Below are 55,873 nucleotides of genomic sequence, written 5' to 3' on the forward strand. Positions count from 1 at the left end.
TCCGGATCCATACAGAGCCGGTTGCCGCCGGCTTCCTGTGCCGCGCTGAGCAGTGGCCGCAGGTGCTCGATCAATGCCGCTGAATCTTCGCCGCTGTATTCGGTGACGCCGCCGCTGATCGTCAGCGGTGGCTTGACGTCACGCGAATACGTTGCCATGACCTCCTCGCGCACACGTTCCAGACCGATCATCGCATCGTGGATACACACATTGGGCAGAATCAACAAGAACTGATCGGATCCGAAACGGCCGACCATGTCGAAGCCACGCAAACTCCTGGCCAACAGGGAACCCACCTCGGCGAGTATGCGTTCACCGGCCTTCCGTCCATTCGCTGCGCAGAAATCGGTAAGGTTGTCGATGCTCATCAGCGCCAAGGCAAAAGGGGTGCCGTAACGTCGTGCACGGCGATCCTCATCGTCGAGAAGCAGCCTGATATAGCGTTGATTGAAGATCCCGGTGAGCGGGTCGTGTGTCGGCATTGGCCGATTCTCGATTGCCAAATGGCTGTAAGGAGTCAGTTTGGCCAGTGCCAGGAGGACAAGTCGCAGACTGCCGTCGTCGGCGAACACCGGAAAAGCGCTGGCCTTGCACCAGGTGGTGGCGCCGGACGCCGCCTTCCGGATACCGATGGCCCGATGCAGAACCGCCTGTCGCGTCTGCGCCACCTGCATTTCGAGGCGGTGGTCGTTGGCCAGCGGTTGACCATTTTCGTCTTCCCATACGACCGGCGTATCGCCAAGAAGCGTGGCCGCCTGGGTATTGTGCAGATGCAGGGAACCGTCGGGAGAGAAGATCAGCAGCGCAATGTCGAGGCTATCGAGCAGTATCGCGTAATTTCCGATTTCTACATCATCGGCACGCAGGTCGAAGGGCGGCAGGAGGTGTGGGCTACTGAACATCTGTGAACATCACCGGTACATCACTATCCGCATGTTGGACTGGACGAAGCCACTACGCGGAGAAACGGCGTCGTGGGGCAGAAGCCATAACGTGACCCCATACCCTCTTGCAAGGGCTAGTTCCATGACGAAGGCAGTCATTCTAAGATGAAAGCATTGTCCACAGCAAATTTTGCTCGCAACTAGCATGAATAGCGGGTGCAAGCGGCAAACGCTGCCGATTCGGCCCGGTCATGCGTCAGGGCTGTTCGTTCGCACCTTTCATTGCACGATATAAAATTACATCTTACAATACAGGATGAAGTCAATTGCTGCACCGCGGTACCGTGAGGCACTGCAAGGGTTTAATCTGTCCGTTGCCGTTCACCCAAGCGCGCAGAAAAGAACCGTTCCATTCACAATTCTGTAGATCAGGAGACAAATCATGGCAGATCTGCCCGAAAACGCGCTGTCGGCCTGCATGAACGATGCGGACCCACAAGAGACCCAGGAATGGCAGGACGCCCTGAGCGGCGTCATCGACAAGGAGGGCGCCGAGCGTGCCCACTTCCTGATCGAATGCCTGATTGCCCAGGCGCGCCAGGAGGGAATCGACATTCCCTACAGTGCCGCCACCGAATACGTCAACACCATTCCGGTCGACCAGCAGCCGAAGTATCCCGGCAATGCCGACCTGGAAATCCGGATTCATAACTACATCCGCTGGAACGCCATGGCGATGGTCGTTCGCGCCAACCGGGACAGCAACGTCGGCGGCCATATCGCTTCCTTCGCTTCGGCGGCAGCGCTCTACGATGTCGGTTTCTCGTGGTTCTGGCGCGCGCCTTCCGAGCAGCACGGCGGCGACCTGATCTTTTTCCAGGGCCACTCGGTTCCCGGTGTCTATGCGCGCGCGCACCTGCTCGGCCGGCTGACCGACGAACAGATGGACTGTTTCCGCCAGGAAGTCGACGGCCAGGGCGTCTCGTCCTACCCGCATCCGTGGCTGATGCCGGATTTCTGGCAATTCCCGACGGTCTCGATGGGTCTCGGCCCGATCCAGGCGATCTATCAGGCGCGCTTCATGAAATACCTGGACAGCCGCGGTTTCATCCAGGCCGGCGACCGCAAGGTCTGGGCCTTCCTCGGCGACGGCGAAACCGATGAAGTCGAATCGCTGGGCGCCATCGGCATGGCCGCGCGCGAGCGACTCGACAACCTGATTTTCGTGATCAACTGCAACCTGCAGCGTCTCGACGGTCCGGTGCGTGGCAACGGCAAGATCATCCAGGAACTCGAAGGGACTTTCCGCGGCGCCGGCTGGAACGTCATCAAGCTGATCTGGGGAACCCAGTGGGACGCGCTGTTCCTGCGCGACAAGAAGGGCATTCTCAAGCAGCGGATGATGGAGGCGGTGGACGGCGAGTACCAGACCTTCAAGGCCAAGGACGGTGCCTATGTCCGCGAGCACTTCTTCAACACTCCGGAACTCAAGGAACTCGTCGCCGACTGGACCGACGATCAGGTCTGGGGGTTGAACCGGGGTGGCCACGACATCTTCAAGATCTTCAGCGCCTACAAGAGCGCCGTCGAGCACAAGGGGCAGCCGACGCTGATCCTGGCCAAGACGATCAAGGGCTATGGCATGGGCCAGGCCGGCGAGGGGATGAACATCTCGCATCAGCAGAAGAAACTCGATTACGACGCGATCAGGCGCTTCCGCGACCGTTTCAGCCTGCCGGTGCCGGACGACCAGATCAAGGCACTGCCGTACCTGAAGTTTGCCGAGGGTTCGCCCGAACTGACCTACATGCGGCAGCGGCGAATGGACCTCGGCGGTTACCTGCCAAAGCGCCGGCGCCTGGCGGAACCGCTGGAAATCCCCGAATTATCGGCTTTCGAGACGCTGCTCAAGGCCTCGGGCGAGGGTCGCGAAGTGTCCACGACGATGGCCATCGTCCGTTTTCTCAACATCCTGCTCAAGGACAAGAAAGTGGGCCGGCACGTCGTCCCGATCGTCCCCGACGAGTCCCGGACTTTCGGCATGGAAGGCCTCTTCCGCCAGATCGGCATCTGGAACCAGGAAGGGCAGAAATACGTTCCCGAAGACCATGACCAGTTGATGTTCTACAAGGAGTCGAAAGACGGGCAGGTGTTGCAGGAAGGGATCAACGAGGCTGGCGCGATGAGCGACTGGATCGCTGCCGCGACAGCGTACTCGGTACATGGCGTGCAGATGATTCCCTTCTACATCTGCTACTCGATGTTCGGTTTTCAGCGCACCATGGATCTGTGCTGGGCGGCTGGCGACCAGCGTGCCCGCGGTTTCCTGATCGGCGGCACCGCCGGTCGCACGACGCTCAACGGCGAGGGCCTGCAGCACGAAGACGGCCATTCGCTGATCCTCTCGGGCCTGATTCCGAACTGCCTCAGCTACGACCCGACTTTCTCGTTCGAAGTCGCGGTGATCATGCGCGAAGGCATGCGCCGCATGTACCAGGAGCAGGAGGACATCTTCTACTACCTGACGGTGATGAACGAGAACTACGAACATCCGGAAATGCCCGCGGGTGCCGAGGCCGACATTCTCAAAGGCATGTACCTGCTGCGCCGCGGTCAGTCGTCGGACAGCAATCCGGCGGCGCCACGCGTACAACTGCTGGGATCGGGAACGATCTTCCGCGAAGTCATTGCCGCTGCCGACCTGCTCAAGAACGACTGGGGAGTCGATGCCGACCTCTGGGCTTGCCCGAGCTTCACCGAACTGGCGCGCAACGGCAACGCCGTGCAACGCGCGAACCTGCTCAACCCGCTGGCCAGGCCACAGGTGTCGCATGTCGAGGCCTGCCTGGGCGATACCCGCGGCCCGATCATTGCCGCGACCGATTACGTGCGCCTGTTCGCCGAGCAGATTCGGCCCTTCCTCAACCGTCGCTACGTGGCGCTCGGCACCGACGGTTTCGGCCGCTCGGACACGCGCGCGAAGTTGCGGCACTTCTTCGAGGTCGACCGCCGCTGGGTCACCATTGCCGCGCTCAAAGCCCTTGCCGACGATGGCACGATCGAGCGCAGCAAGGTCGCCGAAGCGATTGCCCGGTACGGCATCGACGTGAACAAACCCAACCCGATGACGGTTTAAGGGAGGCCCCTGATGAGCCAATTGATCGAAGTAAAAGTCCCGGACATCGGTGATTACACCGACGTGCCGGTCATCGACATCTGTGTTCTGCCCGGCGACGTCGTCAAGCTGGACGATGCGCTGGTGACCCTCGAATCCGACAAGGCGACCATGGATGTGCCATCGACGGTGGCCGGCGTGGTCAGGGAAGTGCGCGTTCAGCTCGGCGAGAAGCTGTCCGAAGGCGCCGTGGTCGCCGTCATCGAAGCGTCTGCCGCGGGCGACGCCGTGCCGGCTGCCGCCCACACGGCTCCCCCGGTGGTGGCAGCCGCCGTGGTCAGCGCAGCGCCAGCGGCGAGTGGCGGCATCCCTGTCGAGGTCGCGGTGCCGGGTATCGGCACTTACCATGACGTGCCGACTCCGGCAGCATCGCCACCGGTCGCCGGCCTCGCGCTCGGCGCCCGCACCCACGCCAGCCCGTCGGTACGCCTGCTGGCGCGCGAACTCGGCGTCGATCTCTCCAGGGTCCCGGCCAGCGGACCGAAAGGCCGCATCGTCAAGGAAGACGTCACCGCCTACGTCAAGGGGGTCATGACGGCTGCCCCGGCGCTTGCCGCCGCGCCATCGCTCGGCGGTGGTCTCGACCTGCTGCCCTGGCCGAAGGTCGACTTCGCCAAGTTCGGCCCAGTCGAAGTCAGACCGCTGGCACGAATCAAGAAAATCTCCGCGCAGAACCTGGCGCGCAACTGGGTGATGGTTCCGGGGGTCACCTACCACGAAGACGCCGACATCACCGATCTTGAAGCCTTTCGCGTGGCGATGAACAAGGAGAACGAGAAGTCCGGCCTGAAGATCACCATGCTTGCCTTCCTGATCAAGGCCTGCACCGTCGCGCTGAAGAAATTCCCGGAATTCAACAGCTCGCTCGACGGCGACAACCTGGTGCTCAAACAGTATTGCCATATTGCCTTCGCTGCCGACACGCCGAATGGCCTGGTCGTTCCCGTGATCAAGAACGCCGATCAGAAATCGGTGGTGCAGCTCGCCGTCGAGAGCGGCGAACTCGCCAAAAAGGCGCGCGACGGCAAGCTCGGACCGGCGGAGATGTCCGGTGCCTGCTTCACCATCTCCAGCCTGGGCGGCATCGGTGGCACCTATTTCTCGCCGATCATCAACGCCCCGGAAGTCGCCATCCTCGGCGTCAACCGGTCGGTGATGAAACCGATCTGGAACGGCCGCGAGTTTGCGCCGCGGCTGATCCTGCCGATGTCCCTGACCGCCGACCACCGCGTCATCGACGGCGCTCTGGCCACCCGCTTCAACGTCTTTGTCGCGCAACTCCTTGCCGACATGCGGCGCGTGCTGCTCTGATCGGGAGAAAAATCATGAGCCAGATCATTGAAGTGAAAGTGCCCGACATCGGCGACTACCACGATGTGCCGGTGATCGATATCTGCGTCAACACCGGGGATACAGTCCAGGTCGACGATGCGCTGATCACCCTCGAATCCGACAAGGCGACGATGGACGTGCCGAGCAGCGTTGCCGGCGTCGTCAAGGAGGTGAAAGTCAGCCTGGGTGAGCGGATCTCGGAAGGAACGGTGGTTGCCCTGATCGAGACCGCCGACGCGGCGCAGGAGACTACACCGGCAACAAGCGCTGCCGCGCCACCAGCGGCCAGCGTCGCCCCCGCGCCGCAAGCCGCCCCGCCGATCACCGGCAGCGCCGACCTCGAGTGCGAGATGCTCGTCCTCGGCGCCGGCCCGGGCGGTTACTCGGCAGCTTTCCGCAGTGCCGACCTGGGCATGCAGACCGTCCTCGTCGAGCGCTACCCGACACTCGGCGGCGTCTGCCTCAACGTCGGCTGCATCCCGTCCAAGGCGCTGCTGCACATCACCGGCGTCATGGACGAAGCGCAGCACATGGCCGACTGCGGCGTCAGTTTCGGCGCGCCGAGCATCGACCTCGACCGGCTGCGCGCGCACAAGGACCAGGTCGTCGGCAAGCTCACCGGCGGCCTCGCCGGCATGGCCAAGGGACGCAAGGTCGAGGTCGTGCAGGGCGTCGGCCAGTTCGTCGACGCGCATCACGTCGAAGTGGCATTGGCCGGCGGCGGCAGCAAGCGGATCAAGTTCCGGAAAGCGATCATCGCCGCCGGCTCGCAACCGATCGCGCTGCCGTTCATGCCCAAGGACGATCCGCGCGTCGTCGACTCGACCGGCGCCCTCGAACTGCGGCAGATTCCGAAGAGCATGCTGGTCGTCGGCGGCGGCATCATCGGCCTCGAGATGGCCAGCGTGTACTCGGCGCTCGGTTCGCGAATCACCGTCGTCGAACTCGGAGGCGTCCTGATGCCCGGCGCCGACCGCGACCTGGTCAAGGTCTGGGAGAAGAGGAACGCCCACCGCTTCGACCGGATCCTGCTCAACACCGGCGTCGTCGCCGCCGCAGCCACTCCCGAAGGAATCGAGGTGACCTACAGCAACGACGAGATAGAGCGCTTCGACCTCGTGCTGGTCGCCGTCGGCCGCTCGCCGAACGGTAAGAAACTGGCGGCCGAGAAGGCTGGCGTTGCCGTCAATGAGCGCGGCTTCATCCCCGTCGATACGCAGTTGCGAACCAATGTAGCGCACATCTACGCCGTCGGCGACATCGTCGGGCAGCCGATGCTGGCGCACAAGGGCGTGCATGAGGCACACGTCGCTGCCGAAGCCGCGAACGGCGGCAAGCGCTGCTTCGACGCCCTGCAGATCCCGTCGGTGGCCTACACCGACCCGGAAATCGCCTGGGCCGGCAAGACCGAAGAGCAGTGTCGGGCCGAAGGCATTACCTATGGCAAGAGCGTCTTCCCCTGGGCGGCGTCGGGGCGCGCGCTGGCCAATGGCCGGGAAGAAGGATTCACCAAGCTGATTTTCGACGAGAAGACGCATCGCATCATCGGCGGCAGCATTGTCGGTACCGACGCCGGCGACCTGATCGGCGAAGTCTGTCTGGCAATCGAAATGGGCTGCGACGCTACCGACATCGGCCACACCATCCACCCGCACCCGACGCTGGGCGAGTCGGTCGGGATGGCGGCGGAGGTCTATGAGGGTGTCTGCACCGACCTGCCGGCGGTGAAGAAGAGGTAGGCAAAGCGATTTCCGGTTGTACGCCGCCGCACGCGAAGTTCGGCGGCGTCGTTCTTTCGATGAACCGGAAGTGATGGTTTCGTTTGCGCTTGACCACTGGCGCGACAGGGAGTGGGTGTTTTTGTCATGGGTGCCGATCATCTCCCCCGGCTGAATGCCTTGATGCGCCAATAGGATGATTTACCGATGGACTTGGCGGATGCCTCGCGGGCGTTGCTGGCAGAGAAGGGCGGCGAGGGACGTATCGTCAGTACCGATGAGCGTGATTTTCACACTGATCGCTGGAAAAACCAGCATCCCTTTCGTAATCTGCTGCCTGGGCAGGTTTGAGCCGGAGCTCTTGATATTGAGATGGATACAGCGCTGCTTTACGGCTGGGAGGATGCTGGCTGCTGGATTGCAAAACTTGACCGCAGAGCTCGCTGTGTTTCCTGGTTTCTTGTGATGTGGAGGTCGCCGTGGGAACTGACTACGAAACTGACGTGGTGGCCTGGGCTAGCGAGCAGGCCCGGCTGATTCGTGCTGGGCGTTTCGATCTGCTTGACCGGGAACATATCGCCGAGGAGATTGAAGACGTGGGAAGAGCGAACAGCGCGAGTTGGCCACCCGAATGGCGGTCCTCCTGGCCCATCTCCTCAAGTGGCAGCACCAACCCGAGCGCAGAGGTGCAAGCTGGGAAGTGACGATCAGCAGTCAGCGACAGAGAATTGTCCGTCGCCTGGACAAGACACCGAGTCTGCGCGGCTGCCTCAACGACCCGGACTGGTGGGCCGATGCCTGGGGCGATGCCTGCGATCTGGCCAGTGCCGAGACGGGAATCGGAATGGACAAGCTCCCACGCCATTGCCCTTGGGCGATGGCAACGGAAGTCCTCGATGAAAGCTGGCTACCGAATGGGTAGCGGTAGGGCTATGGGTGATCGGGGGAGCGGCGATCGTGCTGGATTGCAAGACTTGACCGAGAGCAGGCCGTAACGCAAGTGAACCTATGAGTAGCCTCGTAAATTATGTGGAGGAGCCGACCCTGTGGTCAGAAGGGGAAGGCCGTTGGATGGGCGCTGGAATAACGGAAGTGGCGTCAATCGACTCCCGGGGTAGCAGGGATGGCATGTTCTTGAAGACTTACTGCCCAGTGCTGGAGGCCCGTCTGCGGAGGTGGGGAGACCACCGACTGCTGCGTATAAGGCAACGAAAGCGCAGCGGCTGCAGGCGGGAGTCGGAGGGGTTCATAGTACCGTCTGAGTTCGTGGGACAACATAACCCCGGACGAGGGAAGGGACCCTACTTTGTTCGTGCAACCGAAGAGCGGAGGATCGAGGGATTGCCATGTCGCTAACCACCCCGGACACGATCAGGACGCTACAGAGGAAGCTGTATGCCAAGGCCAAGCAAGAACCAGCCTATCGCTTTTACGCGCTTTACGACAAGCTCTACCGGGAAGACATCCTCAGTCATGCCTGGCGGCTTGTCCGGTCGAACCGAGGCAGTCCTGGCATTGATGGGATCAGCTTCGAGGCCATCGAGAGCGGAATCGGGGTAGAGACGTTCCTGCGGGACCTGGCCCGTGATCTGAAAGACAAGACCTACCGAGCCCAACCGGTAAGGCGCGTCATGATTCCCAAAGCGGACGGCAGTCAGCGCCCGCTTGGGATACCGACGCTGCGCGATCGGGTCGCACAAATGGCGGTGAAACTCATCATCGAACCGATCTTTGAAGCCGATTTCTGTGAGCATTCGTACGGATTCCGGCCCAAGAAATCGGCCCACGATGCTGTGGATGACATCGCCCAATGCGCTCTGGGCCGGCTACACCCAAGTCATAGACGCCGATCTATCGAAGTATTTCGATAGCATTCCGCACGCCAAGCTACTGGCCGTGGTGGCCGAGCGCATTGTCGATGGGGGGATTCTGCACCTCATCAAGCAATGGCTCAAAGCCCCGGTCATCGGCGAAGACGACAACGGAGTGAAGAAGACCGTAGGCGGTGGGAAAGCCAATCGTCAAAGGGACGCCGCAGGGTGGCGTGATTTCCCCGCTGCTTGGCCAACTGCTACCTGCATATTCTCGACCGAATATGGCAACGGCGGCACCTGAAGGGCAAGTTGTCCGCACATCTCGTGCGTTACGCGGATGACTTTGTCGTCCTGTGCCGAAAAGAGGTAGAGGAACCGCTGAAGGTGGTGCGGCATGTCCTGGCACGTCTGGACCTCAGTCTCAACGAGGCGAAGACCCATATCGTGGACGCCACTCAAGCAAGCTTCAATTTCCTGGGTTTCACGATTCAGATGAGTCGAGGGGCCAAGACCGGAAAACCGTACCCGAACGTCCGGCCAGCCGATAAATCGCTGAAGAAGATCAAGGCGAGGCTGACGGAACTAACGGGCAGGAATTTGACCCCCATCCCTTTGAGTGACGTCGTGGGAAATGTGAACCGCAGCCTGCGAGGCTGGGCAAACTATATGCTGGATTGCAAGACTTGACCGTTCGCAGTAACAGCAGCAAGTCTAGCGGGTTTAAGTCCCGTCTGGGGAGTTGTCCGTACGCCCCGGTAGCATGAGGAAGCGGCGCCGTGGCGACACGGGGTCGTGAGTTTCCAACAGCAAGAGAGCAGGCCGTAACGCAAGTGAACCTATGAGTAGCCTCGTAAATTATGTGGAGGAGCCGACCCTGTGGTCAGAAGGGGAAGGCCGTTGGATGGGCGCTGGAATAACGGAAGTGGCGTCAATCGACTCCCGGGGTAGCAGGGATGGCATGTTCTTGAAGACTTACTGCCCAGTGCTGGAGGCCCGTCTGCGGAGGTGGGGAGACCACCGACTGCTGCGTATAAGGCAACGAAAGCGCAGCGGCTGCAGGCGGGAGTCGGAGGGGTTCATAGTACCGTCTGAGTTCGTGGGACAACATAACCCCGGACGAGGGAAGGGACCCTACTTTGTTCGTGCAACCGAAGAGCGGAGGATCGAGGGATTGCCATGTCGCTAACCACCCCGGACACGATCAGGACGCTACAGAGGAAGCTGTATGCCAAGGCCAAGCAAGAACCAGCCTATCGCTTTTACGCGCTTTACGACAAGCTCTACCGGGAAGACATCCTCAGTCATGCCTGGCGGCTTGTCCGGTCGAACCGAGGCAGTCCCGGTATGGATGGGATCAGCTTCGAGGCCATCGAGAGCGGAATCGGGGTAGAGACGTTTCTGCGGGACCTGGCCCGTGATCTGAAAGACAAGACCTACCGCGCCCAGCCGGTAAGGCGCGTCATGATTCCCAAAGCGGATGGCAGTCAGCGCCCGCTTGGGATACCGACGCTCCGCGATCGGGTCGCACAAATGGCGGTGAAACTCATCATCGAACCGATCTTTGAAGCCGACTTCTGTGAGCACTCGTACGGATTCCGGCCCAGGAGGTCGGCCCACGATGCCGTGGATGACATCGCCCACACGTTATGGGCCGGCTACACTCAAGTCATAGACGCCGATCTATCAAAGTACTTCGATAGCATTCCGCATGCCAAGCTACTGGCCGTGGTGGCCGAGCGTGTTGTCGATGGGGGGATTCTGCACCTCATCAAGCAATGGCTCAAAGCCCCGGTCATCGGCGAAGACGACAACGGAGTGAAGAAGACCGTAGGTGGTGGAAAAGCCAATCGCAAAGGCACGCCGCAGGGCGGCGTGATCTCCCCGCTCTTGGCCAACTGCTACCTGCATATTCTCGACCGAATATGGCAACGGCAGCACCTGAAGGGCAAGCTATCCGCACATCTCGTGCGTTACGCGGACGACTTTGTCATCCTGTGCCGAAAAGAGGTAGAGGAACCGCTGAAAGTGGTGCGTCATGTCCTGGACCGTCTGGACCTCAGCCTCAACGAGACGAAGACCCACATCGTGGACGCCACCCAAGCAAGCTTCAACTTCCTGGGTTTCACGATTCAGATGAGTCGAGGGGCCAAGACTGGAAAACCGTACCCGAATGTCCGGCCAGCAGACAAATCGCTGAAGAAAATCAAGGCGAGGCTGACGGAACTCACGGGCCGGAAACTGACCCCCATCCCCTTGAGAGATATCGTGGGAAACGTCAACCGCAGCCTGCGAGGCTGGGCAAACTACTTCCACTATCGAAACTCAAGTCTGGCGATGAGCAAAGTCAGATACCACGCGGAAGACCGGTTGCGAACCCATTTGATGAAGCGTCATCAGGTGAAGGACCGAGGAACTGGTTTCCGCCGGTTTCCAAGTGCTCATCTCTACGGGCGCTACGGGCTATACAAAGTTCCTACGAAGGCGGGCTGGAACTCGGCGCATGCCGTGGCGTGAAGAGCATCGGAAAGCCGTGTGCGGGAAAATCGCATGCACGGTTTGATGAGGGAGGGCAGGCGAAAGCCTGTCCTCTACTCTACCCGAGCTTTGCTGTGACCCCGAGCTTTGCTGTGACCCCGAGCTTTGCTGCTGGATTGCAAGACTTGACCCCGAGCTTTGACTCCGAGCTTTGACTCCGAGCTTTGACTCCGAGCTTTGACTGACCCCGAGCTTTGACCCCGAGCTTGGATGACCCCGAGCTTGACCCCGAGCTTAGTGCATGACCCCGAGCTTAGTGACCCCGCGCTTTGCTGTGACCCCGCGCTTTGCTTGTGACCCCGCGCTTGCCGCGCTTGTGAGGACCCACGGCTACCGTGGCCGATGTGTCGGTTTTTTTTACACATAGAACCCTCGTGCTTCGTGTGTTAGATCGGCGTGGAATCGCAACTGCCTGTAAAGACTATTTTTTTCAAAGACGGGGGGTAGTGGTATGGAAATTGCTTCTTTATTTATGAAAGTTGTGGATATTAGGCAATTTTCCATGAAAAATTATAACAAATTGTATCTAAAGACAAATTTTGATGCTAAATGAGTTATGTGTAAAGCTATGCCCTATGCCTTTAGGTGGCGCAAGAAAGTCATGGTCGCGTTAGCGTCCCTGTTTAGCCGCTATGAGCGGTTCACACATTGAAAGCCCCCGGCTCTGCCGGGGGATGGTTACTTGGAGACGCCAAATGCAATCTTTGTATTTCTACCTGCAACGCGCACTTGTCGCCGCATTCTTGGCAATTGGGGTCGCGTCATCCACGCATGCCGCAGTGACCATAACCTTGGATCCTTTTGCGAGGGGCACATACAACCATTTCGGCAGCGGGACTCGCTCAGAGTCGGCGAATTATTTCGCTGGATACATAGTTGGGTTCTATCCACCACCATTGGATCCCCTTGTTTTCAGAAATTACTTTATGTTTGATGTGGGTAGGGCAATCGACACATTTTTTCCGAGTGCCAAACGTATCATTGCGGCGACGCTGGTCATCGACAACTGGAACACGCATTTGGGATTCGCAATTCCCCCCGAAGCAGAATGGGGCGGCAGCGATATTGCGTACTGGTTGTATGATGTCACAACTCCCCCCGGGGACTTCCACCCAGGTACAACAAGTACTGCGATTTTCAATGACTTGGGGTCAGGCACAGCGTATTATGATGGCGGTTTTCTCGTTCGGGAGGCGGGTAATAGATTAGTCATACATCTTAATGACGCAGCGCTCCTCGAACTGAATTCTGACTTGCACGATAACGTTTTCATTGTTGGTGGTTCAATCGATAATTTCGGAATACCTCACCCGTTCATCCCATCGGTAACTACCGGACTTTTTGGTGGTTCCGGCTCTGATCCGTTCGACGGTCATTCGTTTAATACGCAGTTGATAATCGCTGTTGTTCCAGCGCCCTCCACATTGCTTCTTCTTGCCGTGGGGTTCGTCGGTTTCCTTGTGCAAAGGCGGAAACAAAGCAATTCTTGAAGCGCGCGGGGTCATGAGCAAAATGGGGGTCATGTCTTGGTTGCGGCTCACCAATGGGGTCAGGTCTCACCAATGGGGTCATCACCAATGGGGTCAGGTCATCACCAATGGGGTCACATCACCAATGGGGTCACACATCACCAATGGGGTCAGGTCTTGCACATCACCAATGGCATCACCAATGGGGTCAGGTCTTGCAATCCGGCATTTTCCGGGCTAGACCGCAACCTATGGCAAAACCACCACGCATTGAGCTTGCTGGTGGTTTGTACCTTTTGATCCGCTACGGCCAGAAGTTCAGACCACGGCCAGTCGCTCAACGGTATCCGGGAACTTCTCGACCAAGCGAATCAGCAGCACAGCCTGAGCGTTCGGTTTGGCCCGACCCTGCTCCCAGTTTTCCAGTGTCCGGGGATTCGTGCGCAGGTAGCCGGCAAACACCGGGCGCGAAAGATGCAGGCGCTCGCGCAACATGACCAGCTCCTCAGCCGTCACCTCCGGCACGGGTTGAACCCCGACCTTGTGCGTGCGTAGCGTCTGCTTGTCAGCGCGCTCGTTCGCCAAGGCACCAAAGCCCTCGGCAATCTCGGCAAACAGGTTTCGCTTCTTCATCGTCTGGCCTCCAGTTCAGCTTTCAACATTCCCTTGAGCGCCTTTTTCTCATCGGCGTTCAAGTTCTCCATTTCATCCTTGTCGTACAGGGTGAAGAGCCAGAATTGCCGGCCACTATCCCACCAGTAGTAAATCACTCGTAGTCCACCCCGCTTTCCTTTGCCACGGCGAGAATCGCCATGACGCAACTTGCGCAGCCCGCCCGTCCCTTCGATCACATCGCCGGCTTCCGGGTTCTTCAGCATGTACTGTTGCAACCTGCGAAACTCTTCATCGTCCAGGTAGTCGGCACGATATTTGGCAAACGCCGGCAATTCGGCAAAAATAGCTTGCATGGAGAAAATATACGCAAGTTGCGGATGTTTTGCAAGGTCCAGCGAGCAAAAGCATCTTGGGGGTCACATCTTGGGGGTCACACATCTTGGGGGTCAGGTCTTGTAATCCAGCAATTTAAAGCCATAAACTTCATCCTATGGCAAGATCACTACGTAGAAAACGGGGTCATGTCTTTCTTTTTCCAGAAAGAATGGGGGACACGGTTTTCTGAACGAGGGTTAAGTTCATGAAGCGCAGGATATACGTTGAAACCTCCGTCATCAGCTATTTGACGGCTCGCCCCAGCAAGAACGTAATTGAAGCTGGCCATCAGCAGAGCACTTACCTCTTCTGGGATCGCCGTAGCGAATTCGATCTGGTCGTGTCAGAACTTGTTGTCACTGAATGCGGCGCTGGAGATGCCTCTGCGGCGAGCAAACGGCTTGACGCGCTGTTGACCATACCGCTGCTAGACATTACTGCGTAAAGTGTTGAGCTGGCGAAGGGGCTGGTTGTTGCGGGAATCGTTCCGGTCAGGGCGGCTGAGGATGCCATGCATATTTCGATTGCCACAGTTCATTTCGTGGATTATTTGCTGACATGGAATTGTCGGCATATTGCCAACCCGGAGATCCAGGCGCGAATTGCCGAGCATTTTCAGCGGCTGGGCTTGTTCCTGCCTTTCATTTGCACACCTGACGAGCTCTTGGGAGACGACAATGACTGATAGCATCATTCACGAAGTACGTGCGATTCGCGAGCAGCACGCCGCCAGCTTGGATTTCGATCTCGACCGCATTTTTGCCGATCTACAGGCACGTCAGAACAAACACGCCGCCGAGGGGTGGACGATCATTCCGGCTCCTGCCGGACCGCCACCCGAGTCTAACTTGGCATTGCAGCGGACTCGCTTCGCTCGCCGTTGAATTTGTTGTTAAGGTCTTGCAATTAGGGTCACGCACGCAATTAGGGTCAGGTCTTGAATCCAGCAATGTAAAGCCTAAACTTCATCCTATGGCAAGACCCCTGCGCATCGAGCTTGCCGGTGGTGTGTACCACGTCACCTCGCGTGGCGACCGCCGGGAGGCCATTTACCGGAGCGACGAAGATCGCGCAGGGTGGCTGGCTGTCCTCGGACAGGCCTGCGCACGCTTCAATTGGCGTTGTCATGCCTGGTGCCAGATGACCAACCATTTCCATATGGTGTTGGAGACGCCCGACGCCAACCTCTCGCAAGGGATGCGGCAGTTGAACGGTGTCTATACGCAGCAGTTCAACCGCCGCCATGCGCTGGTCGGGCACCTGTTTCAGGGGCGCTTCAAGGCAATTCTGGTCGAACGTGAAACCTACCTGCTGGAACTCGCGCGCTACGTTGTACTCAACCCAGTCAGGGCGGGCATGGTGGCGCGGCCGGACGACTGGTCATGGAGCAGTTACCGCGCGATGGTCGCAGCGGCACCGACACCGGAATGGCTGGAGACCGATTGGCTCCTGGGCCAGTTCGGCGACGAGCGCGCTCAGGCGCAGGCCGGCTACGCAGCCTTCGTCGTCGAGGGAATCGGACAACCGAGCATCTGGAAGGGGCTTCGCCACCAGATCCTTCTCGGTAGCGAGCGCTTTGTCGAGCAACGCTTTGGTGCCTGGAAGCCCATGGACAAGTTGCGCGAGGTGCCCCGCGCGCAGCGGCGGGTGCTGGCCAAGCCGCTCACCGAGTTCGCTGCGGCGTACCCGCTGCGCCGCGAGGCCATGGCGCGTGCTTTTCTGACCGGAGCGTATTCCATGCAGGAGATCGCGGAGCATTTCCGAGTACACTACTCGACGGTCAGCCGGGCGGTAAGTTGGCTCGATGGAGGCGGAAATTCTGCCTAGCCGCGTCAACGGTTCTTGTTGATGATCAAGTGCCCGACTTGGCCCCAAGACAGCGGAGCATTGATTCGTTGATTCGGCAAACCTTGATCCCGCACTTGGGGTATGACCCCGCACTTGCGTGTTTCGGGTTCTCAAGCTCGGCATTGGAGTGAATTAATCATCGGTTCCCTAAGGAGCGAAGTTCAAAGTTGGATGTTCGACACCCGTTGGGGCTCTCCTTAGAAGGTCCAACCCACATTGGTAACAACGGCTTACAAATAATCTGCCCCGCTTTTCTTATCCCGATCTCGATCTGAGGTTAAACTGGTTTCCTCGTACCGGATCCCGCCTTCAGGGCAAGACAAACGAAACGAGAGGTAGCCGCGCGATGATCCAAACCCAGTCAATCCGCTTTCGCATCGCCGCCATGGTGTCGCTCGCCATCGTGCTGTCGCTGGGCGGCTTCGCCCTGTTCCTCAACGCCGAGATTCGCGACATCAACGAACGCGACGAGACCGAGCAGCTCCGGAAGACGAACATGATGGTGCTCGACATGATCGGGCAAACCGACTCGATCCTTCGCGGGCAGGCTGAAAGCTGGGCACACGCTTTCTCGACTGCGCTCGCCGGCCGTTACACGCTCGAAGGCGGAGACGACCCGGTTCTCAAGCTCAATGGTGTCGCGCTCAACGGCAGCATTGGCGAGGTTGATACCTTCAGTCTGCGGACCAAGGGCAACGTCGCGACCGTCTTTGCGAAGAAAGGCGACGACTTCGTACGCGTTACGACCTCCGTGAAGAAGGAAGACGGCTCGCGAGCCGTCGGCACGCTGCTCGGCAAGGAACACCCGGCCTACGTGCTGGTGCGTGAAGGCAAGTCCTTCACCGGCAAGGCCACCCTGTTCGGGCGCGACTTCATGACCAAGTACGACCCGATCCGCGACGCGGCCGGCCAGGTGATCGGCCTGCATTTCGTCGGCATCGACATCGTCGAATCGATTGCGCGCATGAAGGAGACCATAAAGAAGATCAAGCTCGGCACAACCGGTTACGCTTATGTGCTCGACGCTACTCCCGGGCCGAAGGCCGGCACCCTTATCGTCCATCCGGCGTCGGAAGGCAAGAACATCATCGAAGCCAAGGACAACGAAGGCCGCCCGTTCATCCGCGAGATCGTCGAGAAAAGAAACGGCACCATCATCTACCCGTGGATGAACAAGGAGGCCGGCGAAACCCGCCCGCGCAACAAGATTGTCATTTACAACGACTACAAGGACTGGAACTGGATCGTCGCCTCGGGCAGCTATACCGAGGAAATCTTCAGCCTCGCCGACCGCGCACGCAACCTGACGATCGCCGCCACCTTCGTGCTGACGATCGCGCTCCTGGCGATTCTGACCTTCTACCTGAACCGCATCGTGATCCTGCCCCTGATCGGACTGGTGGGTAGCTCGCAGCGCATTGCGAACGGCGACCTGACGGTCCGCCTCGATACCGGCCGGGGCGACGAAATCGGCGCCGTGATGCGTGCGATGCACGAGATGGCCGAAAAGCTCGGAACGATCATCGGTGGCGTCCGTTCCGCATCCGACACCATCGGTGATGCGGCCCGACAGATGTCGGTAGCGACGAGCCAGGTGAGCACGGCCACCGAGGCACAGGCGCAGGCCTCGGCGGCCTCGGCGGCGGCCCTCGAAGAAGTCACGGTGAGCATCAACGAGGTATCGACGCTGGCCGGCGAAACCGAGGCCAGCTCGCAGAAGACCTCCCGCCTGACCGAGGAGAGCGTGGCCGCAATTCACGCCGCGGTCGACGAGATCGAGTCGATGGCCGGCGCGATCAGCGCGTCGTCGGAGCAGGTCGCCGGACTCGTCAAGCGATCGGAAGATGTCGGGGGGATCGCTGGCGTGATTCGCGAGATCGCCGACCAGACCAACCTGCTGGCGCTCAACGCGGCCATCGAGGCGGCTCGTGCCGGTGAGCAGGGCCGCGGCTTCGCGGTGGTTGCCGACGAGGTGCGCAAGCTGGCCGAGCGCACGGCCAAGGCAACGCATGAAATCGCCCAGATGATCGGGCAGATTCAGGACGAGACCCGCCAAACCGTCTCCGGCATGGAGGCAGTCGCACCAAAGATCCAGCACGGGCTTGCCAAGGTGAGCGCCGTGTCGGACATGCTCGACACGATCTCATCCGAGGCCACAGACTCCCGGACGCGCGCGCTGGAAGTGGCGAACGCGACCCGCGAACAGGCCGTGGCCGCCAACGAGGTGGCCAAGAACGTCGAGCACGTCGCGCAGATGACCGAGGAGACGAACGCAACGATGCGCGCCAACGTCGCGAACGCCGCGCGGCTGCAACAGATGGCGCAGGAACTCCGCCAGCAGGTCGCCTACTTCAAGGTGGCCTGATCCGGCTGCTCAGGTCGGAGGCAGCTTCTTCTGCAGGAAAGTCGCCGTGCCGGCGGCCGGGTCGAGTGTATAGGGCCGGAAACCCGCGCGCTTGTACACCTTCATCGCCACCGCATTGCCGGTAAGGACGCTCCAGCGTCAGCTTGCAGCAGCCCCGGTGGCGCGCCTCGACCTCGGCAAAGGCCAGCAGCGCCTGCCCGATGCCGACCCCGCGCAGGCCCTTGCGGGGGTCGAATTGGGGTCACCCATTAGCCGGCCCCTGTCAATAGGGTTGCCCGTCACGATGGCGGCGGGCACCAACCGCGGTTGGCTCGCGGCAGAGGCGAACTGGTCAAGCCTTTTGCCTTTTCAAAACCTTTGTTCTCGCGATCATTTCTCCTGCGTCCAGGGCGGGCTGCGCGTTTTGCAGCCCGGCGTAGCGCACCCTGGATGCCCGACGGTGATTTAGGCGGGTGTCAGGGGGCAAAGCCGCGCACTTCGGCTTGGCCACCTTACAGACCCTGCTGAAAGCTGGCTACCGAATGGGGGCCTTGATCGTCGTTCCGGCTCCCCCCCCGCTACGCCGCCACCTGCATCAGATAGGGCTGCTTGGGCGGTCGAGGTCGTCGGCGCGCCGGATATGATAGTTGTGTACGACGGTGAGCGCTGCGAGCTTGCGGTCGCTCAGGCGATGGCGACCCTGGTGATGTAGGGCCAGTTGGCCATTGCGGCCCTCTACCCCGGAGCTGCTGCGCTGAACTGCAGGGGGATGCTGAAGTGCGCCGCCCACACCAGTTGATGCAGCCAGCGCACGCCCTCTGGGGTCTCCACCCACGCCGCCAAGACCGCTGGGGCCGCGCCGACCGCAAGCGGTTTGCACCATTCCTGCAAGGTATTGCGGGCCAGGCCGAGGTCGGCGGCCACCTGCCGTTGCGGCTGTCCCGCCGCCACGCGCGCCGTGGCCGTCCCAAGCTGCTCCGCCCGCTCCAGGCGCGAGCGGCGCTTCACGACCCACCGACCATCGACGGCCGTGCAGCGCGCAGTGGCACCGGCCTCGTGTCTCAGCTATAGTCAATCCCGGCAGGACCTTCGAGCATCTTCCTTCTCCCTCGGTGAGTTTGCACTTCCAAGGGTACGAGATTTCGAGGGTCCTGCCACTCCTTTCTCCACGCTCAGCACTCGGCCTTGGCCGGAATGATGATCAAGACCCGAATGGATAGCGGTATCCGTAATAGAATGCGGGCTGGCAGAGAAAAAGCACGTTCATGAAAAAAAAATCTAATCCATATTCTCAACCACTCGAACTACTACTTCAGTGCTTGAATCAACTTCACCCTGAAGAAATTCAGAAGCGCTTTGCACCAAACGGTGAGGGTTTGTTCTTACAAGAAGTTGTCGATGTTTCAAGATTATCAACTACCGAAGATCTGTTGGATTCTTTTGGAGTGGATATGACATGCCCAAATCACCCAAAACCTGAAACTGAGGAGTGGTGGATGATTTTTCAATGGCACCCTGTATGTAAACAGTTAATCTCTGGCGTAGAGCTTAGAAAGAGTATCAAGAAACTGTTCCCGTCCTGAATGCAGATCTCTTCTGCACACAATTGGCGAGTTGCGGGATCAGGTCTTGAAAGAACACAAGTGGCAGCACCAACCCGAGCGCCGAGGCGCCAGTTGGGAAGTGACGATCAGCAGTCGGCGACAGAGAATGATCCGTCGCCTGAACAAGACACCGAGTCTGCGTGGCTGCCTCGACGACCCGGACTGGTGGACCGATGCCTGCAATCTGGTCAGTGCCGAGACGGGAATTGGAATGGACAAGTTCCCCCGCCATTGCCCTTGAGCGATCACAACGGAAGGAAGTCCTCGACGCCATCGGTCTTTCCTTCCCGCTCAAGGCCAAAGCCGACAAGCTCGCCGCGTGGGCAGGCGCCGCTTTCGCGGCATCGGCTATTTGGTTATCAAAAATCGATGCTTGCAGCATAATTGCGCTTGCTGGCTGGAGGAAGATCCGTCAGACAGCACCCTGCTCGTGTGGCGCAGCAACTTCCAGGCCGGAATCGGTGAGCTGTCGTATGCGTGCAGCCGGCGCTCTTCCGTGGAGGAGGCCTTGCGTGTCCATGGCCAGCCGGGAATCTTCAACAACGATCAGGCTCGCAGTTCACCAGCGAAGCCTTCACCAGCGTGCTCAAGCTTGGCGGCGCGGGGGAGAAGCCAGGGCCCAGCCACTCGGATAGCATATGGTTAAAAGCCATCAACTATATGATTTGTTGTGACTTATCTTGCAGTCGATTGCCTTTCTGTAGGCCGTCTCGCCTCCCGGACCATTCGGTCATGCTAGGGCAGACAAGGTTTGGACTACCGAGGAATCTGCCAAGTGTATGAAAAACTAGCATAAACAGCGCCTTAGCGTATGCATTCCGAGTGGCGAGGCCCTGGGGGCGAGGCGAGACCTCGGGCAGGGGGCCTGTTGAATTCCATAGCCAACGGAAACCCAGCGCAGCGCTGGTACTCTGCTCTCTGCAGCGGCCCCACGTCAATCCTGCGCAGCGCCGAACACCGGCTCGCAACGGACCTCGGTCTTGACCGAGTTGGCGATGAAACACTCCTCGTGCGCCTGGCGGTGCATTTCCGCCACCTCGGTAGCCGTCGGCAGGTGGTCGCCCGAAAAGGCGACCTCGGGTCGCAGCGTGACGAGGGTCATCGCCAGCTTGCCATCGCTGTTTTTCGCCATGACGCCGAGCGGGTTGTCGGCGTAGCGATCGATGCAGAACCTGCGCCGGGCAGCGATCGACAGAAACCACAGCAGGTGGCAACTGGCCAGCGAGGCGACAAAAGCCTCTTCGGGATCGACCGCGGCCGGGTCGGACATCGGCACCGGCACGACGTGCGGCGACGACGAGGCAGGGATGTCGACACCCCCGTCGAAGCGCAGCAGGTGCTTGCGGCTATAACGGTTACCGAGAAAATCCTGCTCGCCGCGGAGCCAGAGAATTTGTGCACCATATTGGGTCATGGCTAAGGATAGGAGATCCAACGCCACTCCCGCAAGGTACGGTGGCATTTTCGAGCAAGGCGATCCATTCGGCGGTGCTGCGCAATACCGTGATTTGCCGACGACATCGCCAGCGGCTTCAGAAAGCGGCGATGCCGGTTTGCGCCCGGCCGAGGATCAACGCGTGTACATCATGGGTGCCTTCGTAGGTATTGACCACTTCGAGGTTCACCAGGTGCCGGATGATGCCGTACTCGTCCGAGATGCCGTTGCCGCCGAGCATGTCGCGCGCCATGCGAGCGATGTCGAGTGCCTTGCCGCAGGAGTTGCGCTTCATGATCGAGGTGATCTCGGGTGTCGCCGTACCTTCGTCCTTCATCCGCCCGAGGCGCAGGCAACCCTGCAGAGCCAGCGTGATTTCGCTCTGCATGTCGGCGAGTTTCTTCTGGACCAACTGCTTGGCGGCCAGCGGGCGGCCGAACTGCTTGCGATCGAGCGTGTACTGGCGCGCCGTGTGCCAGCAGAACTCGGCGGCGCCGAGGGCACCCCAGGCGATGCCGTAGCGTGCCGAATCGAGGCAGGTGAACGGTCCCTTGAGCCCCCGCACTTCTGGAAAAGCGTTCTCCGCCGGTACGAAGACCTCGTCCATCACGATCTCGCCGGTAATCGACGTGCGCAGACCGACCTTGCCATGGATGGGCGGCGTCGACAGGCCCGGCATTCCTTTCTCGAGGACGAAGCCGCGAATTGCGCCGGCGTCATCCTTGGCCCAGACGATGAACACGTCAGCAATCGGCGAGTTGGTGATCCAGGTCTTGTTGCCCGAGATCCGGTAGCCGCCGTCCACCGCACGCGCCCGGGTCTCCATGCTGCCCGGGTCGGAGCCGTGGTTGGGCTCGGTCAGTCCGAAGCAGCCGATCGATTCGCCGCGTGCCAGCCGGGGAAGGTACTTCTGCTTCTGCTGCTCGGTCCCGAAGGTATGGATCGGCAGCATCACCAGCGAAGACTGCACGCTCATCATCGAGCGAAAACCCGAATCGATACGCTCGACCTCGCGCGCGATGAGGCCGTAGCTCACATAGTTGAGCCCGGCACCGCCGTACTCGGGCGGAATCGTCGCGCCAAGCAGTCCCATCTCGCCCATTTCCAGATAAATCGCCGGATCGGTTTGTTCGAGGCGAAAGGATTCGAGAACGCGCGGCAACAATCTACCCTGGCAGTAGTCGCGCGCTGCGTCGCGCAACAGGCGTTCTTCTTCGCTCAGTTGCGCTTCGAGCAACAAGGGGTCTTGCCAGCAGAATTTCACTTTCGATGCATTTGCCATGGTCTGTCCTTTTGCCGTTCGCTACGTCCTGGTCTGCGACATGCCCAATCTTGCTGAGGTTATGGGAAAAAGACAAGACATGCGCGCAGATGCGCAGCTCTCGCCGAGTTGCTGCACGCTACAGCCCGGCGAGAGCTGCCACCCAGGCTTCGGCGCTCGGCCGCAGCAGTTCGAGGATCGGCAGCGGATAGACGCCGACTGTCAGAATCAACAGGGCCGGCAAGAGCAGCAAGGCCAGCTCGCGCGGCAGCAGGTCTTCGGCGGTGGCGAGGTCGGGATTACGCAAGGGGCCGAGAAAGGCCTGCCGGAAGGGCGACAGAAAGGCTGCGGCAGCGAGCACCATGGCGAACAGCGCTGCGAGGCCGGCACCGGTATGGCTGTGCAGCGTTTCGACGATGATCAGCAGTTCACCGGGGAAGCCGCTGGTTCCCGGCAGTCCGATGCCGGCCAGTCCGAAGAGCAGGAAGAAACCGGACAGGAGCGGCAGGCGGTGGATCACGCCACCGAGCTGGCTGATGTCGGTCGAGTCGGTACGGCGCTGCAGGAAAGCGAGGACCAGAAAGCCACCACCGGCGGCGACGCTGAAGTTGAGCAGTTGCAATAGCGCTCCCTGCAGCGCCGAAACCGAGAACGATGCCAGTCCCAGCACGACCAGCCCGACATGCGACACGCTTGCGTACGCCAGCATGGCACGCAGATTGCTCTGCGCCAGCGCCGCGACGCTGCCGTAGAGGATGGCCACGGTACCAAAACCGGCGAGCAGCCAGTGCAGCTCGCGCGCCGCGAGCGGCGCCAGCGGAATGGCGAAGCGGATCAGCCCGTAGGCGCCGAGTTTGAGCCCGACCAGCACGGCCGTCACCGCCGCCGGCGCACCCATCGCCAGTGCGGGCAGCCAGGTGTGCAGCGGTAGCAGTGGCACCTTGACGCCGAAACCGGCGAGCAGCAGCAGGAACACCAGATACTGGGTTCGCTCCGGCAGCGCTGTCGCCAGCAGCGTTGGCAGATCGAAGCGCAGCGCTCCGCTCAGTTCGGCATGCCCGAAAGCCAGCGCCAGGAGGCCAAACAGCAGCGGCACGCCGCCGGCGAGCATGACCAGGAAATAGCGCACGGCAGCCGCCTGGCGGCCGGCGCCCAAGCCCCACAGGCTGACCAGGAAATACAGCGGCAGCAGTGTGAACTCCCAGAAGCAGAAGAACAGGATGCTGTCGAGCGCGCAGAAGACGCCGAGGGTGGCCGCTTCGAGCAGGAGCAGCAGGGCGAAGTACACGCCAGGGAGCGCAGCCGGCGCATGCTGCCGCCAGCCGGCGACGACCGAACCGCAGAAGAGCAGCGCCGTCGCCGGCAGAAAGAGCAGCGAGAGGCCATCGACGCCGAGCAGGTAGTTGATATTGACTCCCGGGATCCAGGTCGCCGAATCCAGCAACTGGAAGTCGGGGTCCTGGTCATCGAAGACGGCGACGATCAGCAGCGAGCAGAACAGCGTCAGCATGGCAGTGCCGAGCGCGACCCACTGCGCCCATGATTTGCGCCGCCACAGCGCCGTCAACAGCGCGCCAAGCAGCGGCAGCGACAGCAGCGTACTCAGTAGCGGCCAGGACGCCAGTTCAACCATGGTGGAAATAGGCCGACAGCGCCTGCGTTGCCGTATCGGTCAACTGCAGCCAGGGCTCAGGATAGAAACCGGCGGCCAGCAGCACCAGCAGTGTGGCGCCGCCAACGAAATACTCCATCCGGCCGGTGCGGGCGATGCGGGCTGCCGGTAGATCCCTGGGCCGCGGTGCGAGAAAGGCGCGCTGGAAAGCCCATAGCAGGAAACCGGCCGCAGCGACGTTGCCGAGCGCCGTGGCGACCGTCGGCAAGGCGCCAAAGGTCTCGATCGACGCTTCCAGAACCAGGTGCACGGCGTCAAAACCGGGTGTCCCGGGCATGCCGAGCAGCGCCAGGCCGCCGATCAGGAAAGCAACGGCGATGAAGGGAACGCGGTCGAAGAGACCGCCGAGCTGATCGAGATTGGTGGTGCCGGTACGGCGGTATACGTAACCGACCATCAACAGCATCACCGTAATCGCCAGGCCGAAGTTGACGGCCAGCAGCAGTGCGCCCTGCAGGCCGGCCGGATGCAGCGTAAACAGGCCAATCACGATCAGACTGGTATGGCTGACGACCGCAAAAGCCATCAGCCGGCGCAGATTGGCCTGCCGGAAAGCCATGCTCGCGGCGAAGAAGACGCCGACCATGGCGAAGGCCACGACATAGGGCTGCCAGATCATCACCGCTTCGGCGGTCAGTGGCAACAGGAAGCGCGCCATGCCGTAGATGCCGACCTTGACCCCGAGCAGCAGCACCGGGCCCACGGCAATCAGGCCGTAGCCGGCCGAGTTGGGAAGCCAGCCGTGCAGGGGAAACAACGGGGTGCGTACCGCCAAACCATAAAACAGCAGGTAGAAGGCTGCCGATTGGTATTTGCCGATCTGTGGCGTTTCCAGCAATTCGAAGAGGTCGAAGCTCCAGTGGCTGCCAAGGACGTCGGCGTGGCTCCAGACCAGAACGATGGATCCGGCCATGAACAGGCACCAGCCGAAGAGCTGATACTGCAGGAAGCGGGACAGGGCCAGGTTCTCCTCTCTGGCCGAAGCCCAGCGCCAGAGCAGGTAGCCGACCAGCGCCAGTTGTACCGCCGAAGCGCCGGCAAACCACAGCAGGTTCATCGTCGTGAGCATGGTCATCTGTGACGACTCGATCAGCAACAGCACGCTCAGGAGCTGCACCGGCGAGATCTGCTGGCGGGCCATGCCATAGAAAGACAGCAGCACGCCGAGTAGCGCCGTGAGCAGGATGAACAGCACGCTCACCCCGTCGGCTGCAGCATGGTAAGCGAATACATCGACGCGTTCGGCGAACTGCAGGATGCTGGTCGACACCTCAATGCGGGCGTACAGGTCAATCGCCACGACCAGTTCGGCGACCGCGAAGATACGGCCGAGGACCAGCGCCAGGTCGGCCTCGCGCATGATCAGCAGCAGCAGGGCTGCCGCCAGTGGCAAACATTGCAGCGTCGCCAGCGGCGGGTAGCCGGCCTGCGCCGCCCAGAGAATTTCACTCACAGGATCACCACGAAAGTCGCCATCACCATCAACATCAGATAGCGTGGTTGTTCGAGCAGCGACTCGATGGCATCCGCGTAGTGTGCGGCGCGTTGCAGCGACTTCTCCATCGCCCCATCGCCGCTGAACAGCAGGGTGCTTTCCAGGCCTTGCATGCGGTCCGCGAAGTTGAACAGCGCGCGACCAGCCAGGCCATGGCCACGAATCAGTTCGTCGGCGGCGTCACCAGTGGCAAAGTGTTCATCGTCACGGGGCGCGCCGACGAGCGGGTCGATGAAACGCTCGTCGAGCGCCCGCACGTCCCGGCCGAGAGCCAGAGTAGGGCGCGTCAGCAGGCTGTTGGCCAGCGGCTCGATCCAGAAGCGCTGCAATGCCGCCGTGTACCACCAAGCTTGTGTGGCCAGCCAGCGCGGCACCGGCGGCGCCGGCCGACGTGCCAGATGCATGTACGCCGGTGCGAGCAGAAACTGATATGCGCGCCAAGCGGCATGCAGGCCCGCGTGGCAGGCGGCCAGCCAGAACAGTCCGAGACCGCAGCAGCCGACCATCAGACCGACCTGCGTCACGGTCGAGAAAACCAGCGCCGACTTGACATCGCTCTGCACCAGCGCACAGAGGCCGCCGTACACGGCGGTCGCCAGACCGACGACCGCCAGCAGCGCCAGCAGGTCGGGCACCTGCTCGAGCAGACCCTGCAGGCGGCAGAGCAGATAGACGCCGGCGTGTACCATCAGTGAACCGTAGAAAATCGCCGAAGACGGCGTCGGGCCTTCGAGTGCACGCGCGATCCATGGCGTAAATGGCAATTGCGCCGACTTCACCAGCGCCGCCAGTACGAAACCGAACGCCAGCAGGCGCGCCGTGACCATGGACATACTGCCATCTCCGGCCAGCCCGGCCCACTCGAGGCTGCCTGCCGACCACGTCGCGAGAGCGATTCCGAGCATGAAACCGGCATCACCAACGCGATTGCAGAGGAAAACCAACAAGGCGTTGCCGGTCGCGACCGGTCGTTCCCAGGCGTATGCGATGAGCAGCCAGGAACTGAAACCGGCGAGTTCCCAGCCGACGAAGGTCAGCACCGCGTTGCCGGCCAGGACGATCAGCAGCATGCCGGCAAGGAACAGGCCGATGCCGAGGAAGAAGCGCGGGAAACCAGGCTCCCGGTGCAGATAGGTCGCCGAAAAACGGATCGCAATCCAGACGATCAGGGTGACCAGCGTCGCTGCCGGCAGGCTGTAGGCGTCGGCCACGAAGGACAGGCGAACCGCTACTGTGCCGATACGCAGCCATTCGCCAAACACCAGTTGCTCCGGCAGGGCGCCAGCGATGGCCAGCAGATCGAAGAGCAGCAGCAGCAGTAGCGCGCAGAGAGCGGCCGTGCTGGCGATGGCGGCGGTCAGCGGTTCGTCTGCATCGCCCGCGCCGCGGCGCAAGAGCAAAAGAATGGCGAGCAGCGCTGCTGACAGCAGCGGCAACAGCGGCACCAGCCAGAACAGGTGGATGGCCAGTGCCAGCATGTCGAACAGCCCGCCGGGTGCGCTCATGCGGTCACCACCGGGCGCCGCAGCAAGGCCGGCGGCAAGGGTTTGCGCTGGCCGGCGAACCAGTCGGACGAACTCTCGGCCTCGGGCACGTCCGGCGCCGGCTGGCCCGTTGCCTGGGGAGTCCAGGGTTGCCAGCCGGTCGCCGGCGCGAACAGATGGATGGCTCCCGTCTGCGGGTGTTTGGCGGCAAGAACGATCCAGTCCTTGCCGATCAATTCCTGCAGGGGGGGTTGTCGCTGGTAGATCGCATTGATGATTTCCAGCGTCTGTTCGACGATCACCAGCAGTCGCATCGGTTCATGGATCTCGACCATCTGCAGCGGCAGGCCGGTTCGCAGGTCGGAACTGGCCCCCTGCATGATTCCGAACAAGCCGGTCAGGTTGTGCATGATTTTGCTGCCACAGCCATAGCCTTCGTTATTGACGGTCGAAAAGTAATATTCCAGGTTGATTCCGGCGCCGACCGGGCCAGCCGCCAGCAGGGTCGCTTCGAGTACGTGCCCATCGGCATCCGGCAGCGGATCGTAGGAAATCAGGAACACCCGTCGATCGAAAAACGCCCCGCGGCTCATCGTGCGGCGGCCGACGAAAGCCGCCGCAACGGTGGCATGCCCGAGTTCGGGCCGCGCCTGGCCGATGTCCTGGCGCCGGTTTGCCAGATGTGCCTGCGCCTGTTGTGGCGAGGGGTCGAGCGGCGCCGATGCGAAACGACGGCAGCGCTCGACGGCATGGTGACGCGCCGCTTCCTGACAGTCACGGCGCAGTGCGGCAAAAGCCTCACGATGACTGGCTGGCAATTGCTCGAGGTCGTACCAGACGTAGCTCTCGTCACAGGTGTTGTGCTCGGCGCCGATGAAGTGCGTCGTCTCCGGGATGACGATTCCCTGCCGCGCGAGGCTGAGGCGCAGCGCCGGCCGGTTGGCCATCGCCGCAAACACGCGCGCATTCGGTCCGCCGTGGCGGCCGGAACAGGCACCGCAATCGTAAGCGGCGAGATGCGGGTTGTTGCGGCTGTCCGAACCGTGGCCGACGATCAGTATCAGCGGCGCGAAATGCTTCGTCAAACCAATGCTGCGCAGGAAAGTGCCGACGCGGGTCAGCTGCTCCTCTTCGCTGAAGCCGAGTCGTGGCGCGTCGCTGCTGGCGGCCCGTTGCGCTTCGCCGGGCTCGGCGGTCAATTCCAGTGTGCCTGGCAACGGCTTGTCGAAGCGGTCGCGAGTTCGCTCAAGCAGTGACCCGAGACGTCCCGGCGCCAGCGTCCGCGCCAGTAGCGCGAGCAATGCCCAGGGCGCGGCGGCGGTGCTCAGCAGCGCAGCCTGCAGCCAGCCACGCCGGCTGCCCTGATGCAAGCGTTCGCGCCACGCCAGGCGCAGCTGGCGACGCTGCTGATGCCGCCGGTACGCTGCCTCGGCGCCGGGCGGCACGGTCTCGCGCACGCTATTCGCCGGGCGTACGACGATCGGGCACAGAGCCGTCGGGAGCTCGTCGTCGAGGCCCTGCCAGAGCATCGGGGTGCCGAAGAAACCGGCTGCACCGAAGGTCTCAAAAGCCGGGTTGACTTCTTCGAGGTGGCGGCGACTGCCTTCTTCGCGATCATCCATGCAGAAAACCCACTGCGCCTGGGCTTTGCCGGCCAGCGCCGGTGTGCGGCCATGATTGGCGAGCAAGGCTGCAAAGATCTGTTGCCGATAGTGGTGTTCGTAGGCCAGCAGCCAGATCAGGCCGCGCTGGTCGCCAGTCAGGGAATCGGCGCAGCCAAGCAGGGCATCCACCCCGGCTCGGCCAAGCTCGCGCAGCTCGCGACCAGTCCGCCCCAGTCTTTGTGCCAGGACGAACAGCGGCCAGGCGGCCAGTGCTTCCGTGTCGGTCGCCGCGGCGTTGCGCGCTTCCACCAGGCGGTGGGCGAAATGCGGCCAGTCGCCATGCGCAGCCTCAGCCGTCAGATGCGGCCGTAGCTGGTCGAGCAAGTCGTCCGGCAACTGGCGACTGCCGGCCGCGTGCCTGACCGCCAGCTCGGCCGGGTGATTGATGAAGTAGCCACCCAGTTCGTTGAGCCGCAGGCCCCAGACACGGCGCAGCAACTGTTCGGCATAGAGGCGTTCGAGCACCACGCGCACGGCAAGAAAATCAGTCAGGCTGACCGGCGGATCACCGGCTGCGGCGTGCGCTTCATGCCAGTGGCACATGCCTGCCCAGCCCGCTAATTCCATCGCCAGTCGCTGCAGATAGGCGCTGCAGCGCGAATCATCGACATCCAACAAGTGCATTTCGTTGGCGATCACCTGCAGTGGATCGTCGGCGAGTTGCTCGATGTCATGGCGTGCGCCGGCGAATTCGTCGAGTTCCCAAGCCCAGTCGCTGCCGGCGCTCCGTCGCCACGCCACAAAAAAACCCTGTGCTCGTGCCGGGTTTCTCCAGGCGGCCAGGCCATGATCAAGATGTGCCGCGAGATGGCGAATCAGGGATGCCTGCAGCGCAAGTCGGATATCCTCACCCGTCAAATGGGCGAGCAATGCGCCCAGCGTCCATTCGTCGCCGAGACGGTCGAGCAGTTCTTGCCAAATCGTCACGGCAGCGGTCGCCGAGGGCTCGGCGCAAGCGACGGCGGGCCGGGCAGTCGGCCCGCGCAAGGCGCAAGCCGCTGCCCAGAGGTCGGCGACGGCTGCGGCCTCATCGTGGCCGTCCGCAGCGGCGGCGTGCAGCAGTCGCTGCCGCATGAGCGGGTCGAGATCCGCTTGCAGGCGCTCGCACGCCGATTTTTCCTCGATTTGCCAGCGCAGACGGGGCGGTGAAATGCTCCCCGGCGGCTGCAGCAGTGCTGCCTGCAGGATCTCGCCGCGACGTAAGCCGGGCAGCGCATCGCCGAGCAGCAACTCGTCGGCCCGGGTTTCGGGCGATTGCCGCAAGGCGGCGGCGAGATCGTCCGCGTTCACCCGCCCTTCCCGGAACAACTTCCGGTAGCGGCCCTCGTCGAGCCAGGGACGTGCGCCGGTCAGGCGGTTGGCCGCACTGAGCGCTTCGGCGAACGGCAGATGCTGGAAGGCATGCAGGGTGTTGTGATGAACGAAATCGCGCAAGGGGGCCTGCGCCGGCAGCAGGTGCGCAAGCTGCTGCACGCTGGCCTGCACGCTTTGCAGGCTGGGTGCGGTGGCGATTTTCGCAGGTGCTGATGACGGAACGCGCGAACTCATTCAAACTCCAAAGGCTTTGGCCAGCTGGCTCAGCGAAGTGGCCATCAGGCGTAGCAGTGGTGCCGGATGGACGCCAATGCAGACGATGCCGCTGCTCAGCAGCCAGGCAGCCGCGCATTCCACACGATTGAGATCGGCGAAATCCGCTACCCTTGCCGAAGCAGCACTGGCAGGCCGCTCGGGTCCGGTCGACAGGCAGCGAATCGCGCGCAGCGCGTAGGCGGCGGAAATCAGCACGGCGATCGACAGCAGGAGCAGCCAGCCACCCCAGCGGCGATAAGCGCCAATCAGTACCTGCAGTTCGGCGATGAAGCCGGCGCTGCCGGGCAGGCCGACCGAGGCCAGCAGCGTGAACACGATAAACACGGCGAAGCGCGGTGCGCTGCGATTGAGCGAACCGTAAGTCGCCAGATCACGGCTGTGCGTGCGCTCGTAGAGCAGCCCGATGAGCAGGAACAGCAACCCGGCCGTCAGTCCATGCGCGACCATCTGGGTCAGTGCACCGCTGAGTCCCGCCGGGTTGAGCGCGGCGATGCCAAGCAGGACGACCCCCATATGCGAGATCGACGAGTAGGCGATCATTGCTTTCAGGTCGGTCTGCCGCCAGGCCAGCACCGCGCCGTAGACCAGACTGATCAGCGCCAGCAGCGCCAGCCAGTCCTGCAGCGCCAGCGCTGCTGCCGGCAAGGTGGCAGCCGCACGGATCAGCCCGTAGGCGCCCATTTTCAGCAGGATCCCGGAGAGCAGGATCGAAATCGGACTCGGCGCCTCTACATGTGCCAGTGGCAACCAGCCATGCAGCGGGACGATCGGCATCTTGACACCGAAACCGAGCAGCAGCCCGAGAAAGACCAGCACCTGCGTACGCACCGGCAATTGCGCACCACCGGCGGCCATGTCGACCATCGCGAAACTATGGCCGGGGGCGACATCGTAGAGTAACAGCAGGGCGATCAGCATGAACACCGATCCCCCCAGCGTATACAGGACAAAATTGAGTGCTGCCCGGTGCCGGTTGACCCCTCCCAGGCGATCGATCAGGAAGAACAGCGGGATCAGGGTCAGTTCCCAGCAGACGTAGAACAGCGACCAGTCGCGAGCCGTAAATACGATCAGCAGCGAGGTTTCAAGGACCAGCAGCAGCGAAAAATACAGTTTGGCGCCGCTGCGGATGCCGGTCGATGTGAAGATCGCGACGAAACAGAGCACCGTAGCCAGCAAGACCATCGGCAGCGAGATGCCGTCCACGCCGAGCGCGAATTGTGAGCCGACGCGCGGATTCCACGGCCGGGTTTCAAAAAACTGGATATCTGCGCTGGTGGGATCGAAGTCGAGCAGCAACAGACCGGCACAGAACATCGTCGCGGCAGCGATGACGCTCGCCAGATGGCGCAGCAGATCGACGCGGCGGCTGGGCAGCAGCGACAAGCCTGCGGCGCCAATGAGCGGCAGCAGCAACAGCGTCTTCAGCATCTTCGGATAAAAGCCCCGGACAGCGAAACAGCACCCCTTGATCTTCTTCTTTTCATGGACGACGATTATGCCAGTAATGGCTGTGGTCGCATCACCCCAGTCCCCAGTTTCCGCATTCTGGAGTCGAAAAATGGGTCAGACAATCTGCCGAAATCTGCGTATTCATGGCCGGGTTCAGGGCGTCGGCTACCGCTGGTCGTTATGCGCAGAGGCCGAACGGCTTGGCCTCTCCGGCTGGGTCCGTAACCGAAGCGACGGCAGCGTCGAAGCCCTGGTCAGCGGTCCGGTCGAGGCGCTTGACGCGCTGCTGCTCTGGGCACAGCACGGGCCCTCGATGGCCAGGGTCGACCGCGTTCTCTGCAACGAGGGCAATGCTGCCCAAATCGGTGCGACGAACGGGTTCCGGCAGATTGCCACGCGCTGAGTGCTTTTCTGCGGACAGCGCTACCTCGGCTTCGCTCAGCCGTCGTGCGGGTTTGCCGAGGTAGGCGCCGTGTGGCTTACCGCTTCGACGCCGGCAAGGACGCCGTCCATCGGCGCAAGGCGCAGGTCGATCGTGAAGCGTGTCCGGCCCGATTGTGGTGTGCCCAGGATCCGGCCAACAGGCAAAGAAGCATGGGTACGCTGATCAGCGTCGCCGTGCCCGGCTCAGGAATGGGCGTGAGGCTAGCGGCGGCAGAGAACATGGGCGCACTCGGGTTGGTCTGATCAATGTCCCAATAAGCCAGCCGACCCAGCACATCGCTGCCCAGCACGTTGTCGTCAAATGGATTGTCGGCAGAGTTCAAGGCGATGCCTACCGGGACCGTGAAGCTCGGGAAGCTCGGGTCGCTGAACAGGTCGAGCTGGAGTTGGGCCATGCCCACTTCCATCGTGCCAAAGTTCGTCTCGACCTGTGCCGTCGGCAGTGTGCCTGGATTCAATCCCAGCAGCGAAGCCAGTTGGGAAGAAATGATCGTGTTTGAAAAGCCGCTCTTGAGAATGAAAGGGATGCTGGATTGCGTAGAGAAAGCGCTGCGGATATCGACGCCCAGCCGGAAGCCGCCGTCGATAGCCTCCTCGCCCTGCGGCACGGGGTGGCGAAAGGGCGTGACTTCCTCGGATTTGGTGCCTTTGGGACGGCCATCGGGATTGGTGGCTACCGGGCCGGAAAAGGCCAGGAAACTGGCGATGGCGTTGGCCGTTGCCACGCCGCCCGTAGCCCCCTGACCCTTGGCCACGAAAAAGTAGTAGCCATCCAGTCGCCCGCTGCTGTCGAAGTTGGCTTCCAGATAGCCGCTGCCCAAGGTGGCTTGTCGCCCGGGCGGGAGAGTTCCCACGCTGGCCGTGGTGGGCAGGGGGGGCGAGCTCGCTGCCTGACCACCAGGGGTGACGGGCGCACTGCTGAAGCCGATGCCGGCGCCGGCCGGGATGCTTGCTCCGGTGGTGGTCGGTGATACTCCGTTAATCCCGCGTTCGGTTCCTGGAGTTCCTCCGCTGACGCCCAACTGGGTTCCGACCGCGGCAGTCACTTTCAACTCGGAACTGGTCGAGCCGCCGTCAATCAGGGTCTTGATGGTGATATCTTTGCCCGCAGTGTCCTTGGCCTTCAGGTCGATGAAGGGACGCGTATCCCCTGCGGTAGGTGGTGCGGCCAGGGGCACGACGAACACGTCGGCCGCGGCACTTCCCGCTTGCAGCATGCCGACGCCAAGCAACAGCCATCTGCCAGAGGCTTTGCCCGAGTTGCGTACGAGTAGTCCATTGATTCGGCCACGGCAGGAGAAACCTACAACGCACGCCAGGCCGACCAGCACAAGAACCAGGGCTCCCGGTTCGGGAACTGCGGCGGCGACGCGAACCTGTGCCCATTCGTCGCCAGTCGCTTGATAGTCCATGCCGCTGGAGTCGCCAGAGAAGAAAACCGTGGCATGGGTGACGGCGAACGCCTCGAGAGAAACGCCGGCGATCAGCATCGAACTGAACTCGCCCGGCCGGTACTCGTGGTCGAATCCAGTGAGCGGCTGAAAAACCGATAATGGCAGACCACTGGCAGTCAGTTGGTCGATCGGGTACTCGGTGGAACTGATCGTGTAACCCACGTTCTGGAAAGTCACCGTGTATGGGCTGGTATTCTCCAGAGTGATCCGCAGGGTGTCGTTCTGCGGATCGTAGGCGAAGTCGAAGTTGGACTTGGGGACCGGGACGCGGAACGGAGCCGTGGGGAATGACCACGCCTTGGTCAGCACCGTAGGCTTCTTGCCCGTGCCGAAGATGCCGAAGTGCCGCTTCGTCGTCGGCGTAGTGGGAATCGTGTTGGAACCGGCGAAGCGAACGATGGTGTTGTTGAAGCCTGGCTGAAGGCTGGTGCTGCGGGTGGGGTCGGCGAAAGCGTTGGTGATCGAGGTCTGTCCGCCACTGGTAATCTGGGCTGCGACGTCGCCGGCAAGCAGAAACTCAAAATCGGTGGCGGCGCGGGTGTCGGTTTGGTAGTAGTCTTCGTTGATCATCCAATCCGCTGCAATGGCCTGGGCGACCGACAATAGTCCGAGGAAAAAAACGGCCATGCGGCCGAGCAAAGCCTGGAATCTGTGGAACATGTTGAGCTCCTTTACAAGTGTTTCCTCCAAAGTATCTTCTCCGTTTTGGCAGGAGAGGGTGGTGAGTCGCTGAGGCGACTTTCACAGGAAGGGGCACAGTTACCCTTAGGAACGCCCACGAAATAACTTCCCGGTTTTATGCTGTTGAATTTGGCAGGATGGTGTAATTCCATGGGGGCAGTAGTGCATCGGCGACGATGCGCAGGGATGCCTTGAGATCAAGCGCCGCTTTCCGTCCGGTTTCGTAGACGCGATCGATAATATCGACGGTGACCTGAAGTCCAGTTCGAGTCTGGGTACGCTCGATCAGTTGTTTGACCAGAGGCACGCTTTCAAATACGACGCCTTCGCAAGCGCGCGTGACATGGGGGAAGACGCGGTGCTCAATCGGATTGTGCTTGGAGCAATACGGCGGGAAGTGGGCGATCCGAATTTCCAGCTTGAGCCGATTGGCAAGCGCTTGCAAGTCCTGCTGAAACAACGGCGAGCGTGAGGGGTTGCTGCCACCGCCATCGCACAGAATCAATATCTTATCGGCATTGGGATGATCGTGACGTCCGTGCAAAGACCACCAACGTTCCACGCTGTCACACGCGAACTGCGTGGTGTCATGACTCGTGCCCAGATTGACATGGGCTTTGTTCAAACCGATGTCGTACAAGCCATGCGGTACGACTTTGCCTTCGCTATAGCTGGGAAAGTCATGATCCAGCACGGCCAGGGTCTCTCGGGTGTAAAGCGTGCCGTTCCGGTAAAAATTGCCGAGCATCTCTTTCTTCTTGGTGTCCATGGAGAGTACGGGCTGACCAGCCGCCAGGTACGCGGCCTTGAGCGCTGTGATGTTTTCAAACTGCGGGTTGCGCTCAGGGTGCTGCTTGAACGACGTCTTCTTCTGCGCCTGACGGCGAACAAAGCCATGCTGCTTCAGCAACTGGCGAACAATCCGGCAACTGACCGGGGTTCCCGTCGCGCTAATGCGCCGGGCAATCTCCGGCTGGCGCAGATGGGTCCAACGAATGGCGTGCTGCGGACAGCCCGCCGTATGCTCTCGAACGACGTCCAGAAACGTCGTCGATAATTCGGGCGTCAGGTCGAGCTTACGCTTCCGCCCACCGCCTTTTTTCGGAGCTTATCCCCCGTCGCCTCTTCCGCTATGTCCAGGTCGGCCAGTCCTTGTCGGATCGTCTTGCGATCGATCTCAAACAACTGCGCGATGTACTGCTGGCCCCCATGCCCTAACTTGTCAGACTCCACCGCCGCGTACCGGCGACGATCCTTTTCCGATAGTCGCCGATAGAATTCCTTCATTCGCCGCTCTACGTCTTCCCGGTAATAGCCCACGCTGCATTCCCTTTGCTGTTTTCAGAACAACCAAGCAAGCAAGTGGCATGCCCGAGCGCACAGTCAAAACGGGAAGTTATTTCGTAGGCGTTCCTTAGTACCCTTATCGAGCAAAGCAAGTTTCATGCTCTGTGATACAAGAGCTTGATGCAAATGGCTATTTATCTTCTTGGGCAGAACTGCTGCTCGATCTGGTGTAAAGAAATTCGACACCGGATCTAGACCGAAGCTTAGTCGGCCATTCGAGCGGGATGTCGCTCCTCCGGTCTGTCTGCGCTTCGCCGCGGGAAAATGCTGCAGAGATTCAGGCGGTATCTTCGCAGGTCGAGCAATCCACCTGGAACAGCGCGCGGTCGTCCAGGCGCACGGCCGTCAGGTGACGACCCCAGAAACAACCGGAATCGAGGGCCAGCAGGTTGGGCTCGATCCTCAGTCCGAGTGCCGACCAATGGCCAATCACGACAACGTCATTGGCACTGAGCCTGCCGGGAACTTCAAACCATGGCAGTTGGCCAGGCGGGGCATCGGCCAGCTCGCCCTTGGTCTTGAATTCCATGACTCCTGCGGGCGAACAGAAGCGCATCCGGGTCATCGCGTTGACAATCACCCGCAGGCGCGGCCAGCCCTGCAGGTCTTCGTGCCACGCCGCCGGTTCGCTGCCCCACAGATTGGCCAGAAAATCCTGGTGAGCGGGACCGGTGAGCGCTGCCTCGACCTCTGCCGCCAGCGCACGTGCCTGGGCGACGGTCCATTGTGGTAAGAGTCCGGCATGCACCATGCAGAACTCGCCTTCGCAGTGGCACAGCGGTCGATGCCGCAGCCAGTCCAGCAGGTCTGCACAGTCGGGGGCATTGAGGATCTCGTCGAGCGTATCGCCTTTGCTGCGCCTGCCGGATCCTGCGGCCACCATTAGCAGATAGAGGTCGTGATTGCCGAGGACGGTGACTGCGGCGGTGCCAAGATCGCGCACGAAGCGCAAGGTGTCGAGTGAGTGCGGACCACGGTTGACCAGATCGCCGACCAGCCACAGGCGGTCGTTTGCTGGGTCGAAACGGCACTTCTTCAGCAGATGCTGCAGCGATTCGAAGCAGCCCTGAATGTCTCCGATTGCGTAGGTCGCCATGCTCGGTGATCAGACGGTTGCGTGTTGCTGCCAGCGCCAGGCATCGGCGCACATCTGCTCGATGCCGCGGCGGGCTTGCCATCCGAGCAGGTCGGCGGCGAGCTGCGGGTCAGCGTAGCAGGTTGCCACGTCGCCCGGCCGTCGCGGCACCCGTGCGTAGGGCACTGGCCGACCGCTGGCGGCTGCGAAGGCGCGCACCATGTCGAGGACCGAGTAGCCGCAGCCGGTGCCGAGATTGACGGTCAGCAGGCCGCCCTTGTCGAGCAGGTAGTTCAGTGCCGCGAGGTGACCTTCGACGAGATCCATCACGTGAATGTAATCGCGTACTCCGGTGCCGTCAGGCGTCGGATAATCGCTGCCGAAAACACTCAACTGCGGGCGTTTGCCTGCGGCCACCTGGGCTACGTAGGGCAGGAGATTATTGGGAACACCATTCGGTTCCTCGCCAATCAGGCCGCTTTCGTGCGCGCCGACAGGATTGAAATAGCGCAGGCGAGCAATCCGCCATGCGCAGTCGGCGTGCGCCAGATCGGCGAGGATGTCTTCAATCATCAGCTTGCTGGCACCATAGGGATTGGTCGCCGAACGCGGGAAGTCTTCGCGGATCGGTACCGAAGCCGGGTCGCCGTAGACCGTGGCGGAAGAACTGAAAATCAGGGTCTTCACTGCCGCCTCGGCCATCGCCTCGCAGAGCGCGATGGCGCCGCCGACGTTGCAGTCATAATATCGTAAAGGCTGCGCGACCGACTCGCCGACGGCCTTCAGGCCGGCGAAGTGAATTACCGCATCGACCGGTGCCGCAGCAAAGACCGATCGCAACAGCTCGTGGTCACGGACATCGCCCTGGAAGAAGAGCGGCCGTTGCCCGGCAATCTGTGCCACACGATCGAGCACTTCATAGCGGCTGTTCGAGAGATTATCGACAACGGTCACGGTGTGGCCCGCGGCGAGCAATGCGACACAGGCATGCGATCCGATATAGCCGGTACCACCAGTGACCAGGATGTTCATCCGCCAGCTTTCCAGGAGTCTGCTTTCATGGTGGGCATTGCGCATCGATAATCGTTGGCCGTATCAGACAACACAATGCCCCAGGCAATCCCTGCTTACGGAGAAACGAGGAATTCGTCGCGGTGCCGTTGCTCTGATTCCAGGCGGGTCAGCCAGTTTGGCGCCTTGCCGCGACCCGACCAGGTTTCACCATTCGGGCCGCGGTATTTGACGGCCACCGGTGCCCGGACCTTTCCGACAACTATTCCCATTGCTCCCATCTTGAAGCCAAGGTCTGCCGCCGTCAAACCGTACTCGGCAATCAATCGCTTCACCTGACTGATCGCTTCCGACAACTCTGCCTGCCGAGCTTCTTCGATCTGTTTTTCCAGCATCGCACGTTGTGCGAGCAGTTCCTTATAACTTGCCATATCCTACTCCTCGAGAAAAAACGTCTTATACACCAACGCCGGATAATTGCAATAGGCGGTCAGGTGTTTGTCAAGCTGAATGGTCGATGATTCGTGTTCTCAACGTAAAACCATTCCGGCGATACTGCAAATAGTCCACTCATTTAGCAGCAAAATCGTATTTTACGGCGAGAATCCTGTCTGCCTGGATGATAAAACACAGATGTAATTCTCTGAACGGAAATAATGCGGAATAAGGTCGGAGCTATTGCCCGGAATCGTAGCGCAGATGCCGGTAGCGGCCGGCATGGAAAATCAACGGCTCGCCAGCCTCGCTGCGGGCGAAACGCTGGACGCGACCAAGGAATATCAGGTGGTCACCGCCCGGATAATGTGCCTCGTTGCTGCACTCGAACCACGCCGAGCAGCCCTCGATGAGTGGTATGCCGGCCAGTCCTGCCGTGACGTCGAGCGTGCCAAAACGATCCTCGTCACGGCTGGCAAAACAGTCCGAGATGGCCTGCTGACCGGCGGACAGGACATTAACGGCGTAATGGCCGGCTTGGCGGAAGGCTTCGAGTCGGGGCGAGTCGCATGCGAGGCTCCACAGGATCAAGGGCGGGTCCAGGGAAACGGCGTTGAAGGAGCTGATGGTTACACCGATCGGCTGACCGTCTGCCGCCAGGGTCGTCAGCACGGTGACGCCGGTGGCAAAGCTGCCCAGCGCGTCACGAAAGTCGCGGCAGACCAGATCCCTTGCCGCCGGCGCACGACCAGTACCTCTGTCTGGCAGCTGGGTCGACACTGCTTCCGGACATTCCGGAGAGCCAGTCGGGAGGCGCATCAGGCGATCCGGACGCATGATTCAGGCGTGTTAAGATTCAATGTTGGTAAAATGATCCTTGAGTTCCGCGATGCCACTGACCCAGCTGATGCCTGTACAAAACCCATCGCAAGCTTTTGTACGCACTCTCGTCGGTTTGCTGCACGCGACAGTGTGCTCGCTGCCGACAATCAGGCCAAAGGTGCAATTATCTCCGCGCAGCTTGCGCATGTCGAGATGATTCTGGAGCAACGCCATTTGCGCTTTCTCGTACGGATATTTACCGAGACGTCCGCAGGGGATTATCTCCGGAAATTGTCGACCATCGCCGGCGTGTCCTGGAAGCCTCGGCCAGTCCCGCTGCCGGCGGCTCCAGACTGCTCAGTGCATGGCTGACGCTCGGCCGGAAGACAGACCGAGCTTCTCGATGCGGGTGATTCGCTGGCAGATGGCGAATGGTCGCCACGATCTGCCCTGGCAACAGACGCGTGACGCGTATCGCATCTGGTTATCGGAAACCATGCTGCAGCAAACCCGGGTGCAGACCGTGATTCCTTATTACGCCCGCTTTCTCGCGTGTTTTCCCACGCTTGAAGCGCTGGCCGAAGCACCTCTCGAAAGCGTGCTCGCAGCAGTTCCCGGCATAATAAATCACTTCGGATAACTCCTAAAATAAAATGCAAATTTGCATTTGCAGATTACGTTTTTGCAGAAGTAATGCTTCCGACTTTTTTCACGGAAATAAAATTTATATTAACAATCACACTAAGTAATAAACCGGGTACAAAAAAACACCATACGAACGAGCAAAGATCTACGACGTGTCTATCTCTAGCGTACCGGCCGAGTAACCCTTTGCAATTGCCTTCCACAACACCTCCCAAGAAGGGATGAGATAACTTGTAAACAGCTCGATCATCCGATGCCACAAAGAGATTAGAGTACGCCGTGACTGGCGTGCACTTTTAAATAGCTCACATCCCCACGCTTGGAGCTGATCAATTAAAAAAGCCATGAACGTCAAACAACCAAAAACTGAACTCAAATTTTTTTCGCCATGTCCGTAATTGTGCTCTAAATTGTAACCTTGATTCTTCAGTGTGTTAAACGTTTCGTTTTCTATTTTCCAGCGCGCTCGACCTCCTTGCATGACTTTGAAAACCGTCTCTTTCGTTAGTTCGATATCAGTGATCCACGAAAAAATAACCTCCTTGCCTTTTTTAATTTGCCAATATTCCAAAAAGTTAACCAGCAAATCCGGATGGCTTTTATTCAGGCGAACTCCGTTAATAAACCGAAATCCGTGAATAATTCCTGCGTCGTCAATCTTTTCAAATTCAATGGCTTCCCCTTGACACATTTTTTTCTGGATCAAATCAAACAAATGGGAATGATCTCCTTCTTTGACGCCAATAATGTAGCTCATTCCTAATGATTTCAACAACTTAAGGTGTGGTCCGTTCGCCGACAAACTGTCCTCTATGATAATCGGCTTCAGGTGCTTGTATTGCTCGCTCAGGTGCTTCAGCAACCTTTTCGATGCATTACGCTCACAGTCATTTTTGTTATCGCCGTCCTCTTTCATGATTGGCTCCGGCATCAGGGGAATAACCACTGGGTAGTCCGGGTGAACCACCGTTGCACACAACAGCTGATGATAATATTCTTCTCTCCCATCCCGGTGCTTCTTCACACAACACTGCGGACAACTTGTAGCACCGGAACTAAAATGCCCGGTACCATCAATGGATACTAATACGTGACCATTCATAAAATGGTATTGCTCCATCACTCCGGCCTGCACTGCACTTTGATGGAGCGCACAAAAGCTCGAACTCAGCTGTCGAAAGTCAATTTCGTCCAAGATGCTTCGCATCTGCGTATCCGATGGGGTCGTCTGAATACCATACATCGTCATCAGATTGTGCCGTATGACCTCGTTTTTTCTTTTTTCATCGAACTGAAGTAGCGACGGGCACTTCATTGAAAACATAGCAAGCCCAGACATCAAAGCATCTGATAAAGGAATTGATTTGCGATTCGTGCGCTGATCGACTATTCCATCAAATGACGAACGAGCCTGCTTGAGTAAATTCGAAGCCGATAGATCTTCCGAATTTGATGTGATTTTCCAAGAAATGGTTTTTTTCATCTTGCAGCTAAACTTAATCAGATAGATGTCAAAGTATACTACTAAAATGCAAAGTTAGCCCCTTCACCGAGGCTGAAAACGCCTCGTAACTTGTTGTTTTTAGTGGGGGAAATTTATGCCGGGAACTGCTGGCGTGCTCGAATTATGGTCCGGACTCGGCTATTATGCGCGGGCCCGCAATCTGCATCGCTGCGCGAAAACCATCGTTACCGAGCGCGCCGGGAAGTTCTCTGCCGATCCCGTCGAGACTGCGGGCTTGCCGGGAATCGGCCGCTCTACCGCTGCGGCGATCAGCGTCTTCGCCTTTGGTCGTCGGGCCGCGATCCTCGACGGTAATGTCAAACGTGTACTGGCGCGCTGCTTCGGGGTCGCAAGTGGCGATTCACCGGCACAGCAGGAACGCTCGATGTGGGCGCTGGCCGAAGTGCTGCTCCCGGAAAACGACATCGAAGCCTACACACAAGGCATGATGGATCTCGGAGCGACGATTTGCCTTCGCAGCAAGCCTGTTTGCGACGCTTGTCCGCTACAGCCAGTCTGTGTCGCTTGCCGGGAGGGCAGACAAGCCGAACTGCCCAGGCCGACACCGAGAAAAGCACTGCCGGAACGGACGACAAGCGTCCTGCTGCTCAGCGACGGCCGCCGCGTGTTTCTCGAACGCCGCCCACCGAGTGGTATCTGGGGTGGTTTGCTGTGCTTGCCCGAAGCGATCAGCGAGTCGGCCACAAGCTTTGCCCGACGCCAGGGCTGTCGGCTGCTGGGCACGCAGGCGCTGCCACCGATTACGCATGCGTTTACCCATTTTCGTCTGACCCTCCAGGTACTGCGCTGCGATGTCGAGGTGATCAGCCTGCAGGCCAGGGAAAACGGGTGCGAGTGGCTGCCCCTGGACGATGTCGCTGGTGCGGCATTGCCGACGCCGATCAAGAAGCTGCTGCTGTCCCTTGATCGCTGACCCTGGTCAGTTCGCCTGCCTGAGCGAATGCTTGCCGGTCAGCACCCGCCCCGGTTCAGGAGTTGTTCGAAGGCCTCGATGGGCAGGGGGCGGCTGAAGAGAAAACCCTGGTAGCCGTGACAGCCATGGTTTTCAAGAAACTGGCGCTGCGCCTCGTTTTCGACCCCCTCGGCCAGCACCTTGAGACCGAGGCTGCTGCCCATGGTGACGATGGTTTGCGCGATCACCGCATCGCTCTGGTTGTCGGGGAGTCTGCTGACAAAGGCCCGATCGATCTTGAGCTGGTCGAGCGGCAAACGTGTCAGGTAAGACAGTGACGAATAACCGGTGCCGAAGTCGTCCATCGAGAAGCTGACGCCGAACTGCTTGATGACGTTCATTTTGGCGATCGTGTCGGCCACGTTGTCCAGCACCAGGCTCTCGGTCAGTTCGAGTTTCAGGCGCAGCGGGTCGGCGCCGCTGCGTTCGATGACCTTTCGGAGTTGATCGACGAAATCGGCCTGGCGGAACTGGCGTGCGCTGACATTGACCGCCAGTTGTAGATCGCATGTCCGTGCCTCGACGGACCAGGCCTGGAGTTGCGCGCAGGCAGTTTCCAGCACCCACTGCCCGATCGGTACGATCAGCCCGGTATCTTCGGCGATCGGGATGAATCGGTTGGGTGGGACCAGGCCGTGCTCGGGATGCTGCCAGCGCAGCAGCGCTTCGGCAGCAAAAACGCGGCGCAGGTCATCGATCTGTGGCTGGTAATGCAGGACGAACTGGTTTTTCTGCAATGCCAGATGCAGATCTTCTTCGAGCTGTCGCCGGTCGCTGGCGGCCTGGTTCATGCTCGCGGTAAAAAACTGCATGTTGTTGCGCCCGGCTGATTTGGCGTGATACATCGCCGCATCGGCATTGCGCATGAGAATATCGACGCTTTCCCCGTCGCCGGGGAATACGGCGATGCCGATGCTCGAGGTGGTGTGCAGTCTCTGTCCGTCGAGGTGATAGGGTTGCGACAGGGCCCTGAGGATTTTTCCGGCGACTCGTTCGGCGGCCATGGCATCAGCGCCGGTCAGGACGACGACGAACTCGTCACCGCCCAGGCGGGCCACCACATCGCTTTCGCGCACGCTCGCCATCAACCGTTTCGAAACTTCCAGCAGCAGCGAATCGCCAACGTGGTGACCGAGAGTGTCGTTGATATTCTTGAAACGATCGAGATCGAGAAACATCACCGCCAGCGGGCGGTGCAGGCTGTCACGTCGTGCCGCGGCCAGGGCCTGCTCGAGCCGGCCCTGCAGGTTGGAGCGGTTGGGCAGATCGGTCAGGGTATCGAAATGCGCGAGGTGGCTGATCTTTTCCTCGGCCGCCTTGCGCTCGGAGATGTCGACGAAGCTGCCGATGTAGTGTTCAATGTTGCCGTCGGATCCGCAGATGGTCGAGATCGACAGCCATTTCGGGTAGACGCTGCCATCCTTGCGACGGTCCCAGATCTCGCCCTGCCAGTGGCCGCTGCTGTTGATCGACTGCCACATGGCGTGGTACGCCTCCGGAGGCGAGCGCCCCGACGACAACAGGCGCGGGTTCTCGCCGCGTACCTCGTCGGCGGCATAGCCGGTGAGGCGACAGAAGGCCTTGTTGACCTCCAGGATGCGGTTGTCGCGGTCGCTGACCATGATCGCTTCGGCGCTGTGTTCGAATACTCCGGCCAGCAGACGCAAGCGGGTTTCCGTGACGTGACGATCGCTGATGTCTTCCTTCACGGCCAGGTAATGCGTTACCTCGCCGTGATCGCCAAATACCGGCGAAATGCTCGTCTGCTCCCAGAACAATTCGCCGTTCTTGCGCCGGTTGTGCAGAATCCCGTTCCATACCTTACCTTCGAGCAGGGTTTGCCACATTTGCTGATAGGTTTCGGGAGGGGTTTCCCCGGATTTCAGGAAGCGCGTGTTCTGGCCAATGGCTTCGCTCCGGGAAAAACCCGTCACCTGGGTAAAGCTGGGATTGACGTACTCGATCTCGCCATTGCGACTGGTGATGACAATGGCCACCGGACTATACTCGACCGCCTGCAGCAGAAGCCGCGATACCTGTTCGGCCTGCCGACGTTCGGAGATGTCGGCGAGCACGTTGGCGATGATCGGCGTTTCGCCGGCGGCGTTGCGGACGACGAACAGGGTGTGTATGGCCGGGATGCTGCGCCCGTCCAGCGAAGACAATTCCAGCTCACCTGTCCACTGGCCCGCCTGGAGAACCGCCGGCAGCACTTCCTCCCGTAATCTTCGGCGGTTCTCTCCGGTATAGAACTGATTGAACGAATAATCGTTGTACGCGGCGTTCGCCGGCAGGTCGAGCAGGCGGCGCAGCGCCGGGTTGGCATAGGTCATGGTCCCGTCGGGATGCGCCATGCCGATGCCCTGGCCGGCGTTTTCTACCAGGCGTTCGAATATCTGGAGTCGCTTGCCGTTGTCGCGTTGCTGCCGTTCGCTGTCGACCAGGTCGGCGACGACCTGTGCCTCGCGTGCTTCACTTCGCCACAGACGCAGCAGCAGCGCGGCAAATAGCGCGAGCAGCAGGAAACCGCAAGCGCCCACCACCCGCGCGCGTGTTCGCCAGCCGGCGAGGACATCGTCGAAGCTGACGCCGATGATGAAATAGAAAGGGTAGTGTTCGAGCCGGTGAAAGCTGTAAATCCGTTGCACGCCGTCGGTCTGGGAGGCGAAGTGCAAGGTTCCCGTCCTGTCGCCGCGGGCCATCGGCGGTCGAAGCGGATGACCCGGATCGAGTTCCTGGTTCATCTTGCCTGGCACCGATGGCCAGCGCACGACCTGCCGGTGATCGTCGCTGCGGCGAAACGAGATGATGCCATTGCTGCCGACATCGACCGAGCGAAATATTTCCACCTGGCGATCGAGGTCGAGCACTGCGGTGACGATGCCGAGAAAAACGCCATGCGGATCCTGCAGTGCGCGGGCGATGATCAGGCTGGGCCGGCCTGTGGTGCGCGAAACGATCACTTCGGAGAACATCAGGCCGGACTGCGGCTGGTTTTGCAGGAAGCGAAAGTAATCTCGGTCGGCGACATTGGTGGGTGCCGTATGGGCCCCATCCGAGCTGTACCGCAGATCGCCGCTGCGGTCGAAAACCCGCAGACCGGCCAGATCATCGAAATGCAGCAGGTGTGAGTCGAGTTCGTCGTTCAGTTGCGCAGCGTAGGCGCTGGACGCCTGCCCGGCCAGGGCCTGCGCCGGGAGGCTACGGCTTAATCCCTGCAGGATGGCATCGGTACGACGCAGCGTGGCGTCCAGTCGCGTCTCGAAGATTGCTGCGTAGTTGCGGGTTTTGGTTTCGGCATCGACGATTTGCTCCTGGTAGTTCAACCATAGTTGGTAAGCCAGCAGTTGCAGGACGCAGAGGACAAGCAGAGCCAGGCCAAGCAGCAGTGTCCGGCGCTGTCTGCGGTCGGGAATGGGTGTCTTTTCCGGGATCATCGGGGAATACTGCAAGACTTTGCCGTTGAAGGCAAGGATGCGCCCTGGGAGTGATCGGCTTGCGGGCGGACGCGGGTCTCCTGTCCGCTCAGGAAAGGTGGGCAGGTGGAGGCGCGGCGCCGATCCTGCCGATTGCCCAGCGTCCAAAGCCGACGCCACAGGCCAGCGTCACGAATGCTGCCGTCCAGCCGGCCTGCAGGCTGCGGCCGAAGGCATCGAGGGCGACACCAAAGGCGATCGGTCCGATGCAGGCGCCGGCAAAGCCGATCGACGAATACAGCGCGAGTGCCGTGCCACGTTTTTCGGGAGAGGTTTCGGTGAGCAGGCCGGCCGTCAGCGCGGCCGAATCGAGATTCATGCTCGCCGCGTAGACCAGCAGCAAGGGCAGCAGCAGGCGGCTCGACTGGCCGCCCGAGAAGCCGACGACAATCGCCAGAACGCCAGACAAAGGCATCACGGTTTGCAGCCAGCGAGCGCGTCCCCAGCGCTGCGCGCCTTCATTGCCGAGGATGCTCGCGGGTACCGCGAGGAAGGTCGCGAGTGCGGCAATCAATCCCGGCATCGCCGTCCAGGAATCGGGTGTGCGGGCATGCGTCCAGGTCAGGTAGGCGACCAGCCAGGCCCGGAAGCCGAAGAGCTCCCAATTGTGACCGAAATAGCCGCCACAGAATGCCAGGATGCGTCGATCGCCCACGACGCTTCGCCAGTGGCTGCGCCCGATCTGCGTCGCCATCAGGGGTTTGCCCGGCGCGATGCCGCGCCAGACCAGCAGCATCGACAGTGCCGCACAAACCGCAGCGATGGCGAACAGCCAGGGCCATGGCAGCCGTCCCTGCAGCAGTCCGATCCAGAGATACGACAGCCCGGCGCCGACGCCGAAAGTGGCGGTGTAGAATGCGGTGCCCCGCGCTTGTACAGCGACCGGCAGCCGATCCGTCAGCGCCTTGAGGCCCGGCATGTAGGTCCCGGCCAGGCCCAGGCCGGCAAGCCACCACCAGCCCAGGCCGCTCGCCAGACCGTCGGCGAAGCTCGCGAAGCCGGCCAGCGCGAGCGCGCTCACGGTCGCGCCGGCCAGGTAGATGCGCCGCGCGTCGATGCGATCGGTCAGGCTGACCAGTACGGGTACGGCGAGGATGTAGCCGAGGAAAAAGATGCCGCCCAGCCAGCCGCCTGCGGTCGCCGACAAGAACCAGCGTTGCGAAAGTTGTGGCAACAGCGACGGCACCAGCGCGAAGCCGGCCATCAGCAATGCCTCGGCGATGCAGAAGGTGAGTACCAGCGCGGCCGAAGAGCGTTCGCCAGCCATCATTTAGCAGGCGGATCTGGTCATGGGGCAGCCGGCGTGTCTCCCCAGCGCTGCAGCAGCGCATGGCGCACGTGCAGTTGGTCAAGAATACGCGCCACCACGAAATCGATGAGGTCCTCGACTCGCTGCGGATGCTGATAAAAGCCCGGGTTGGGAGGCAGGATCACGGCTCCCGCCCTTGCCAGACGCAACATGTTTTCGAGATGAATCACCGACAGCGGTGTCTCACGCGGCACCAGGATCAGCTTGCGGCCTTCCTTGATGACCACGTCGGCGGCCCGTTCGATCAGCTTGCTGGCCAGCCCCTGGGCGATCGCCGCGAGAGTTCCCATCGAACACGGGCAGATGACCATGGCGTCGGGCGGATTGGAGCCGCTGGCGAGCGGCGCAAACCATTCTTCACGGCCATAGACTTCGAGTCGGCCAGGTAAGTCGCGGTAGCGTTCCTCCAGGCTGGCGCGTGCCTCGCTGGCGCGCGCCGGCAAGTCGAGCCTCATCTCCTGCCGGGCGACGATCTGCGCAACCTGCGAGTAAAGAAGCTGGACCCGGCAGCCGGCGGCGAGCAGGCATTCGAGCAAGCGCACGCCGTAAGGCATGCCGGAGGCGCCGGTGAAGGCCAGGCAGACGGTTTCAGGCATGGTCGACCTCCGGTTGTTTGGCCGGCAATTCTTCGAGCAGGCGGACTGCAATCAGGCCGTTGATGATCCCGAAGACGAGTGCCGCCAGCGTAAAGAAAGGAAGCAGCACAAACAGGCCATCATGAGGAACCAGCCACAGCCGTGCCAGCAGCAGTTGCCCACTGATATGCGCAAAGGCGGCCAGGATGCTCCAGCTGACCGGCCCGAAGCAGCGGTGCGGCAGGCGCACGGCCAGCGCCAGCGTCAGCAGGCTGCACAGCGCGCCGCTGAGGCTCATGAAAAATCCGGGTGACAGAAAGTAGCCCAGCAGCAGGCTGCCGGCGAAGACACGCAGGCCGCTCACCCAGGCGGCCGCAACCCAGCCGTAGCGCGCCAGAACGATCAGCGTGACGATATTGGCGAGGCCCGGCTTGACGCCTGGCAAGGGCATCGGGATGGCCGCGTCGATCAGCGACAGGCCGATCGCTGCGGCCGCGAGCTGTGCGATGCGGTGGTCCTCGGGCGTCGTGTGCAGCGTGATCAGCCGCTGGCGATCAGGCATCACTGGCCGTCGTCACGGTGCCTGCCCGGTTCCGGCATGCTCAAGGTTCCGAGATGGCGCGGCCGCGCGAGATGAAGGCGACCGAATAGCCTGCCTGAAACTTGGAATGCAGGGCCTCGATGGTCGGTGGCGAGACGGGCGTGGCCGCTTCCCACTTGATCGCATAATTGGCTCCGGAACCGCCGGCGTTCTCGCGCAGTTCGATGAACAGTTCGAAGGTGCCAAATGGGGGAATCACCCTGGGTGTCGGCACCGAGTTGCGAATCAGGGCGCCCTCGGTATTGTAGTAAGGTGCCGCGACGACCCGGATCGGGTGGTTGGGGTCGGTATTGCGGACGCTGACCAGGACCGACAACAGGGTGTTGTCGGCCCGGCCCGAAGAAGTCACATTGCCGTGCCGAATCTCGGAGTAGATCGGCACATAGACCGTTTGCCCGCGGGTGGGTGGTTCGATTCCTTCGGCGAGTGCCGCTGCCATCGCGCAGGCGAAGGTCAGCGTCGCCGCCAGTCGGCAGTTGCCAGCGCAAGCGAGGCGGCGGGAAGGCGAGGAGGTGGCATTCATGACAGGCTCCTTGAGGGGATCGTCGGATTGGCGATGCCGTTGTGCAAGCCGGAATCGCCCGACAAGGCAGAGAAACGGTGTTGATGTAAAAGTCGCGTCAGCGACTCACGAATCTCCCCTCCCCACTTGCGGGGGAGCAACTGTGTTCCCAGTCAAGCTTTTTTAGGCGCATTTTGCATGCTCTGGATTCCACGGAATACCCGATTTGACTATGGCGTTCATGATCGTCAGCATCTTGTGCATGCAAGCGACCAGCGCGACTTTTTTGAGTTTTCCGTTAGCAAGCAAACGTTCATAAAAGGTCTTGATGACGGGGTTGTAACGTATGGCACTTAAGGCCGCCATGTATAAAGCGGTACGGACCGTCGCTCGACCACCCCAGGTGATGCGCTTACCCTTGTGGCGACCACTGTCCGCGTTTAATGGAGCGACTCCGACCAACTTGCCAATCTGCGCATGGGTGAGTTGGCCCAACTCAGGCAATGCCCCCATCAGACTCGCTTGCGTACACGGTCCGACCCCTTTGAAGCCTTTGAACAAAGCGAGCTTCTCGGCAAAATGCTCTTTCAGCATGCCAGCCATGCTTTTATCAACCGCCACGATCTGTCGATCCAGTATTTTGAGGACTGCCTTGATGCTCTTGTGTTGCGAACCATGGCTCAGGGCCAATCGGTTTCCTTCCGCCACGCGCATGCCAATGAGCTGGTTGTGGCGTACAAGCAAGGCTTCCAACGCCTCCTGGTTGGCATCGGGCAGTTTCATCAACAGCCGTTCCCGCTGCGCCGATTGGTGCAGTGTCCGCGCAAAGTGCGACAGGACTCGCGCATCAATGGCGTCCGTCTTGGAAAGGTATCCCATGGATTTGGCAAAGTCTCGCGCCTGCCTCGGATTGACCACCATCACCGGCAGCCCGGCCGCACAGAGTGCCGCCGCCACCTGGCGCTCGAAGCCTCCCGTGGCCTCCAATACGATCGCCCCAATCTCCTCAGAACGTGGAACGAGCTCTTTGACCAACGCCGCTATATCAGCGTCAGCATTGGCAATGCATTGGGTTTTTGATTGGTCGTCTAAAGCGATCTCCAGCGTGTCTTTGGAAACGTCAATACCCACAAACGTTGATTCAGAAGCGTTCATCTATAGCCATCCTTGCAAATACGTGGTCACGGCTTTCCGGCACGTGCCAACCAGCAACTGTTCGGTATTCAGACAAACGGCTGACAATGCACGCCAAGTGCTCTCCCACGGGCTTGATGTCCCAGAGGGGCGTCGGGCTGTGCGTCGCCTTCCGAACTCGTTTCCACCACACCTCCGTGGCACTCTACGACCTAAACCTTGGGGCTCTGCCCCAAACCCCGCACTCGCCGTGAGGCAGCGGCCGGGGATGATCAACCCCTCCCCAGCCCCTGCCTCAAGTGTACTTGGCTTACAGGATGTCAAGAGGCTTTCGCGGCATAAACGCAAGAGAAAAATACCTCTCTCGCATTTATTCCACGGTCCTCTTGACACCCTTCCAGCCATGACTTCATCTCCTCTCTTGAACGAACGAAAAACCACAAAACGAAGCATACAAGGGGTCGGGGGAGAGGGAAACGGTCATGACTTTCATGATCGGGGGTGCCTGGAAAAGTCATGACCGTTAGATCTCAGACGAGTCGCACGCAGATCTCGCCGACGCCGGCGACGCCGGCTTCGAGCACATCGCCACGCAGCACCGTCGAAACGCCCGCCGGGGTGCCGGTGAAAATCAGGTCTCCCGCGGCGAGAGTCACGTAGGTCGACAGGTTGGCGATGACTTCTGCGACTTTCCACGACATCTGTTCGAGGTCACCATTCTGCCGCAGTTGGCCATTGACCTTGAGCCAGATCGAACCGTGGGCCGGATGTCCGACGGTCGCCAGGGGATGGATCGCAGCGATTGGCGCGCTCTGGTCGAACCCTTTGCCCATGTCCCAAGGGTGGCCCTTGTCCCTGGCGCGTAGCTGCAGATCACGCCGGGTCAGATCAAGACCGACTGCGTAGCCATAGACGCAGTCGAGCGCCTGTGCCGGATCGATATTGGCGCCACCAGCGGCCAGCGCAACGACCAGTTCGACCTCGTGCTGAAGATTGCCGGTGGCTGGCGGATAGGCGACATCCCCGCCGCCCGGCACCAGCGCATCGCTGGGCTTGCTGAAGAAGAAAGGCGGTTCGCGGCCATCGGCACCCATCTCCGCCGCATGATCGGCGTAATTGCGGCCGACGCAGTAGACGCGGCGGACCGGGAAAAGGGTGTTGCCGCCGGCAACGGGAACGCTGACCGGTGGTGGGGGTGGAAAGACGTAGTTCATGGCAGCTCCTTGTGGGGATTCAGACCGGGTTGTCGATGTCGACGAATGGACAGTCAAGGCCGAAACGTTCGGCCAGATGGGCGGCGAGTGCTTGCACGCCAAAGCGTTCGCTGGCGTGGTGACCGGCGGCAAGGTAGGCGACGCCGGACTCGCGCGCCAGATGCACGGTCTGCTCGGCGATCTCACCGCTCAGGTAGAGATCGACGCCGAGCGCGATGGCCTGTTCGAACAAGCCCTGCGCCGCGCCGGAACACCATCCGACGCGGCTGACCAGGCGTTCGCCGTCACCGATCAGCAGCGGCGGGCGCTGCAACTCGCGGCTGACACGATCGACGATTGCCGCAACGCTGGTCGGGTTTTCCAGGGTACCCAGCCAGCCGACGTCCTGCTCGCCAAAACGAGCGTCCGGAGTCCAGCCGAGTCGGCTGGCCAGTTGTGCATTGTTGCCGAATGCCGGATGGCCATCGAGTGGCAGATGATAGGCGATCAGGTTGATATCGTGCTTCAGCAGCGTTTGCAGGCGCGTTTTGCGCAGGCCGGTGACACGACCATCTTCGCCGCGCCAGAACCAGCCGTGATGGACCAGGAGGGCATCAGCGTCAAGCTCGACGGCTGCGTCGAGCAGTGCCTGGTTGGCCGTGACACCGGCGATCAGGCGCCTGACTTCGGGGCGTCCTTCCACTTGCAGGCCGTTTGGGCAATAATCCCGGAAACGCCCTGGTTCCAGCAACTGTTCCAGGTAGCGTGTCAATTCTTGGCGTTTCATTCACTGGCTCCGATTTCGCACATGCGCAGGCTCTGGTTGATTTTTGCACAAACGGTGACGATCAGTCTTGCCGTTTTGTTCGTGGTGAGTACGCTCAGGCCGGAGTGGCTGGACAACAAACCGTCCCCGGCCAGTGTCGTGGCGCTGCAGGAGTCGGCCGTTGTGGCTGCCCCAGCCGCCACCCCGACCTCGTTCCGCGAAGCGGCGAAGAAGGCGCTGCCGTCGGTGGTGCATATCTTTACCTCGCAGAAAATCAAGACGCGGCGTAATCCCTTGTTTGACGACCCGGTCTTCCGGCACTTTTTTGGGGACAACCCCGCAGGTGACGCGCCCAGGACTTCCGGGCTGGGTTCAGGGGTCATTGTCAGCCCGAACGGCTATATTCTCACGAACCTTCATGTGGTCGAAGCGGCAGACCAGATCGAAATCGCCCTCAGCGACGGCCGCAACCTCGACGCCCGCTTGGTCGGCAGTGATCCCGAGTCCGACCTCGCGGTCTTGCAGATCACCGAACACAACGGCAAGGAACTGATCCTGCCAGCGATCACCCTGGGCAAAATGGACAACGTCGTGGTGGGTGACGTTGCGCTGGCCATTGGCAACCCCTTTGGCGTCGGCCAGACGGTGACCATGGGGATCATCTCCGCGCTGGGTCGCTCGCATCTCGGAATCAACACTTTCGAGAACTTCATCCAGACCGACGCGGCGATCAATCCCGGCAATTCGGGGGGCGCGCTGGTGGACAGCCAGGGCAACCTGATCGGCATCAATACGGCCATCTACTCGCGCTCGGGCGGCTCGCTGGGGATCGGTTTTGCGATTCCGATCTCGATCGCCAGGAACGTCATGGAGCAGATCATCCAGACCGGTACCGTGACCCGCGGCTGGATTGGCGTCGAGGCTCAGGAAATCAGCGTCGACCTGGCAGAGTCCTTTGGCCTGCCGGATACCAACGGCGCCCTGATTGCCGGCGTCCTGCGCGGCAGCCCGGCCGATGCGGGCGGGATCAAACCGGGAGACATCCTGCTCGCCGTGGACGGGCGGGCGGTCAAGGATCCGCAGGGCATGCTCGACCTGATCGCCAGCCAGAAGCCTGGCGAAATGATCTCCTTCCGATTGCGCCGTCAGAACAACGTACTCGATACTACCGTCAAGATCGGCAAGCGGGCACCACCGCGCCGCGAGCGCGAGTAGTCGGGGCCGATAATGTGCCAATTACTGGCCATGAACTGCAATGTCCCGACCGACATCTGCTTTTCCTTTGCCGGATTTCAGGCGCGCGGCGGTGCCACCGACGTCCATGGCGACGGCTGGGGAATCGCTTTCTTCGAGGGTCGTGGCACGCGCGTCTTTCTCGACCCGCAACCGTCCTGCGTTTCGCCGGTCGCCGAACTGGTGCGCAGCTATCCGATTCATTCCAAAAACGTCATCGCCCACATCCGCAAGGCGACCCAGGGGGGGGTTGCCCTCGAGAACACGCATCCTTTCATGCGCGAACTGTGGGGACGTTACTGGATTTTCGCCCATAACGGCAATCTGTCGGACTTTACGCCGCCACTCGATGGCAGTTTCACCCCGGTCGGCCAGACCGACAGCGAACGCGCTTTTTGCTGGCTGTTGCAGAACCTGCGTCAGCGCTTTGGCCGCCGGCCACCGAGTCAGACCCGGCTGTTCGACGCGCTCCATCAACTCACCCTTGATCTCGGCGCGCGCGGCGCGTGCAACTATCTGCTGTCGAATGGCGACTGTCTGTTTGCCCACTGTTCCACCCAGCTCAGCTATATCATCCGCCAGGCACCGTTTACCGTTGCGCACCTGCGCGATCAGGATCTGAGTATCGATTTCAGCGATGTCACGACCCCCGATGATCGCGTCGCGGTCATTGCCACTGTCCCGCTGACCGACAACGAGCGCTGGACGACGATGCCGAACGGCAGTCTGTGGCTGTTTGCCGAGGGGGTACCGGTCAGGCATCAACTCACCGTCGCCGGGCCGGCAAAAGCGCCTGCCTGAGCAATGTGGACCGGCAGCGGGTTCAGGCCTCAGGCTTTCGGTCCGTGTTCTGCTGCGCGCCGAGATCCTTGATCGCAGCATCCATCTCCTGGGCAGACATGGGTGTCCAGTCGGCCGCAGGGCTGAGCGGGGCTTCCGGAGCAGGCGGATCAATCGGCGTGGCGTGTGCCGAGCGCTGGCCGACGAAACGCGCGAGGAACAGCCCCAGTTCGAAAAGCAGGCACAACGGAATCGCCATCATCAACTGTGAAATCACGTCGGGCGGTGTGAACACTGCGGCCACCACGAAAGCGCCGACGATGACATAAGGGCGCCATTCCCTGAGCTTGGCGACATCGACGATCCCGGCGTAGACCATGACCACCACCACCACCGGGACCTCGAAGGTCACCCCGAAAGCGACGAAGGTGGTGAGCACGAAAGAGAGGTACTTCTCGATGTCGGTCATCCAGGCGACGCCCTCGGGGGCCACCTTGGACATGAACCCGAAGACGGTGGGAAAGACCAGGAAATAGGCGAAAGCCATGCCGACAAAGAACAGCAGCACACTGGCTGTCACCAGCGGCAGCGCCAGCCGCTTCTCATGGGCATACAGACCGGGCGCGACAAAAGCCCAGACCTGATAGAGCACGTAGGGCAGGGCGATCAGGAAGGCAAGCATCAGCGCCACTTTCATCGGCACCAGGAAAACGCCGATCACGTCGGTCGCAATCATCTGGCCGCCTTGCGGTAACGTTGCCAGCAAGGGCTGCGCCAACAGCGCATAGAGTTCCTTGGCCCAGGGAAAAAGGCAGATGAAGACGATACCGATGGCGACCAGCGCCCGGATCAGGCGGTCGCGCAACTCGATCAGGTGCGAAAGAAAGGAATCTTCGGGTGGATTCATCTCTGGATCAGAGCGCTCGCGTCGGCTGCCCGGGGTCAGTGCTCGCCGGTGGCAGGGCATTGCTGGTCGCAGTAGATGGCGTTGCTGGCGCTGTCGGCTGTTCGAGCGCCGCCGCGGACTTCAGGTCATCACGGAGTGCTTGCTCCGTCTGGTTTACCGCCTGTCTTGCAGCCTGCATTTCGCTGCTCAGGCTCTGTTCGACGTTGCGGGCCGATTCCTGGAGCTCGCTCTGCAGTTTCTTCAGTTCTTCGAGCTGCATTTCGCGGTTGATGTCGGATTTCACGTCATTGACGTAACGCTGCAGACGGCCAAGCAGGTGTCCGGCCGTACGCGCCACCTTGGGCAGTCGTTCAGGACCGATCACCACCAGTGCGACGATGGCGATGATGATCATCTCGGAAAAGCTGATATCAAACATGGGTGGCCGTTGGCTCAGGGAAGGATGGGAGACGCGCCCGGCAGGCGGGTGCGGCCGGGAAGACTCCCGGCGGTCCAGGGCGCCCGCTGCCAGTCATGCCACTTGCCCTTCGCCTAGCTCCTGGTTTTTTCCCTGATCTCGCCCTCGATGGTCTGGCCCGTACCGACCTGCTGTTGTGGCGGCTGAGGAGAAGGCGGGCTTACAGGCGGGTTTTCGGCGGCCTTGTCCTCTGGGGTCGCGTCCTTGATCCCGTCCTTGAAGCCCTTTACCGCGCCACCGAGATCGGCTCCGAGGTTACGCAGTTTCTTGGTCCCGAAAATCAACAGGACGATGATCAGAACGATCAACCAATGCCAGATGCTGAAAGAGCCCATGTCAGGCCTCCATTTAAGATGAAATCGGGCGCCATGTACAGCGGGATCGGCACCCTTCTCCCGGCCCGCAGCACCCGTCAGATACGTTTGAGCATTGGCCCGACCGGTTCCGGCCCACCGACGATGTGCGCATGCAGGTGCTGCACTTCCTGATGGCCGATCCGTCCGGTATTGATGATCACCCGGAAGCCATCCGGACTACCCTGTTCGCTTGCCAGGCGACTGGCGATGGCGAGCATCCTGCCAAGCACCGGCACATCGGCCTCGGTGGTCGTCGCCAGCGAGGTGATATGACGCCTGGGGATGACCAGCAGATGCACCGGACGAGCCGGGTGGATGTCGTGAAAGGCCAGAATCTCGTCGTCTTCATGGACCTTGCGGGAGGGAATCTGGCCCTCTGCGATCTTGCAGAACAAGCAGTTTTCCATGTTTTCAGCCCTTCCGTGAT

Annotated in this window: 55 protein-coding genes and 3 pseudogenes (2 of these 58 running past the window's edge); 24 read left to right on the forward strand and 34 right to left on the reverse strand. The window is 60.9% G+C overall.

Features of this window, described 5'->3' with window-relative positions; genetic code table 11:
• Nucleotides 1-902, reverse strand: the 5' portion of a protein-coding gene (locus tag V5B59_RS21695) for a sensor domain-containing diguanylate cyclase (RefSeq protein WP_169071983.1). The gene continues 10 nt to the left of window position 1, outside the view; 902 of the gene's 912 nt are visible here — the first part of the coding sequence; the start codon lies at nucleotides 900-902; its stop codon lies off the left edge, out of view.
• Nucleotides 903-1,326: 424 nt separating this feature from the next.
• Here V5B59_RS21695 and aceE point away from each other — a divergent pair, with 424 nt between their 5' ends.
• The 5 genes and pseudogenes from aceE to V5B59_RS21720 all read left to right on the forward strand — a co-directional run bounded on the left by aceE (nucleotide 1,327) and on the right by V5B59_RS21720 (nucleotide 8,031).
• Nucleotides 1,327-4,020 (forward strand): pyruvate dehydrogenase (acetyl-transferring), homodimeric type, encoded by a 2,694-nt coding sequence (gene aceE, locus V5B59_RS21700; protein WP_169071982.1) that lies wholly within the window; start codon nucleotides 1,327-1,329, stop codon nucleotides 4,018-4,020.
• Between the two features lie 12 nt (nucleotides 4,021-4,032).
• A complete protein-coding gene (gene aceF, locus V5B59_RS21705; protein WP_169071981.1) occupies nucleotides 4,033-5,370 on the forward strand; it encodes a dihydrolipoyllysine-residue acetyltransferase in 1,338 nt (445 codons plus the stop codon).
• Nucleotides 5,371-5,384: 14 nt separating this feature from the next.
• Entirely contained in the window at nucleotides 5,385-7,130 is a 1,746-nt protein-coding gene (gene lpdA / locus V5B59_RS21710) for a dihydrolipoyl dehydrogenase (RefSeq protein ID WP_169071980.1), read from the forward strand.
• A gap of 147 nt (nucleotides 7,131-7,277) precedes the next feature.
• Nucleotides 7,278-7,460: pseudogene (locus tag V5B59_RS21715) on the forward strand (VapC toxin family PIN domain ribonuclease); the annotation flags it as partial.
• A gap of 128 nt (nucleotides 7,461-7,588) precedes the next feature.
• Nucleotides 7,589-8,031: pseudogene (locus V5B59_RS21720) on the forward strand (DUF29 domain-containing protein).
• Between the two features lie 457 nt (nucleotides 8,032-8,488).
• On the opposite strand, the gene V5B59_RS21725 reads toward V5B59_RS21720, so the two are convergent.
• Nucleotides 8,489-8,863: a hypothetical protein gene (locus V5B59_RS21725; protein ID WP_332352492.1), complete on the reverse strand. Its 375-nt coding sequence runs from the start codon at nucleotides 8,861-8,863 to the stop codon at nucleotides 8,489-8,491.
• Between V5B59_RS21725 and V5B59_RS21730 the strand changes: the two genes are divergently transcribed.
• From V5B59_RS21730 to V5B59_RS21750, 5 genes are all read left to right on the forward strand, one after another.
• Nucleotides 8,789-8,980 (forward strand): hypothetical protein, encoded by a 192-nt coding sequence (locus V5B59_RS21730; protein WP_332352479.1) that lies wholly within the window; start codon nucleotides 8,789-8,791, stop codon nucleotides 8,978-8,980. The genes V5B59_RS21725 and V5B59_RS21730 overlap by 75 nt on opposite strands.
• Complete coding sequence (locus V5B59_RS21735) at nucleotides 8,898-9,224, forward strand: hypothetical protein (RefSeq protein ID WP_332352493.1); 327 nt, start codon at nucleotides 8,898-8,900, stop codon at nucleotides 9,222-9,224. The genes V5B59_RS21730 and V5B59_RS21735 overlap by 83 nt, the downstream gene beginning before the upstream one ends.
• Complete coding sequence (locus V5B59_RS21740) at nucleotides 9,170-9,610, forward strand: reverse transcriptase domain-containing protein (RefSeq protein ID WP_332352318.1); 441 nt, start codon at nucleotides 9,170-9,172, stop codon at nucleotides 9,608-9,610. Before V5B59_RS21735 ends, V5B59_RS21740 begins: the two co-directional genes overlap by 55 nt.
• 489 nt (nucleotides 9,611-10,099) lie before the next feature.
• Nucleotides 10,100-11,437 carry a group II intron reverse transcriptase/maturase gene (gene ltrA, locus V5B59_RS21745; protein ID WP_332351545.1) on the forward strand — a complete coding sequence of 446 codons (1,338 nt, stop codon included), beginning with the start codon at nucleotides 10,100-10,102 and terminating at the stop codon, nucleotides 11,435-11,437.
• Nucleotides 11,438-12,153: 716 nt separating this feature from the next.
• Nucleotides 12,154-12,948, forward strand: coding sequence for a PEP-CTERM sorting domain-containing protein (locus V5B59_RS21750; protein WP_332352319.1), 795 nt, complete (start codon nucleotides 12,154-12,156; stop codon nucleotides 12,946-12,948).
• 297 nt (nucleotides 12,949-13,245) lie between these two features.
• Here V5B59_RS21750 and V5B59_RS21755 read toward each other — a convergent pair whose 3' ends face one another.
• A complete protein-coding gene (locus tag V5B59_RS21755; RefSeq protein WP_034924323.1) occupies nucleotides 13,246-13,560 on the reverse strand; it encodes a helix-turn-helix domain-containing protein in 315 nt (104 codons plus the stop codon).
• The gene (locus V5B59_RS21760) at nucleotides 13,557-13,895 is read right to left on the reverse strand and encodes a type II toxin-antitoxin system RelE/ParE family toxin (protein ID WP_034924326.1); all 339 of its coding nucleotides are present in this window, start codon (nucleotides 13,893-13,895) and stop codon (nucleotides 13,557-13,559) included. Before V5B59_RS21760 ends, V5B59_RS21755 begins: the two co-directional genes overlap by 4 nt.
• A 227-nt stretch (nucleotides 13,896-14,122) precedes the next feature.
• On the opposite strand from V5B59_RS21760, the gene V5B59_RS21765 reads away from it, so the two are divergent.
• The 6 genes from V5B59_RS21765 (at nucleotide 14,123) to V5B59_RS26400 (ending at nucleotide 18,578) form a co-directional block, all read left to right on the forward strand.
• On the forward strand, nucleotides 14,123-14,362 hold the full coding sequence (locus V5B59_RS21765) for a hypothetical protein (protein WP_248595061.1): 240 nt from the start codon (nucleotides 14,123-14,125) through the stop codon (nucleotides 14,360-14,362).
• Nucleotides 14,363-14,428: 66 nt separating this feature from the next.
• Nucleotides 14,429-14,602, forward strand: coding sequence for a hypothetical protein (locus V5B59_RS21770; protein ID WP_248595060.1), 174 nt, complete (start codon nucleotides 14,429-14,431; stop codon nucleotides 14,600-14,602).
• Nucleotides 14,595-14,801, forward strand: a complete 207-nt coding sequence (locus V5B59_RS21775) for a hypothetical protein (protein WP_034924332.1) — start codon at nucleotides 14,595-14,597, stop codon at nucleotides 14,799-14,801. The genes V5B59_RS21770 and V5B59_RS21775 overlap by 8 nt, the downstream gene beginning before the upstream one ends.
• Nucleotides 14,802-14,889: 88 nt before the next feature.
• Nucleotides 14,890-15,744, forward strand: coding sequence for an REP-associated tyrosine transposase (locus V5B59_RS21780; RefSeq protein WP_169071847.1), 855 nt, complete (start codon nucleotides 14,890-14,892; stop codon nucleotides 15,742-15,744).
• Between the two features lie 367 nt (nucleotides 15,745-16,111).
• Nucleotides 16,112-18,130, forward strand: coding sequence for a methyl-accepting chemotaxis protein (locus tag V5B59_RS21785; protein ID WP_169071846.1), 2,019 nt, complete (start codon nucleotides 16,112-16,114; stop codon nucleotides 18,128-18,130).
• A gap of 91 nt (nucleotides 18,131-18,221) precedes the next feature.
• Complete coding sequence (locus V5B59_RS26400) at nucleotides 18,222-18,578, forward strand: hypothetical protein (RefSeq protein ID WP_211203520.1); 357 nt, start codon at nucleotides 18,222-18,224, stop codon at nucleotides 18,576-18,578.
• 126 nt (nucleotides 18,579-18,704) lie between these two features.
• On the opposite strand, the gene V5B59_RS21795 is transcribed toward V5B59_RS26400, so the two are convergent.
• On the reverse strand, nucleotides 18,705-18,944 hold the full coding sequence (locus V5B59_RS21795; protein ID WP_332352480.1) for a DUF6399 domain-containing protein: 240 nt from the start codon (nucleotides 18,942-18,944) through the stop codon (nucleotides 18,705-18,707).
• Nucleotides 18,845-19,117 carry a hypothetical protein gene (locus tag V5B59_RS21800; RefSeq protein WP_332352494.1) on the reverse strand — a complete coding sequence of 91 codons (273 nt, stop codon included), beginning with the start codon at nucleotides 19,115-19,117 and terminating at the stop codon, nucleotides 18,845-18,847. The genes V5B59_RS21795 and V5B59_RS21800 overlap by 100 nt, the downstream gene beginning before the upstream one ends.
• Nucleotides 19,118-19,374: 257 nt before the next feature.
• Here V5B59_RS21800 and V5B59_RS21805 point away from each other — a divergent pair, with 257 nt between their 5' ends.
• Together V5B59_RS21805 and V5B59_RS21810 are read left to right on the forward strand one after the other, a co-directional pair.
• Nucleotides 19,375-19,692 carry a hypothetical protein gene (locus tag V5B59_RS21805; RefSeq protein ID WP_332352320.1) on the forward strand — a complete coding sequence of 106 codons (318 nt, stop codon included), beginning with the start codon at nucleotides 19,375-19,377 and terminating at the stop codon, nucleotides 19,690-19,692.
• Between the two features lie 46 nt (nucleotides 19,693-19,738).
• Nucleotides 19,739-19,954 (forward strand): DUF29 family protein, encoded by a 216-nt coding sequence (locus tag V5B59_RS21810; protein ID WP_248595058.1) that lies wholly within the window; start codon nucleotides 19,739-19,741, stop codon nucleotides 19,952-19,954.
• 693 nt (nucleotides 19,955-20,647) lie between these two features.
• On the opposite strand, the gene V5B59_RS21815 is transcribed toward V5B59_RS21810, so the two are convergent.
• From V5B59_RS21815 to V5B59_RS21845, 7 genes are all read right to left on the reverse strand, one after another.
• A complete protein-coding gene (locus V5B59_RS21815) occupies nucleotides 20,648-21,127 on the reverse strand; it encodes an OsmC family protein (protein ID WP_169071844.1) in 480 nt (159 codons plus the stop codon).
• 118 nt (nucleotides 21,128-21,245) lie between these two features.
• Nucleotides 21,246-22,430, reverse strand: a complete 1,185-nt coding sequence (locus tag V5B59_RS21820) for an acyl-CoA dehydrogenase (protein ID WP_169071843.1) — start codon at nucleotides 22,428-22,430, stop codon at nucleotides 21,246-21,248.
• 118 nt (nucleotides 22,431-22,548) lie between these two features.
• A complete protein-coding gene (locus V5B59_RS21825) occupies nucleotides 22,549-24,042 on the reverse strand; it encodes a complex I subunit 4 family protein (protein ID WP_169071842.1) in 1,494 nt (497 codons plus the stop codon).
• Nucleotides 24,035-25,534 (reverse strand): complex I subunit 4 family protein, encoded by a 1,500-nt coding sequence (locus tag V5B59_RS21830; protein ID WP_034916547.1) that lies wholly within the window; start codon nucleotides 25,532-25,534, stop codon nucleotides 24,035-24,037. The genes V5B59_RS21825 and V5B59_RS21830 overlap by 8 nt, the downstream gene beginning before the upstream one ends.
• Nucleotides 25,531-27,081: a proton-conducting transporter transmembrane domain-containing protein gene (locus V5B59_RS21835; protein ID WP_248595057.1), complete on the reverse strand. Its 1,551-nt coding sequence runs from the start codon at nucleotides 27,079-27,081 to the stop codon at nucleotides 25,531-25,533. The genes V5B59_RS21830 and V5B59_RS21835 overlap by 4 nt, the downstream gene beginning before the upstream one ends.
• A complete protein-coding gene (locus V5B59_RS21840) occupies nucleotides 27,078-30,272 on the reverse strand; it encodes a DUF2309 domain-containing protein (protein ID WP_169071841.1) in 3,195 nt (1,064 codons plus the stop codon). Before V5B59_RS21840 ends, V5B59_RS21835 begins: the two co-directional genes overlap by 4 nt.
• Nucleotides 30,273-31,745 carry a complex I subunit 4 family protein gene (locus V5B59_RS21845; RefSeq protein ID WP_169071840.1) on the reverse strand — a complete coding sequence of 491 codons (1,473 nt, stop codon included), beginning with the start codon at nucleotides 31,743-31,745 and terminating at the stop codon, nucleotides 30,273-30,275. It abuts the gene before it with no gap.
• A 130-nt stretch (nucleotides 31,746-31,875) separates the two neighbouring features.
• On the opposite strand from V5B59_RS21845, the gene V5B59_RS21850 reads away from it, so the two are divergent.
• Nucleotides 31,876-32,169, forward strand: a complete 294-nt coding sequence (locus V5B59_RS21850) for an acylphosphatase (RefSeq protein WP_169071839.1) — start codon at nucleotides 31,876-31,878, stop codon at nucleotides 32,167-32,169.
• A gap of 76 nt (nucleotides 32,170-32,245) precedes the next feature.
• Here the strand turns inward: V5B59_RS21850 and V5B59_RS21855 are convergent, their stop codons facing one another.
• The 7 genes from V5B59_RS21855 to V5B59_RS21885 form a co-directional block, all read right to left on the reverse strand.
• The gene (locus V5B59_RS21855) at nucleotides 32,246-34,324 is read right to left on the reverse strand and encodes a hypothetical protein (protein ID WP_332352321.1); all 2,079 of its coding nucleotides are present in this window, start codon (nucleotides 34,322-34,324) and stop codon (nucleotides 32,246-32,248) included.
• A 136-nt stretch (nucleotides 34,325-34,460) separates the two neighbouring features.
• Nucleotides 34,461-35,414 (reverse strand): ISAzo13 family transposase, encoded by a 954-nt coding sequence (locus tag V5B59_RS21860; RefSeq protein ID WP_332352159.1) that lies wholly within the window; start codon nucleotides 35,412-35,414, stop codon nucleotides 34,461-34,463.
• The gene (locus V5B59_RS21865; protein ID WP_332351530.1) at nucleotides 35,411-35,632 is read right to left on the reverse strand and encodes a hypothetical protein; all 222 of its coding nucleotides are present in this window, start codon (nucleotides 35,630-35,632) and stop codon (nucleotides 35,411-35,413) included. Before V5B59_RS21865 ends, V5B59_RS21860 begins: the two co-directional genes overlap by 4 nt.
• Nucleotides 35,633-35,969: 337 nt before the next feature.
• On the reverse strand, nucleotides 35,970-36,788 hold the full coding sequence (locus V5B59_RS21870) for a symmetrical bis(5'-nucleosyl)-tetraphosphatase (RefSeq protein WP_169071034.1): 819 nt from the start codon (nucleotides 36,786-36,788) through the stop codon (nucleotides 35,970-35,972).
• A gap of 9 nt (nucleotides 36,789-36,797) precedes the next feature.
• Nucleotides 36,798-37,799 carry a UDP-glucose 4-epimerase GalE gene (gene galE / locus V5B59_RS21875; protein WP_169071033.1) on the reverse strand — a complete coding sequence of 334 codons (1,002 nt, stop codon included), beginning with the start codon at nucleotides 37,797-37,799 and terminating at the stop codon, nucleotides 36,798-36,800.
• 95 nt (nucleotides 37,800-37,894) lie between these two features.
• Nucleotides 37,895-38,209 (reverse strand): H-NS family nucleoid-associated regulatory protein, encoded by a 315-nt coding sequence (locus V5B59_RS21880; RefSeq protein WP_034916245.1) that lies wholly within the window; start codon nucleotides 38,207-38,209, stop codon nucleotides 37,895-37,897.
• Between the two features lie 244 nt (nucleotides 38,210-38,453).
• Nucleotides 38,454-38,993 carry a flavin reductase family protein gene (locus V5B59_RS21885; protein ID WP_332352322.1) on the reverse strand — a complete coding sequence of 180 codons (540 nt, stop codon included), beginning with the start codon at nucleotides 38,991-38,993 and terminating at the stop codon, nucleotides 38,454-38,456.
• A gap of 66 nt (nucleotides 38,994-39,059) precedes the next feature.
• Here V5B59_RS21885 and V5B59_RS21890 point away from each other — a divergent pair, with 66 nt between their 5' ends.
• Together V5B59_RS21890 and V5B59_RS21895 are read left to right on the forward strand one after the other, a co-directional pair.
• Nucleotides 39,060-39,407 carry a hypothetical protein gene (locus V5B59_RS21890; RefSeq protein ID WP_169071031.1) on the forward strand — a complete coding sequence of 116 codons (348 nt, stop codon included), beginning with the start codon at nucleotides 39,060-39,062 and terminating at the stop codon, nucleotides 39,405-39,407.
• Nucleotides 39,400-39,657, forward strand: a pseudogene (locus V5B59_RS21895) (A/G-specific adenine glycosylase); the annotation flags it as partial. The gene V5B59_RS21890 and the pseudogene V5B59_RS21895, both read left to right, overlap by 8 nt.
• A 168-nt stretch (nucleotides 39,658-39,825) precedes the next feature.
• On the opposite strand, the gene V5B59_RS21900 reads toward V5B59_RS21895, so the two are convergent.
• A complete protein-coding gene (locus tag V5B59_RS21900) occupies nucleotides 39,826-41,163 on the reverse strand; it encodes a transposase (protein ID WP_332351919.1) in 1,338 nt (445 codons plus the stop codon).
• Nucleotides 41,164-41,296: 133 nt separating this feature from the next.
• Between V5B59_RS21900 and V5B59_RS21905 the strand changes: the two genes are divergently transcribed.
• The gene (locus tag V5B59_RS21905; protein ID WP_332352323.1) at nucleotides 41,297-42,118 is read left to right on the forward strand and encodes an A/G-specific adenine glycosylase; all 822 of its coding nucleotides are present in this window, start codon (nucleotides 41,297-41,299) and stop codon (nucleotides 42,116-42,118) included.
• Between the two features lie 38 nt (nucleotides 42,119-42,156).
• Here the strand turns inward: V5B59_RS21905 and V5B59_RS21910 are convergent, their stop codons facing one another.
• The 8 genes from V5B59_RS21910 to V5B59_RS21945 form a co-directional block, all read right to left on the reverse strand.
• On the reverse strand, nucleotides 42,157-45,594 hold the full coding sequence (locus tag V5B59_RS21910; protein WP_169071030.1) for an EAL domain-containing protein: 3,438 nt from the start codon (nucleotides 45,592-45,594) through the stop codon (nucleotides 42,157-42,159).
• 88 nt (nucleotides 45,595-45,682) lie between these two features.
• On the reverse strand, nucleotides 45,683-46,903 hold the full coding sequence (locus V5B59_RS21915) for an MFS transporter (RefSeq protein WP_248594943.1): 1,221 nt from the start codon (nucleotides 46,901-46,903) through the stop codon (nucleotides 45,683-45,685).
• A 17-nt stretch (nucleotides 46,904-46,920) separates the two neighbouring features.
• The gene (locus V5B59_RS21920) at nucleotides 46,921-47,538 is read right to left on the reverse strand and encodes a flavin prenyltransferase UbiX (RefSeq protein ID WP_169071029.1); all 618 of its coding nucleotides are present in this window, start codon (nucleotides 47,536-47,538) and stop codon (nucleotides 46,921-46,923) included.
• The gene (locus tag V5B59_RS21925) at nucleotides 47,531-48,079 is read right to left on the reverse strand and encodes a Gx transporter family protein (protein ID WP_169071028.1); all 549 of its coding nucleotides are present in this window, start codon (nucleotides 48,077-48,079) and stop codon (nucleotides 47,531-47,533) included. The genes V5B59_RS21920 and V5B59_RS21925 overlap by 8 nt, the downstream gene beginning before the upstream one ends.
• Nucleotides 48,080-48,119: 40 nt before the next feature.
• Complete coding sequence (locus V5B59_RS21930) at nucleotides 48,120-48,641, reverse strand: DUF3124 domain-containing protein (protein ID WP_169071027.1); 522 nt, start codon at nucleotides 48,639-48,641, stop codon at nucleotides 48,120-48,122.
• Nucleotides 48,642-48,803: 162 nt separating this feature from the next.
• Complete coding sequence (locus V5B59_RS21935; RefSeq protein WP_332351565.1) at nucleotides 48,804-49,775, reverse strand: transposase; 972 nt, start codon at nucleotides 49,773-49,775, stop codon at nucleotides 48,804-48,806.
• Nucleotides 49,776-50,284: 509 nt separating this feature from the next.
• Nucleotides 50,285-50,968, reverse strand: coding sequence for a fumarylacetoacetate hydrolase family protein (locus V5B59_RS21940; RefSeq protein ID WP_169071026.1), 684 nt, complete (start codon nucleotides 50,966-50,968; stop codon nucleotides 50,285-50,287).
• 19 nt (nucleotides 50,969-50,987) lie between these two features.
• Complete coding sequence (locus V5B59_RS21945; protein ID WP_169071025.1) at nucleotides 50,988-51,734, reverse strand: Nif3-like dinuclear metal center hexameric protein; 747 nt, start codon at nucleotides 51,732-51,734, stop codon at nucleotides 50,988-50,990.
• A gap of 21 nt (nucleotides 51,735-51,755) precedes the next feature.
• Between V5B59_RS21945 and V5B59_RS21950 the strand changes: the two genes are divergently transcribed.
• Together V5B59_RS21950 and V5B59_RS21955 are read left to right on the forward strand one after the other, a co-directional pair.
• Nucleotides 51,756-52,928 carry a trypsin-like peptidase domain-containing protein gene (locus V5B59_RS21950; RefSeq protein ID WP_169071024.1) on the forward strand — a complete coding sequence of 391 codons (1,173 nt, stop codon included), beginning with the start codon at nucleotides 51,756-51,758 and terminating at the stop codon, nucleotides 52,926-52,928.
• A 12-nt stretch (nucleotides 52,929-52,940) separates the two neighbouring features.
• Nucleotides 52,941-53,747: a class II glutamine amidotransferase gene (locus V5B59_RS21955; RefSeq protein ID WP_169071023.1), complete on the forward strand. Its 807-nt coding sequence runs from the start codon at nucleotides 52,941-52,943 to the stop codon at nucleotides 53,745-53,747.
• Nucleotides 53,748-53,769: 22 nt separating this feature from the next.
• On the opposite strand, the gene tatC is transcribed toward V5B59_RS21955, so the two are convergent.
• From tatC to V5B59_RS21980, 5 genes are all read right to left on the reverse strand, one after another.
• A complete protein-coding gene (tatC, locus tag V5B59_RS21960; RefSeq protein WP_169071022.1) occupies nucleotides 53,770-54,633 on the reverse strand; it encodes a twin-arginine translocase subunit TatC in 864 nt (287 codons plus the stop codon).
• A gap of 7 nt (nucleotides 54,634-54,640) precedes the next feature.
• Complete coding sequence (tatB, locus tag V5B59_RS21965; RefSeq protein ID WP_169071021.1) at nucleotides 54,641-55,051, reverse strand: Sec-independent protein translocase protein TatB; 411 nt, start codon at nucleotides 55,049-55,051, stop codon at nucleotides 54,641-54,643.
• Between the two features lie 113 nt (nucleotides 55,052-55,164).
• Complete coding sequence (gene tatA / locus V5B59_RS21970) at nucleotides 55,165-55,425, reverse strand: Sec-independent protein translocase subunit TatA (protein ID WP_034915318.1); 261 nt, start codon at nucleotides 55,423-55,425, stop codon at nucleotides 55,165-55,167.
• Nucleotides 55,426-55,502: 77 nt separating this feature from the next.
• On the reverse strand, nucleotides 55,503-55,853 hold the full coding sequence (locus V5B59_RS21975; protein WP_034915320.1) for a histidine triad nucleotide-binding protein: 351 nt from the start codon (nucleotides 55,851-55,853) through the stop codon (nucleotides 55,503-55,505).
• A gap of 4 nt (nucleotides 55,854-55,857) precedes the next feature.
• Nucleotides 55,858-55,873: the 3' portion of a phosphoribosyl-ATP diphosphatase gene (locus V5B59_RS21980; RefSeq protein WP_034915322.1), read on the reverse strand. Its footprint extends 305 nt past the window's final position; only the last 16 of its 321 coding nucleotides appear in the window; the start codon falls outside the window, past its right edge — the gene reads right to left on this strand; its stop codon occupies nucleotides 55,858-55,860.

Origin of the sequence: Candidatus Accumulibacter contiguus (assembly GCF_036625285.1) — a bacterium.
GTDB classification, from domain to species: domain Bacteria; phylum Pseudomonadota; class Gammaproteobacteria; order Burkholderiales; family Rhodocyclaceae; genus Accumulibacter; species Accumulibacter contiguus.

Excerpts from the sequence above, each read along its gene's own strand:
- aceE (WP_169071982.1), top strand. The coding sequence starts at position 1,327 with ATGGCAGATCTGCCCGAAAACGCGCTGTCGGCCTGCATGAACGATGCG.
- aceF (WP_169071981.1), top strand. The coding sequence starts at position 4,033 with ATGAGCCAATTGATCGAAGTAAAAGTCCCGGACATCGGTGATTACACC.
- lpdA (WP_169071980.1), top strand. The coding sequence starts at position 5,385 with ATGAGCCAGATCATTGAAGTGAAAGTGCCCGACATCGGCGACTACCAC.
- V5B59_RS21725 (WP_332352492.1), bottom strand. The coding sequence starts at position 8,863 with ATGCTCACAGAAATCGGCTTCAAAGATCGGTTCGATGATGAGTTTCAC.
- V5B59_RS21735 (WP_332352493.1), top strand. The coding sequence starts at position 8,898 with ATGCTGTGGATGACATCGCCCAATGCGCTCTGGGCCGGCTACACCCAA.
- ltrA (WP_332351545.1), top strand. The coding sequence starts at position 10,100 with ATGTCGCTAACCACCCCGGACACGATCAGGACGCTACAGAGGAAGCTG.
- V5B59_RS21750 (WP_332352319.1), top strand. The coding sequence starts at position 12,154 with ATGCAATCTTTGTATTTCTACCTGCAACGCGCACTTGTCGCCGCATTC.
- V5B59_RS21755 (WP_034924323.1), bottom strand. The coding sequence starts at position 13,560 with ATGAAGAAGCGAAACCTGTTTGCCGAGATTGCCGAGGGCTTTGGTGCC.
- V5B59_RS21760 (WP_034924326.1), bottom strand. The coding sequence starts at position 13,895 with ATGCAAGCTATTTTTGCCGAATTGCCGGCGTTTGCCAAATATCGTGCC.
- V5B59_RS21765 (WP_248595061.1), top strand. The coding sequence starts at position 14,123 with ATGAAGCGCAGGATATACGTTGAAACCTCCGTCATCAGCTATTTGACG.
- V5B59_RS21770 (WP_248595060.1), top strand. The coding sequence starts at position 14,429 with ATGCATATTTCGATTGCCACAGTTCATTTCGTGGATTATTTGCTGACA.
- V5B59_RS21775 (WP_034924332.1), top strand. The coding sequence starts at position 14,595 with ATGACTGATAGCATCATTCACGAAGTACGTGCGATTCGCGAGCAGCAC.
- V5B59_RS21780 (WP_169071847.1), top strand. The coding sequence starts at position 14,890 with ATGGCAAGACCCCTGCGCATCGAGCTTGCCGGTGGTGTGTACCACGTC.
- V5B59_RS21785 (WP_169071846.1), top strand. The coding sequence starts at position 16,112 with ATGATCCAAACCCAGTCAATCCGCTTTCGCATCGCCGCCATGGTGTCG.
- V5B59_RS21805 (WP_332352320.1), top strand. The coding sequence starts at position 19,375 with ATGAAAAAAAAATCTAATCCATATTCTCAACCACTCGAACTACTACTT.
- V5B59_RS21815 (WP_169071844.1), bottom strand. The coding sequence starts at position 21,127 with ATGACCCAATATGGTGCACAAATTCTCTGGCTCCGCGGCGAGCAGGAT.
- V5B59_RS21820 (WP_169071843.1), bottom strand. The coding sequence starts at position 22,430 with ATGGCAAATGCATCGAAAGTGAAATTCTGCTGGCAAGACCCCTTGTTG.
- V5B59_RS21825 (WP_169071842.1), bottom strand. The coding sequence starts at position 24,042 with ATGGTTGAACTGGCGTCCTGGCCGCTACTGAGTACGCTGCTGTCGCTG.
- V5B59_RS21835 (WP_248595057.1), bottom strand. The coding sequence starts at position 27,081 with ATGAGCGCACCCGGCGGGCTGTTCGACATGCTGGCACTGGCCATCCAC.
- V5B59_RS21840 (WP_169071841.1), bottom strand. The coding sequence starts at position 30,272 with ATGAGTTCGCGCGTTCCGTCATCAGCACCTGCGAAAATCGCCACCGCA.
- V5B59_RS21845 (WP_169071840.1), bottom strand. The coding sequence starts at position 31,745 with ATGCTGAAGACGCTGTTGCTGCTGCCGCTCATTGGCGCCGCAGGCTTG.
- V5B59_RS21850 (WP_169071839.1), top strand. The coding sequence starts at position 31,876 with ATGGGTCAGACAATCTGCCGAAATCTGCGTATTCATGGCCGGGTTCAG.
- V5B59_RS21855 (WP_332352321.1), bottom strand. The coding sequence starts at position 34,324 with ATGTTCCACAGATTCCAGGCTTTGCTCGGCCGCATGGCCGTTTTTTTC.
- V5B59_RS21865 (WP_332351530.1), bottom strand. The coding sequence starts at position 35,632 with ATGAAGGAATTCTATCGGCGACTATCGGAAAAGGATCGTCGCCGGTAC.
- V5B59_RS21870 (WP_169071034.1), bottom strand. The coding sequence starts at position 36,788 with ATGGCGACCTACGCAATCGGAGACATTCAGGGCTGCTTCGAATCGCTG.
- galE (WP_169071033.1), bottom strand. The coding sequence starts at position 37,799 with ATGAACATCCTGGTCACTGGTGGTACCGGCTATATCGGATCGCATGCC.
- V5B59_RS21880 (WP_034916245.1), bottom strand. The coding sequence starts at position 38,209 with ATGGCAAGTTATAAGGAACTGCTCGCACAACGTGCGATGCTGGAAAAA.
- V5B59_RS21900 (WP_332351919.1), bottom strand. The coding sequence starts at position 41,163 with ATGAAAAAAACCATTTCTTGGAAAATCACATCAAATTCGGAAGATCTA.
- V5B59_RS21910 (WP_169071030.1), bottom strand. The coding sequence starts at position 45,594 with ATGATCCCGGAAAAGACACCCATTCCCGACCGCAGACAGCGCCGGACA.
- V5B59_RS21915 (WP_248594943.1), bottom strand. The coding sequence starts at position 46,903 with ATGATGGCTGGCGAACGCTCTTCGGCCGCGCTGGTACTCACCTTCTGC.
- V5B59_RS21920 (WP_169071029.1), bottom strand. The coding sequence starts at position 47,538 with ATGCCTGAAACCGTCTGCCTGGCCTTCACCGGCGCCTCCGGCATGCCT.
- V5B59_RS21925 (WP_169071028.1), bottom strand. The coding sequence starts at position 48,079 with ATGCCTGATCGCCAGCGGCTGATCACGCTGCACACGACGCCCGAGGAC.
- V5B59_RS21930 (WP_169071027.1), bottom strand. The coding sequence starts at position 48,641 with ATGAATGCCACCTCCTCGCCTTCCCGCCGCCTCGCTTGCGCTGGCAAC.
- V5B59_RS21935 (WP_332351565.1), bottom strand. The coding sequence starts at position 49,775 with ATGAACGCTTCTGAATCAACGTTTGTGGGTATTGACGTTTCCAAAGAC.
- V5B59_RS21940 (WP_169071026.1), bottom strand. The coding sequence starts at position 50,968 with ATGAACTACGTCTTTCCACCCCCACCACCGGTCAGCGTTCCCGTTGCC.
- V5B59_RS21945 (WP_169071025.1), bottom strand. The coding sequence starts at position 51,734 with ATGAAACGCCAAGAATTGACACGCTACCTGGAACAGTTGCTGGAACCA.
- V5B59_RS21950 (WP_169071024.1), top strand. The coding sequence starts at position 51,756 with ATGCGCAGGCTCTGGTTGATTTTTGCACAAACGGTGACGATCAGTCTT.
- V5B59_RS21955 (WP_169071023.1), top strand. The coding sequence starts at position 52,941 with ATGTGCCAATTACTGGCCATGAACTGCAATGTCCCGACCGACATCTGC.
- tatC (WP_169071022.1), bottom strand. The coding sequence starts at position 54,633 with ATGAATCCACCCGAAGATTCCTTTCTTTCGCACCTGATCGAGTTGCGC.
- tatB (WP_169071021.1), bottom strand. The coding sequence starts at position 55,051 with ATGTTTGATATCAGCTTTTCCGAGATGATCATCATCGCCATCGTCGCA.
- tatA (WP_034915318.1), bottom strand. The coding sequence starts at position 55,425 with ATGGGCTCTTTCAGCATCTGGCATTGGTTGATCGTTCTGATCATCGTC.
- V5B59_RS21975 (WP_034915320.1), bottom strand. The coding sequence starts at position 55,853 with ATGGAAAACTGCTTGTTCTGCAAGATCGCAGAGGGCCAGATTCCCTCC.